Below are 48,934 nucleotides of genomic sequence, written 5' to 3' on the forward strand. Positions count from 1 at the left end.
TCGTAAAAGAGCGCTGCCTGCGCAACTTGCCTCGGTCCCAGCATTCGCAAATCCCCCCTTTTCCTAAAAGGATTGAATCAGGACCAAGCGATTACTTCAACAGCTACTTTTTCAACACCATTCGCCCTCTTTACCAGTTGATACTCAGATAGTGAGGAGCGGGGCTAGGCATTCGCTTGAAGAATTCTGTAGATCTGCATTCGGGAACAGCCGAGGGCTCTAGCAATGGCACTTGGCCCCAATCCGTCAGATCTCATGCGTATCACTTCGCCTCGATCAATGCGTTGTTGGCCGCCCTTGTACTTGCCCTGCGTCTTCGCTCGTTCGATGCCTTCGCGTTGTCGTTCTTTGATGAACCGTCGCTCCATCTGAGCTACCATACCCAAGACCGTCATGACGATCTGGCCCATGTCGCCCTTAGTGGAAACGTAAGGGTCGAGGACGGTCACGAATGCACCCTTCTGCTCGCACTCATGAACTATGTTTAGAACATCGCGGGTATCACGACCAAGCCGATCAAGGCGGGTCACGATCAGCTCATCGTCGGGGCGAAGGAACTCTAGGATTGTAGCTAGTTCGGCACGATTTTCGCGGCTTCCTCCAGATACCTTTTCTGACCTGATCAAACCGCAGCCTTCAGCCCCAAGCCGATTTTGTTGAATTTCCAGATCTTGTTCATGCGTACTGACGCGGGCGTAGCCTATTTTTGCCATGTGTCACCTCAGGGTTTAGGCTTGAGGCTAGCAGGTGACAAATAGTCACTGTCAACCCTGATGTGACGCCCTGAGGTGTAACAATGGCCTGTCACGGCAGGGTATACCTTGAAGTGACGCAAACACTGGCTTTAGCTGGATCTGAAGTTACATGATCCTAGTGGTGGATTTAAATACCGGGTGGGAGGTCATTTGCTATTCTCAACTTGGATTGATCTCTATTGGCAATCAGGGCGCTCGATACACGCAACCGGTCCGTAAAGTGACGTTTCAGCATAGTTACATAATCGCCAAACATGCGAAGGCTAGAGATTGGCCGATTTTAGTTTGCACCGGCCAACCACTGTCATTAAGCCCTATTTCTTGCCGACTTCATAATAGGGTTCGGTCTTGTTGACCAAGGATCCTCCGAACGCATAAACGGTGTATTGTGCATTGGCATCATACTCCATTCCGAGTGCTCCGTCAGGCATGCCTGGGACAGCGATGCCTTTAATGTCTGGGCGTTCTTTCAGCATTTTTGCCAGCGCCGTCGGGTGGACATGGCCTTCCACGACATAGCCGTCAATCACGGCTGTATGGCAGCTTTCCATATCCTCCGGTACACTGAACTTTTGTTTTGCCCAATCGAGATCTTCGATATTTTTGCTCTCAATCTTGTAGCCAAGCTGCACAAGAGTCGCTATCCAGCCGCCGCAGCATCCGCAAAATTCGTTTTTGTAGACCGTCATCGTATTGGATTTAGCTAGACCAACTTGAGACGTGAGGGCAATTCCGCCTGCGACAAACAGGGATACCAAGAGATTCTTTTTGAGGGACATGTTCGTGCCTTTCCCGCTCCCCTGATTAGAGAGGTATTCATGTGACTTGAGAAATAGAGAAACCATTCGTGCAGAATTTACGCACGATATGCACAGGTCAGACGATGGGAGGGCGGAAACCCGTCTTTGGATTGAATGCTGCCAGTACCTTGTTCTTGTTCCATAAGGCATGGAAATGATGATCCAAATGAATTGCAGTGGGATTGAGTGCTGCAATAAGGCAGCAATCCATCATGCAAATCGATATTTCGGATTGGCAATTGGGCCCTAGACTGGTGCAGGTATCATCGTAATACAGTGCTGACGTCATAATCGTAGCATAGGATTGCGTCAGATCCGTATCACTATGAGTCACGACGTCAGACGTTCCATTAACGGTGACGGGCAAGGCCAGAAACAGCGCGACAAGAATGATGTTGACAGTAAAACGCATGAACGCTGTTTATCAGATATATCGTTGAACCGTTTTGATTTTAGTCATTTGGTTTGGGTGCGGTTAGCTCATCAGATACTTGATCAATGCCGCGATGATCAACAGCGCAATGATCAGGCCAATCCACATACCAAAACCACCCATACCAAACCCCATTTCGTATCCACTCATCATGAGTTGCTCCTTTCGATTTCAATGGTTGAAGACAAAACCGCCTCTACCCACCTGAGGCGAAGAGCATTGCTGAGCACGAATACGCTTGACAGGGCCATGGCTCCTGCCGCCAGCATTGGGGAGAGAAGCATGCCATTGATGGGATAGAGAAGTCCCGCAGCCACAGGGATCAGTAAGACATTGTAGCCAAATGCCCAGAAGAGATTCTGGCGGATATTGCGCATGGTGCGGCGGCTTATATCCAGCGCGTTAACAACGCCTCTCAGATCCCCAGACATCAGCACCACATCGGCACTTTCAATGGCCACATCAGTCCCGGTGCCAATCGCGATTCCGACATCGGCAGTGGCAAGCGCAGGAGCGTCATTAATGCCGTCGCCAACAAAAGAAACAGACTTACCCTCTTTCTTTAGCGCCTTAATAGCGTCCACCTTGCCATTGGGGAGAACTTCAGCCACCACATGGTCAATGCCCAATGTCGATGCGATGGCCTGTGCTGTCGCCTGATTGTCGCCTGTGATCATGGCCACTTGCAAACCCTGATTATGTAGGGCATTGATCGCTGCCGGGGTCGTCTCTTTGATGGGATCAGCCACCGCAATGAGCGCGACCAATTCGCCGTTCAGTGCCGCATATAGTGGCGTCTTGCCCTGCTGGGCCAAAAGACCTGCTTCTACATCGAAGATTGAAATGTCGAGGCCCTGTTTGATCATATATCGATCCGCACCAACCCAGAGCTGATTTCCATTGATGGTGCCTTCAACGCCGTAACCGGGAATGGCTTGGAACTCTTCCACGTGTTCGATAGACAGATCCTCTTTTTGGGCCGCTTCAACAATGGCATTTGCAACTGGATGTTCCGACTTGGCTTCAAGACTGGCTACAAGCGAGAGGATGTCCTCGCGCTCATGGTCTTCGGCAACATGCATGTCAGTTAACTCCGGTTTGCCCTTGGTGAGGGTGCCGGTCTTGTCGAGCGCGATGATCCGGGATTCATGTAGGGATTGAAGGGCATCGCCTTTTTTGAATAGAACTCCTAGTTCAGCCGCTCTACCAGTCCCCACCATGATCGAGGTGGGTGTGGCCAGTCCCATGGCGCATGGGCAAGCAATGATCAGCACTGCAACTCCGGCCACGAGCGCAAGGCTGAGCGCCGGGTCTGGGCCAAAGATGAGCCATGTCACAATGGTCAGGGCCGATATGCCAAGGACGATGGGTACGAACCAGCTGGTGATTTTGTCGACCAGTCCTTGAATAGGTAGCTTGGTCCCTTGGGCGTCCTGCACCATCTTGATGATCTGGGCGAGGACCGTATCTGCCCCTGTATTGGTCGCTCGAATAGATAGTGCTCCAGAGCCATTGACCGTACCACCCGTGACTGGGCTGTCTGTCGTTTTCTCAACCGGGATGGGCTCACCGGTTATCATGCTCTCATCGACGTACGAGATGCCATCGATGACAATACCGTCTACCGGTAGCCGTTCTCCGGGGCGAACCTCCACCAGCATATCCCGTTCCAACGCCTCAACCGGGATGGTTTGTAATCCGTTCTCTGTCTGAATGCGGGCGGTTTTGGGTTGCAGGCCAATCAGTTTCTTGATTGCTTCCCCGGTGCGACCCTTGGCGCGTGCCTCCAGCGTGCGTCCCAGAAGAATGAGAACCACAATCACCGCCGCCGCTTCGAAATAGACCATGCGTGTGCCTTGAGGCAAAAGGTCAGGGGCAAAGGTCACGAGTGTGGAGTAGCCGTAGGCGGCAGTCGTGCCCAGAGCCACAAGGGAGTTCATGTCTGGTGTGGCCTTAACGAGAGCCGGGTAACCCTTTTGGTAAAAAAGACGTCCAGGTCCAAACAGGACCAAGCTGGTCAGAATAAACTGCATGATATGGCTGGTCTTTTCAGACAACAGCGAGGCAAATAGTTCCTTTGCACCTGGGATGAAATGAGAGGACATCTCAAACAGGAAAACGGGAGCTGTCAAAATGGCTGCCGCAAGGAAGCGGCGGAAGAGGATGTCCGCTTCTTTTTCCCGTTCTGCCTGAAGGTCAAGGGATTGGTCAGATCCTTCCGGTTTTGCCGAATAACCGAGCTTGGAAACGATTGCGGCCAACTTTTCTGGGCCGGTGCGCCCTTCCCAATAACTGATGGTTGCGCTTTGAGCAGCAAGATTAACCGACGCTTCAAGAACGCCGGGAGTTGCAAGCAATGCTTTCTCTACCTTGCCCACACAAGAAGCGCAGGACATATCGGCAATGGACAAGCGCGATTCTCTTGTTACTGCTGGATATCCGACTTTCTTGAACGTTTCGATCAACACCTGTTGTTCAACTGGGCGATCCAGCGTCAGAATGGCGGTCTGATTGGCGAGATTAATGGTCGCATCCAAAACGCCATCCAGCTTCTTTACGGCTTTTTCCACCCGTCCAGCGCAAGACGCACAGGACATCCCTTGTAATTGATAGGTATCGCTGATTGACTGAGACATGGTTTTTCCTGCTTTTGACCTGAAGTCGTTTCGTCTGACCGCTAAGATAGGAGTTCCGGCAACTGGAAGGTCAAGGGCGCGAAAAAGATTTATTGGTCCAACTTTCAATGCTTGACCTTCCAGTAGGTGGAAGCCTTACTATGGGGAAGTACGGAGGGTTTGTTGTGACCGAGAAACAAGAAAGAAGTCAGCAGGAAACAGACATGCTTGGGCAGGGGGACACTATCCATCACGGAATATTGCTCAAGGCGGCTGAACTTGGTTTCACGGAAGAAGAGATTGAAAATCTGAGAAGCACCTATGGGGCAATAGGGCGGAGAAACAAAAAATGAATATCGGTCATGCGTCCAAAGCCAGCAATCTGCCCACCAAAACCATTCGCTATTATGAAGACATCAATCTGATCAATCCGGCCCGCACGGCCAATGGCTATCGGGATTATTCAGACAATGACATCCATCGACTGTCTTTCTTGCAGCGTTCTCGTTCTCTTGGCTTTAGCATTGAAGAATGTCGCTTGCTCTTGTCTCTCTATGATGATGAGAACCGCGCCAGCGCTGATGTGAAGTCCATTGCTATGTCCAAGATCACAGAGATCGACAGAAAGATCGCTGAGCTAAAGAGCTTGCGCCACACATTGTCGGAGCTCGCCCACAATTGCCACGGCAACGACAAGCCGGATTGTCCCATTCTGGACGGACTGGCTATGGACAACAAGGGCTCGGAATAGACAATGACGCTGAATGCCTCCTTCTACCGGACATCTGGGTTGGTGCTGACATTGCTTGGCATGCTCGCCCTTGTCCTGACGGGAGGAAGCTTCAGTCATGCTCATGAAATTATCCCTACCGGCCATGATCATCACCACGCGTATGATCACGACGATGATGTATCCCATCATCATGATGATAAGACACAAGGGAGCAGTGAAGGGCCTATCCATTGCGGAGCGCCGATCCTGACCTTGGTTTTTCAGCAAATCATCGTATCTGTTAGTGGCAAGGAGAGGGTAACGGGCAAATCGATTGTTGATCTGATTCCACGTGTCCTATCTCCTGAACCACCGCCACCCCGTCTCGCCTGATTGAAAATGAAGCAAGTTTCCAATTTCAATCAATAGGCGATCATCAAATGAAAAAACTGATCTTTTCTACCGCAGTTATCGCAATCATTTCTGCCACCACTCTCCCTGTTTCTGTTTCTGCTCACGGTGGAGCAAGCGGCATCGTCAAGGAACGGATGGATGCAATGGGCATGATGGGCGATGCCGTCAAGGTTCTAAAGGATATGATGCAGGGTAAGGCAGATTATGATGCTACGACCGTGCGTGAGCAGGCTTCTATCATCCAAAAACATGCCGGCGACGCGCTGACCAAGGCGTTTCCTGAAGGCTCACTCGATAAGCCTACTGAGGCCAAACCGGAAATCTGGACCGATTGGGAGCGTTTCACTGTGCTTGCCAAACAGCTGGAGAACTTTGCCGAAGGCCTTGGCCTAGCGGCAGACAATGGTCTTCAGATGGGGCAAGGCATGAGATCTGGTATGGGGTCTGGCAAAGGCATGGGTGCCATGATGGACGGTCAATCTCCCATGATGGGAGGCAAAGGCATGATGGGCCAGATGATGGGTGATGATCATTTCAGCCCAGAAAGTCTCGCCAAGATGCCTGTGCAGGGTGTCTTCACTATGATGGTTCAGACCTGCTCAGCCTGTCACACCGATTTCCGTATCGAGAAGAAATAGCCCATGAAGAAGCTAGGACTTCTGGTGATTGCGGCTCTGGTATTGTCCGGGGCTGCTTTCACGATACTTGATCAATGGCCAATTGGTCGGGATCCTGATCTGGATACATTGAAAGGTGTCCCTGAGCGGGGAGCCTATCTTGCGCGAATGGCCGGATGCATTGCCTGTCACACCAACATCAAGGATGGAGGCAAGCCGCTGGCAGGAGGCTTGGCCTTAAAAACTGATTTTGGAACCTTCTATTCACCCAACCTGACGACCCACAAGACCGAGGGTATCGGTGGTTGGACGGTCAATGATTTCGCCAAGGCGGTTCGTCAGGGCGTGTCCCCGGACGGGAAGCCTTATTACCCGGCTTTCCCTTATCCTTTTTATGCCCAATTGAGCGATCAGGATGTTGCCGATCTTTGGGCCGCGTTCCAAACCGTGCCTGCCGTCGATGAGGCCTCCAAATCGCAAGATCTCGGCTTTCCATTCAATGTGAGGGCCTCGCTCAAGCTCTGGCGGGCATTGTTTTTCGATCAGACGCCATTGATACCCAAGGAAGGCAAGAGCGAGATGTGGCAGCGTGGCCAATATATCGTTGAAGGCCCAGCTCACTGCGCGGCATGCCACACCCCCCGTAACATTTTAGGAGCAAGGCAGGCCGAGGCCGCTTTGCACGGAGCTGACAGATTGCCCGACGGTGGAAAATCTCCAGCCATCACCGCTGATGTTTTGAAGAGCCGGGGGTGGGATAAGGACAGCTTGGCCTATGCGCTGCAAACAGGCCTCACTCCTAACGGAGATGTGTTTGGCGGTTCGATGGGAGAAGTGGTACGAGATGGAACGGCCTTTCTAAGCCAACAGGACAGGGAAGCCATCGCCATCTATTTGCTGGATCTGGATGAATGATATGAGAATAAATCGAAGAGACTTCCTAAAGACCAGTCTGGGAGCAGCAACCCTTGGAACCATGCCGGGTTTTTTGTCCATTTCCTATGCCAAGGATGGCTTCATAGAAATACGCGCCATGGAGGCAGAGCAAAAGCTCTATCTTGGCGATGTACCAAGCTCAACACTCTGGACGTATAATGGCACGGCCCCGGGGCCGGAAATCCGGGTCAAGCAAGGGGATCGGGTCAAGGTTCGTTTTGTCAATGAGCTCAAGGAACCCACATCAATCCACTGGCATGGCATTCGCATCGCCAATGACATGGATGGCGTGTCCGGCCTAACGCAAGATCCCGTCCAGCCGGGCGAGATATTTGAATATGACTTTGTCGTGCCTGATGCCGGGACTTATTGGTATCACGCCCACAATAAGAGCTGGAATCAGGTCGGGCGCGGGCTTTACGGGCCTCTGATCGTCGAAGAACCTTACCCCACCTTCGATCCCGACCATGATCTTACCCTTGTTATTGACGATTGGCGTCTCAACCAGCAAGGTCAGCTTGATGAGCGGTCGATGGGAGCCATGATGGATTGGAGCCATGGTGGACGACTTGGCAACTGGCTCACAGTCAACGGTCAGAGCATGCCGGACTTTGAACTGACGGAGGGAGAGGCCTATCGTCTGCGCCTCATCAATGTCTGCAATGCCCGCATTCTTGAGATGGATCCCAATCGGTTTGATGCCAAGATTTTGGCTTATGATGGCCAGCCGCTCGCAAAGCCTAAAGTGTTGACCTATCAACCTTTCTTGTTAGGTTCAGCCCAGAGGGTTGATCTGTTGGTTATCCCAAAAGCAGGTGGCGACTTCGCCCTTGAAGAGCTGTCGGGCCGCGAGCCCTTTCCCTATGCCACCTTCAAGGTGACGGGGTCATCCAACTCAGCTGCCCCAATTCCGGTTTTGAAGCCTAACAAGATCCCGGAGCCTAATCTTGACAGCGCCAAACACTTCAAACTTCATATGACGGGTGGGGTAATGGGGAGGATCGACAAGATCATCTATAAGGGCAAGGAGCTTGAGGGGCAGGATTTCCCCCGAACCAAACAGTTTTGGGCCTTCAATACTATCGCCAATCTGGCCGAGGATCCATTCTTTGCAGCAAACCGTGATGAGACCATCGTCATAGAGATGATCAATGATACAGCTTTCGCTCATGCAATGCATGTTCATGGACATCATTTCCAAATATTGGAGCGGGAGGGTAGTGTCGTTGATGAGGGTCGCCCTTGGAAAGATACCTTCCTCATCGGACCAGAGCAGACCACCAAGATTGCGTTTGTTGCTGACAATCCCGGCAAATGGCTGATACATTGTCATATGCTTGAGCATGCTGCCTCTGGCATGACAACCTGGTTTACAGTCGCGTAAGTGAGACCATGATCAAGATGCACCGAACTTTCCAGCGCTTCGTCGCTGCCCTCATGCTGCTTTCCTTCGCAGCCATGTTCGGTGCTGCCTATCTGCCGGTCGATCATCATGAAACCAGCCTGTCTGTGGTTGACGCACATGAAATTGTTGTCGAGAATAAAATGATCACCGCAATGACGGGTGCACATGATTGCTGTGATCAGGATATGGCCGCGAATGCTATCGAAGAGCTGCGTTGTTCTGTTGATTGCTCCTATTACTTTTCGTCAAATGAGTTTGCTTTTTACTCTTCGTCTCCGGCCTTCGGTGATGGGGTGACGCATTCTATGTTCCTTGCGCAGAAAACGAGTGTTCTACGTCCTCCAATAGCGTAAGCCTCATTCAAATTGCCTTTCTGTACACTGTCAGCATGCTTTTAAGCTGGTACGCATTTCTGCAGATGAATGCGGTAGATGGGCATATCTTCAAGACAATCGAATGATGAATGGTCGTCCGACCACGCATTGTATGCGCGGTGCCGACAAGGATACGTAATATGAAAAATGCAAAGAATGAGGTCGGTTCCAGCACCTTGCTGGAGCGCATTCTTCCCAAAACTTCACATGGCTGGTTTATGGCAGCCTGCTGCGCATTGATGGTGATCGGTGTGGGTATCGCTTTTGCAGGCAACTCTCAAGAGCAGACTTTGCCGAAAGCCCTATTAAGCCTTGCACCTATCGCTGGATGCTTCGTCATGCATTTGGTCATGCATCGCATGATGGGGCGCTCCTGCCACCAAGCCGACCATCAGTTGGCCTCCAAAGGGAAAGCCGAGCCTCGATGAACAAACCCCAATTCTCACGTCGCACTTTTATGATTGGATCTTCCATTCTGGCGGCAAGCACATTGGCGGGGTGTAACCGCACCACCAAAGGCTCGGTTGCAACTGCGCCCAGCATTCCGAGCCCCTATGCCACCATGTATGGTCCGATGCCGCATGAGCGCTTTCCGCTACCAGGCATTAATCTTGACAAAATTCCTGAGAAATATCTCCGACGGGTCGTTTCCTATCGAACCGACGAGAAGGTTGGAACACTGATCGTCGATACCAAACACTACTTCCTCTATCTCGTTCAGGAAGATGGCAAGGCGATCCGGTATGGCGTCGGATTAGGGCGTGCTGGCTTTGAGTGGTCAGGGCGCGCAACCGTGGCCCGAAAAGCATCTTGGCCAACATGGACACCGCCTGAAGAGATGATCGCAAGACAGCCGGAGCTCGAAAAGTGGAGCTGGAAGAATGGCGGCATGCCGCCAAGTCTTAAGAATCCATTGGGAGCGCGCGCCCTCTACATTTACCAAGACGGCAAGGACACCCTCTATCGACTGCATGGAACAGCCGAGACTTGGTCCATAGGGAAGGCTGTCTCATCTGGCTGCGTTCGTTTGCTCAATCAGGATATTGTCGACCTTCACCGCCGTGTGCCAAATCAGACACCGATTGTCGTGCTGTAGGAGACGCTATGAAAAAGCCAATTCTAATCGCGACGCTCACCATGGCCCTGATGACATTGGGGCTAGGGGGATATTACTTCGTCACTCAACAGGCCGATCCATTTTTACTGAAGCCAAGTAACAAGAAAATCGTCTCGCTTGGTCGGACAGTTTACGCGGATAACTGCGCTTCCTGTCATGGCGAAAAACTGGAGGGTGAGCCGAACTGGCAAACTCCGAATGAGGAAGGATACCTGCCGGCTCCACCTCATGATGAAACCGGACATACATGGCACCACCCTGATGATGTTCTGTTCGGTCTGACCAAATTTGGTCTGGTCAAATTCGCCAAACTCAAGAACCACAAGTCCAATATGCCTGCCTATGAGGACATCCTGAGCGACGAGGAAATCGTCGCAGTTCTGTCTTTTATCAAGAGCGCTTGGTCTGAGGAGATTCGGGGAGTTCACGATCAAAGGAATGCATTGGCAGCCGAAAGGAGCAAACCATGAATAGGCGCCAATTTCTGACAGCCACTTCAGTCGTGGGGCTCGGAGCCGTTGGTCTTTATACCTTCGGAGGCAGCAGCTCAATGAGAGCCGCTGATCTTGAAGGCATGCCGAGGCTGAAAATGCCACCATTGCTCGATGCAAGGGCCGACAGATCTCCCGAGTTGGTCGCTCAAAAGGGGAATACCGTCTTTGTGGGTAATGCTTCAAACCAGACCTTTGGCTTCAATCAGTCCTATCTAGGCCCGACATTGGTACTCGAGAAAGGGGACTTCAACCCGGTCATCAGAAATGAGTTGCCGACGCCGGTTAGTGTGCATTGGCATGGGCTATTGGTTCCGGGCGATCATGATGGAGGGCCTCACATCCCGGTCAATCGCGGCGAGGAATGGTCACCGGAAATCACGATTGACCAGCCACCGGCAACTGTCTGGTACCACACTCATATTCATGAAAGAACGGCCCATGATGTCCATAAGGGTTTGGCTGGGGTCATTCACCTGACTGATGGCCGGGATGATGATCGAGACTTGCCTAACAGATATGGAATCGATGATCTCACTCTGGTTCTTCAGGACCGCCGCATCAATGAAAGTGGCTTTGTGTCCTACCGCTTGTCCATGCCTGATCTGATGCATGGTTTTACCGGCAACACCATGCTGGTCAACGGGCAATATGGAACAGTCGGAGCCGTGCCCAACGGGATTGTTCGCCTCCGTCTCATCAATGGATCCAACGCGCGGATCTATTCGTTGTTTTTCGAAGATAACAGGGAGTTCCAGTTGATCGCGACGGATGCCGGTTTCTTGGCGAAGCCTGCAACGATGTCCAACTTACCATTGTCTCCTGGAGAACGTGCTGAAATTCTGGTGGATTTCTCTGACGGGAAACCCGCCATGCTCATGAGTGGGGGTGATCCAAATCAGGGGCCCGGCGGCATGATGGGGCGCATGCGCGGTTTTGTTGATCAGTTCGTGGACAGAGACTTTGCAATCCTGCCATTCGCCGTCGACGAGCGTATGGAAGCCCGGATTACCAAATTCCCTGATGAGTTGGACGGTGCAGATATCACCCTCAGGGAAGAAGATAGCATCAGAACACGCTCATTTTCGCTGGACATGGGGATGATGGGCATGATGGGAGGAGGAGGCTTTGCCATCAACGGGGAGCCGTTCGATATGAATAAGGTCAATCTTGAAGTCGCTCTTGGATCAACAGAGACATGGCGAGTTTCCAGCGCCATGCTATCCCACCCCTTCCACATTCACGGCGCCGTCTTCAAGGTTCTGTCAGAAAACGGACGCAGTCCGCAGCGCCACAATGAAGGCCTCAAGGATACTGTTTTAGTGCAGGACCAGATCGATCTTTTGGTGCGCTTCGACAAACCGGCGAGCCGGGAAAAACCTTTCATGTATCACTGCCACATTCTGGAGCATGAGGATGCGGGAATGATGGGTCAATTTGCCGTGGTCTAGCCAATTTTTTCAAAAATCAGGATTCTATCATGAAATCTCTAACCACAATTTTCGCCGCCTCCATAATCGCCTTCACACCCATCTCGGCGATGGGTGACCAACTGACAGGTGATCAGATCAAGAAGCTCGCACTTGAAGCCATTCTGGAAAATCCCGAGATCATCCGCGACGCCATTACCTTGCTTCAGGAAAAGGAAGAACTGGCAAAAAGGGAAGAAAGAAAAGCAGTCATACAGAGTCAGATTGTGGCTCTTGAGCAGGACGAAAATGCGCCTGTGCTCGGCAACCCAAATGGGGATGTCACGGTTGTTGAGTTCTTTGACTATAACTGCCCTTACTGTAAGAGTGCAGTGCCGATGATCAAGGCCGCCATCAAGAATGATCCGAATTTACGGATCGTTTATAGGGAGTGGCCAATCCTGAGCGAAGGGTCGATGTTCGCGGCGCGAGCAGCCTTGGCTGCCCGAGAACAGGGAAAATACGAAGAGCTGCATTGGGAGTTAATGGAGGTTCGCGGCAGGATCGATGAAGCCGTTGTCATTAAAGCCGCAGAGAATGTAGGGTTGGATGTCGACAAGCTAAGAACTGATATGAAGACTCCCCAGATTGACGCCCATATCGAAAAATCGATGCAGCTTGCACAGCTGCTGAGCTTTTCCGGAACACCATCCTTTGTCGTTGGGGAAAATGTCGCTCCTGGATTGATTTCGCCCAACCAACTTCAAGATATGATCGACGAAGCCAGAGAAGTTCAGGCTGCAAAAGAATGACGGATGCCCGCCTGACGTCAGATCACAAGCGGAAGAGTATGCCCAAGCGTCATAAGGAACCGTTTGTGAAAGGACAGATGCTGCGCTTGGCGGTGGTGTTCTTCTTGCTTTTGATCATTGTCCTTGTCTTCACCAGTGAGACTGGAAAGAGCCTCCTAGAGTTTTTCGACAAGGATGCAATCGGCGGTCTTGTCCAAAAGGTTGGCCACTGGGGTCCCTTGCTGATTGTTGGAATGATGGCAACGGCCGTGGTCTTTAGTCCCCTGCCTTCAGCACCAATCGCTGTTGCCGCCGGTGCCGCCTATGGGCATATTGGGGGAACGGTAAGTGTCGTTCTCGGAGCGTCGTTGGGGGCTGTAATTGCATTCTTATTGGCCCGATGGTTGGGGCAGGACTTCGTTCGCAAATGGTCTGTTCTACCTGATCGACACTTTTTGCAGCCCTCTCAGCGCGCTCTCATGCTGACTGTGATCGCTGCTCGACTGATCCCATTTGTCTCATTCGACGCAGTCAGTTATGCCGCAGGGCTCACCAAACTGTCTTTGTTCAACTTCTCGGTTGCAACTGTGCTTGGCCTTATGCCTATGAGCTTCTTTCTTGCTCACATTGGTGATCAATGGGTAACGACGGAAGGAAACGACCTCATGAGTTGGGTCTTTGTTGCAGGTGCCTTCTCTCTTCTTCCTGCTGCTGGATATGCGGTGAAGTGGCTTCAGGACAGACGATCATCACAAAACGGATAAGGATCTCACCCATGTCAAAATATTTTGTTCTGGCCTTCATCGGATTGGGGCTACTCATCATGTTTTATCAAAATATGAATGGTGCTCCAGATAGCTCTGTTGAGGTTCTGGTTCCGTCTTTTTCTGCAACAGCATTAAAAGGGCAAGAGCTCTTCAACGAGAATTGTTCCGGATGTCATGGAGAGAATGGATCTGGATCGGATGTTGGACCGCCTTTGATCCATGACATATACAAACCCAGTCATCACGGTGATCAGGCGTTTTATCTCGCGGCGCAAATTGGTGTTCGGGCACACCACTGGCCTTATGGCAATATGCCTAGGCAACCTCATATAACACCAGAAGTTATGGCATCGGTTATTCAGTTTGTTCGGGAGACACAGAGAGCCAATGGCATTTCGATGCAATAGTGCCAAACAAAGAACGAGGTCACGGGGTCGGCCCCGTGATCTCATAGTTTCCGCGCTGCGTCTTTTTCAGTTTGCCAGCTCGAACGAGGTGTGCAAGGGAGCGGTAGACGGATTCATGGCTTAGACCGATCGTCGCCGAAAAGTCCATAATCGATCCCTTTAAAAATCCGGCGTTTAGCGCTTGCCAAACCCTTTCCTGTGAAGATTTGATCGCCATGATTTCGACTTGTTGTCGGTAGGCCTGGACTTGCCTTGCCAGCATTTTACTGAAGGATATCGAGAATCTGGCATCGCGCTCCAATGCATCAAGAATTCCCTTCTTGTCCAAACGCAACAAGCCACTGTCCGACTGACAGACTGCATCACAATGATAAGTATCAGAGAAAATGGATGCCTCAGCGAAGAATGTACCAGAAATAGCATGATGGACAATTTGTTGATCGCCCGTCGTCGTGTATCGACGAAGCTGAACTTGCCCAGATTTTAGGTAATACATTGCTGAACATTGCTCACCCTGCCGGAAAATGTACGACCCACTATTCCGGTTGATAAGAGTTGCCAATGGCTCTGTTAGGGAATTCAAGAAATCTGTTTCCATATGATCACAATCATAAGTGAAAGAACTGATCTTGTCTATTGTGCGTGCAATCAGACAGGAGAGATGAATGAAATATCTTATGCTCACAATATTGCTGCTATTCTTACCATCAGCAATATCAGCCCAACATGCACATATGGATTCTTCAGAGATCAGAGAAACCGGTCAGGACGCTTTTGCAGCTTTGGCTGAGATTGTTATCAAGCTTCGGGAAAATCCAAATACAGATTGGTCCACGGTCTCGGTTTCAGCATTGCGTGCTCACTTACAAGACATGAACCGAGTAGCGCTTCAAGCTGAGGTGCGCACAGAGAAACAAGATCTTGAGACATCATTTCATGTCGAAGGAGAGGGAAGTGTTATCGGATCAGTACAGAGAATGGTACTCGCGCATGCGCCGATGCTTGAAACCGATAGTGGTTGGACGGTGAAGGCTGAGACCAAACCTGAAGGGGCAATTTTGACTGTTGGAGCCAAGAGCTTGGAAGAGCAGCGAAAGATCAACGCATTGGGGTTCTTCGGTTTAATGACAATCGGTGCCCACCACCAAATGCATCACCTGATGATAGCAACTGGTAATGACCCGCACTGATGATCAGCAAACGTAGCCCTAATGGCGCGGTTATGCCTACGCTTGCTAACGGTTGCGAAGATGTTAAGTGTTGCGTATTTGTGTCTGAGTTAATTCAGTGTCAATCTCAGGCTTTTTTTGTTGAATTCAACGAAATTGGCACGAATGGCTGCTCATAAAAAGAAAAAGCCCCACAGGGCTTACCTGAGGGGCTTGGGTGTCGTTTTGATGCGTTGGGTGCTGGCTGGGGCCTTACAGCTTCACAATGCCCGTGTAATCGACCATGCGGCCCTGTTCGAGCTTGATGGCGGCACGGTAGCCGCGTTTGCCTGATACCGAGAATACGAACTTGTCGTCGCTTTGCTCGATGAGCTTGAGCAAGTTCCCTTCTGCGTCTTGCAGAAGGTCAGCATCGAAGTCACTGTCCGATAGGCCCATGTCTCGCATGAAGGTGGCATTGTGAGCGATTGCCTCTGCGGCTTGCTGGCGCTTCTTTCTATCTTTGATGCCCCAGATGTTCCCGGCGATGTAGGAAAGGATGATCACTATCAGTGAAGTAATCAGGGCGACATTGCCAAAGTCTTTGGTGAGTGCAACGCCTACGAACAGCCAGCCTCCGGTGCCGATGGTGATCAGAATGGTGGAGCCAAGGAAAGTGACGAAGAATTTATAGGCATCTCCACGGCCTTGGCCAAGATAGAAATTCCGCCAACCAAAGGCGATCAGTAGAATGCCAATGATGGCCCAGACGATTGGGTTCTTCTTTGCGGCTTTATAGAGGTCCCGGCCAAAGCTTGCTCCGAAGCCGTATGTCGACGCTGTTGCCAGTTGCTCAAGCATCGCTATTTACTCCGGTGGTGCCGTTTGCCTGGTCAGGCTGGCTCTGTGCCTGAAGTGCGATAGCCAGGGGCTCCAGAACAGTTGTGTTGAGGTCCAGCAAAGCGTCGGGAAGTTGGTTGAATAGATCATTGATATTGAAGGCCTGGGGTTTGCTGCTGTCTTTGTCGGTTTCTAGCTCAATGCTTCGCAGCGTGGCTTCATACCGCCAGTCTGTGTCGCTTTCCTTGAAGCGATGGCGAAGAGGTATCAGTGCCGCTTTGAAAGGGGTAAAATAAACCGACTTCTCATCAGGCATCCTCAATTGAATGTCGATGGAATGACGGAAGTAGCTGTTGATTTCTAGATTCAGCAAGATCGGCAGGGGAGTGATCTCGAAGGCATCTGTATCCGGGTTTCGGATCTTTACGCCGATTTGGAGGTCGATTTCGGCTCGGTCCGAGAATTCAAATCCGCCATTGTCGATGAAGTGCAGTCTGACTTTTTCAGTACTGGCCGCTTTGGCAATCTCATCGCAGCGTGGCCACAGCCTTGCGCAAATGAGGTCATAAGCGCAGAGATCCTGTCTGATAATTTCATTGAGGACCGGCCCGTGCTGATCCCAAAGTTGGGCTACTTGTTTCACTTGATCCTTGTTCATTGGAATGCTCTCTTGAATAGGTTTGATCTTGTTTTGTTCTATCAATATTCGTCCGCACGCATGACGGTCATCACCCGTGTCGTCTGAGCCGGGTCAGTTGGATCTGGTGAGCCATATTCCAAGTTCCGGTCGTAGCATTCAATCTTGAAGAAGAAGGTGCTGCCGTCATGAGAAAGCGAGCCGAAGTCATGTTCGCCGTATGGGTCATTGTCAGCACCAAACCCATCAAAGCACCGAATGGCTTGTAGCAAGGCTGATTGACCCTCAGCAGGCAAGCTGAGTACGCCTGGGGTGAGGAATACCTGCCCACCTTGAAGGGTCGAGCGGAATGCGTCATTGAGGACGCAAATCTTTTCAGATGATCCGCTCATTCTTCATACTCCCAGTCAAATTGGTTGAGGTCGACTTTGGGGTGTAGCATGGCCAGATCCGACACCTGTCGCTGGAAGTTCGGCTCATCAGTGTAGTCGCGCCAGCGCAAGGTAAAATTGATTGGCCCTGTCTTGCCGATGATCACGGCTAAGTAGAAACTTTCCTCTTCAACATCACGGGCAAGCACCAAGGAACCGACCCCAAGCTTGGACCATTCATCAGGCACTTTGCCTTCGATGACTGAAGCGCTTGAAGCAACGGAAGCTTCACTGCTCGATCCAGCACTATCAGCATCACTACTGGCGACCAACTGAAGCTGGGGTGCTTTATCTGCCTGAGGTGCAAAGCCCATCAATTTATCGAATACCTCACCTTGGATGCGGGGCATGAACAGCTTGCCGCTGTCGAAGATCCGGCCCTTCGGCACCCGTTGGGCCAATCCCATAATCTTAGTTCCTTTCACCACGACGGCCACTGAGCCAGCCGCTTTCGCGCTTGCCTTGGCGACCTTTGCATCGCTTGCCGCGAACCATGAGCCACGGGCAACGCCGCTCACATCTTTGGTGATCACCACGAGCGCGGGTTCATCATTGGAACCGGCGTAGGTGATCTGTCTGGCTGCATCTGCCATTGCATATCTCCGTGTCTGGAAGGTGGAAGAAGGCACTCGGCCATGCCCGATAATGCCTACCTGGAATCAAAAAGAGGCGCTGCAAGAATGCTAGCGCCTCAGTTTGCCCAATGCGGGCTTGATGCAGCCGATGATAGCCGATAACAACAAAGCTGTCAACAATATCTCTCGCAATATCAATTGCTTAGATATTCAACTCGCACTAGCCTGCGGCAGGCTAACGCTTTTTTGCCCTACCGTGCTCTGTGGGTTATTTCGAGCTACGACGCCTGCGTTTGCCGTTCGGACCTAGGCGCTTTCGCTTTGGTGGAGAGAGTGGTTTTGTTCCGCTTTCGCCCAGTGCTTGAGGGCTTAGGAGGCTGCTTCCGTTTTTTTGACGAGCTTTTCACACCAGCAAGCGTTTTCAGCTTGGCCCAGTCGAAAACCAACATACGAACAGTATCGATGCCCTTTCCCGGTCTAACTGAGGTGGTTAAACCTCCATCATTTGCACGAATGAATACGCCTTTAGCCTCCAGTTCGGCGAGAAGTCGCTGCTTTTCGTTTTCAGGATTCAAAGTTTCATCGATCACAAGGCCAAGAACAAGATTCTCGAAAGCCTCGTGCCTTATGTATGCTTTCCAGATGCCGAGCTTAACATATCCTGGCTTGTCAAAACCATGTACATTGGCCTTTGGTCGTCTGGGAAATTGCTCTTTGTCCGCCATGGCCTGATAGAGCGATTTGGCCAGTAGCTCCACTTTGACCGGACGTGGAGGTCCGTTTGCGATGATAGATGCGCGCGCGTATTGGCAGGCAAAGTGCACCAGCCCCGGTGCGAATGGGATGAAATCTGCGTCTTGTAACATGTAACCAGTGGCCCTGAGTTCGGCTACGAACCTCATCAGGCTTTCGTCAAACGGAGTTTCAACCTCTTCAAAATCCAAGGACTGCTCAACCTTGGTTGCAAAGTCAGAACTCAACCCATCTGGATCCTCGCACACATATTGATCCCATTTTTCCCCGATGGCACCAAAGCTGTTTCTAAGGCTTGCAGAAACTTTTTTGGCTGCGTCGCGGGGATCACCCATGCGGTTAGAAAACATGCTACGCCCCTGAGACCAGATGCCACCTTCCTCTTCGGTCGGCAAGTCAATGTTGAACACCAGGGCATCACCATCCCAGCGGTTATTGCCACCTGCATTTAGGAAGTAGGATAGGTCTTGGCTACCGCTTGAGCAGATCAAGTAGGGAGTATCAATGGCTGTCAGCCCAACTTTTGCTGCCTTCGAGCTTGCAGGCAGCCTCAATCCAGTAAGTGCCTTGATGTTTTCGGAGATGGTTTTCTTCTCGCTTTTGTCATAATCGTGATAGCGATCAATATCCCCCATGCAGATTGCGACCTGGCCGTGGGTTTTGACTGCTTCTGCCAGATCTGCGGGGTCCATAGACCAGGAAGGCCGTTTGTCCGGGTTGCCACGAATTGAGGCGCATAGCGAGGTCAGAAGCTTTCTTTCAGACGCTGCACCCCCAGAAAAGTGGACGATGACACTTGGATGCTCTCCATTCGAAGGCCTAAGCGTAGCGAAAATGCCCAACAAAATGGAGACCATTGGAAGGAAGCGATATGCAGCAATGTTTCCAACTTGTGTTTCCCACTCTTCAGCGGAGCCCTTTATCTCTGCAAGCCCGTACTTCTCAAGACTGGCATTCTGATAAAGGATGGTGAGATCATCGAGTTCGAGCTCTTTTTGATAAAAGGGGAAATAGGAGACGTCACCATGTTTCACCCAGGCGGCGGTATCAGTCAAAGTTCCAGCATTTTCTGGAAGACCGTTCTGGATGCTGGATGTGTCAATTCCCTTGTCAGACACCCCTGCCTTCAAGAGTTCCTGGCGAAGCTTGCTGGGGCTGTGAAAATCACCTGCGTCGAGCAAAATGCTTGCGGTGCGACTTCTATCGGAAACGGGTGCTTTGACCAAGACAAAGTGCTCCTTGGAAGCCTTATGCTGCAAGCGGTATGAGATGATTTCGTGATTGATCATGGTAAACTCCTCCAGTTCAAGATCAGTTGTAGTGGGGTGTGCAATGTTCTGTAAAAAGTGCCGTGACAGGTGTGACATGTGTGACAAAGGATCTGTCACAACTGTTCCAGATGTTTCGGCGATATTGAATGGTTGGAAGGCTTGGGGGGAAAGTGACAGTTTGCAGGTCAGGGCCATAGTGTAGCCAATACCTATACCCACTTTCCCTCTATCAAGCTTATAGAAGGGTCTATGGGTACAGTTATGGCCTTCCCCATCTTCATCAAGGGTAAAACCTGATGACAAACCTCTGAAGATGTCGTCATAGGGGGAACCAAGAGCAAGGTCTATCTTAGCCTTATCTGTCGTGCGCTGCTTCTTGCAATTGATCTGGATTAAACGACCATCGACCTGATATCGGTTCAGGTAAGACCGCAGCTCAAAATCCTGATCGTCTGTGAGAAATGGCCGAACTTTTTTATCCCCCGATTGGGAAAGGCGTTTGTCCAGCTTCTGAAAGAATGCTGATTTGTAGCAGTAGGTCAGGACTCTGAAAAAGTCTTCGGCTGTGTTCTGTACCTGCCGATGGTCAACCGGTTTTAAGGCATGTTTCGACTTGCGGTAGACTTGGCGCAGTCGCTTCAATGACTCTTCCTTGGAGATGCCAAACAAAAGCAGATGCAAGTGAGGTAACCACCCAATGACTTTTCCATTCTCTATCTTAAGCGCAAAGTCGGCGCCACCAATGAGAAGCGCCTCAGGCATGGCTCTCTGGAGGCGACGATAGTGCTTCTCCTTGAATGTGATCAGGTCGAACTGGGATAGTTTGCCTTGTGGGATGGGTGCTTCGGATGGGTACAGTGTCAAAAAAATCCACTCCCCCGCTTTTTCGTGCAGTCTGAGTTTCGTGCATGCTTCCACCAGGCCCATGCGGAAATCGCGAAGGCAAATTGGGCAACCATCACGGCGACAACGGTTGCGAGGGCTACATCTCTTGCGTTTGATTTTCGCAGATCTGTATTTTCTCCGCAGCATTGCCGCTTTGGACTTTGTTTCGGATGGTCCCTCAAACTTCGTAGGAAGGAACTCGGGCAATGTCATTTCCATAATAGCCCTCTTCAATACTGACTAGTATTCTGCTTCACGCCCTGCTCAATGAAAGCCTTCAGATCGGCATGGCGATAGCGGATGGTACGGTTGGCCAGCTTGATGAAGAGCGGTCCGCCACCAGCACTTCGGAAGTTAGCAAGCGTCTTTGCTGACAAGCCAAGAACGCGGGCTGCCTTTTCGGGGGTAAGGAGGTCGTCGGGCTTGTATTGTCGAGCTCTTGTGCGCTTAGTTCTGCGCTTTGGCGCGCGTGTACTTCTATGTTTTACCCGGGCTGTGGCCTCGGGGAACTCCGCCGCCATGAGTTCGCGGATGTGATCGACATCAAGCAAGTTTGCGCGATACAGCAGCAGTGCTTGATGGAAGACAGCTGTTGTGAAGTCTTTCTTGGATAGGTCAGAGAGTGTGGATTGAAGCATTTGCTTTCTCCAGTTCGCTTGTTGGGTTGAAGCGTGAGTTTGGAGCAAGCTGGATATGGAAAAGCCCAAGTGCTATGTCTCACAAAACGCACGCAAGAAAATCGTCAGCACCATTGCTGAGCAAAAGAAACTCTTGATTGTGGTTTTGTTCGAATAGCCCTTAGGCGAAAATGCCCTCGGTGTACCCGCCGGTGGTAGCTGTCTATTCAGTAAGGCACTGAACAGATCGAGATCGAACGGCGCTGTTTTAGTGGGCAATCTCCATGTCTTAATGCGGTCAAGTGCAAGGACTTTCCTTGCTACAGAACAATATGGATACTTAAAATTGAATTTTCAAGAGATATAAAGATATTTTTATGTGTCAAAGACATTCAGATGCTGTGGGGCCATACGTTGTGCTGGTCCACGTAAAATGTGAAGTGCATGCGTGCTTACTATGTGCTTACTTTTCAATTTTTGAAGTTTGATATTTTGAGTAAGTCATTGAAAATATTGGCGCACCCGAGAGGATTCGAACCTCTGGCCTCTGCCTTCGGAGGGCAGCGCTCTATCCAGCTGAGCTACGGGTGCCTGGCGCTGATGAGGGGATTGTCGGCATGACGCCTTGTCTCGATCCCGTCGCGCGAAGATATGTCGGACTTCTTAGCTGATGCGTTGCGTTGGTGCAATGGGAAATGACGGTGAATTTCGTCGCTTTGTGCATATTGCGCAGGGAGTGTGGCGTTCCATCCCAATGGCTTTGGGGCAGATGGGATCGGTCATATCGCAAAGGGGAGTATCCTCGCGCCGTCCGTGTAGTCGGGCATGACGCAGACGGCGATGTTGCGAAAGCCGGAAGCTCAGAAGATGATCAAACAACTTAGCGACAGGATCTGCAAAACCGTTTCAGCGAAGGAGGCAATCAATGTCTTGCAAACGTGCCGCCTGGGGTGACGCATTTGCGCTTAAAGCGGCCAGACGATCAGGATGGTGGGCACCGAGATGGCGATGATCAGGATCTCAAGTGGCAGGCCCATACGCCAATAGTCGCCGAATTTATAGCCGCCGGGGCCCATGATCAGCGTGTTGTTCTTGTGGCCGATGGGGGTAAGAAAGGCACAAGAAGCGGCCACGGCAACGGCCATCAGGAAGGGATCGGGGTTGACGCCGAGGCGATTGGCGAGCTCAATGGCGATGGGAGCTGCGACCACGGCTGTCGCCGTGTTGTTGAGCACATCGGACAGGGTCATGGTGACGACCATCAGGATGGTCAGGATGATGGCTGGGCCCAAGCCTTCAGTTAAAGACAGGATAGAGCCTGCAATTAGGCTGGTGCCGCCGGAATTTTCCAGCGCGGTGCCCAGCGGGATCATGCTGCCGAGTAGGACGACGACGGGCCATTCAATCGTGTCATAGACTTCGCGGACTGGGACAATTTCCAGCAGGGTATAGAGCACGACGACGGCGGCCAGCGCGATGGGGAGATAGACAAGCTCAAGGCTTGCAGCGAGGATGGCCAGCGCGAAGAGGCCGGCTGCCAGTCCGGCGCGGCCATGCTGGGTGAGGGACAGGCCGCGACTGGCCAGAGGCAGGCAGCCGAGCCAGCGAACCGTGTCGGGCAAGGCATCGGCAGGGCCAAGCAGCAACAGCACGTCACCGGCCTGGATTTCTTCCTTGCGGACCCGTTGATAGAAGCGCGTGCCCTGTCGGGAAATGCCCAGCAAAGTCACATTGCGGCGTGACAACAGGCGCACGGACATCGAGGAACGCCCGACAATGCGGGCATCAGCGGGCACCACGCATTCGGTCAATTCCATGCCGCGGGCGGCGACCGGGGCCTCTGATGGCTTGCGCTGATAGCCCAGTTTGAGACTGCCGACAAATTTATCGATCTGCTCAGGCGTGGCTTCGAGCACCAGAATGTCCTTGGCGCGCAATTCGGTGTTGCGGCTGTTGCCCGCCAAGCGCTTGCCGTTGCGGATGACACCCATGATGGCGATGTCATGCTCTTCGCAGGCCTCGTCGAGCTCCCGGACCAATTGGCCCTCGGCCTTGCTGTCTTCGATGACCACGACCTCTGCGATATATTTGCCGATTTCGAACAGATCTTGCGTTTCATCGCGGCTGCTCTGGGCGCCGGGGATCAGGCGCCAGCCAACCAGCGCGATGAACACCATGCCTGCAGTGGCGGCCACCAAACCGACGGGGGCAAAATCGAACATGGCAAAGGGTTCCCCCAAGGCCTGCTCCCGGAAGGCGGCGATGATGATGTTGGGGGGTGTGCCGATCAGGGTGATCATGCCACCCAGAATGGTGGCAAAGGCCAGCGGCATCAGAGAGAGGGACGGGCTGCGTCCCGACTTTTGCGCCGCCTGAATGTCAACGGGCATCAGCAGGGCGAGGGCGGCGACATTGTTCATCAGGGCGCTCATCAGGCCGCCTGCTGCCCCGATGATCGAGACGTGGCTTTGCAGCGAGCGGTCCTTGTCAATGACCAGAGCCGTGATCTTGTCGACCGCTCCGGACAAAACCAGCCCGCGCGAGACCACCAGAACCAGAGCCACAATGATTGTGGCCGGATGACCAAAGCCCGAAAAGGCCTGTTCCTTTGGCACAAGACCCAGCAACAATGCGATGACCAGAGCGCCAAAGGCGATGACATCATAGCGGATACGGCCCCACAGCAGCATCGCAAAGACAAGGCCGAAGAGGGAGAAAAGGGCAATCTGGTCGAAGGTGAGAGAGCTGTCTGACACGGAAACTGGCATGGTGGCGGGTTTGTGACCTTCATTTGGGTTTGTCGCACTGGGATCAGCTTATTCGATTTGAGCCTCAGATCCAGTGCTTTGATGCTGAAAGTGCGTGTGGTGGCTTTTGGTTCCAATAAAATTCTGGGTGAAACGCAATCGGATGGCTGGTCGGGTGAGGCGGATGGGTTAGTCTTGCCACATCTTCAAGGGATCAAGTGAAGGAAGCACCCATCATGACATCGGATTTGACCCACTGGACGCCGCGGCCTTTGCCGCCTCACACGGCCATGGAAGGACGCTATGTGCGGCTGGAGCCGCTGGATGCAGACCGTCATGCGGGGGCGCTGTATGTTGCATCGAATGTGCCCGACAAAGAGGACAAATTCCGTTGGCTGTTCGAGGCACCTCCAACAGATGAGGCACGTTTCACGGCTTGGGTGGCTGAACAGGCGGCCAAGCGTGATCCGCTTTTCTATGCAATCATCGATCTTGAAAGCGGCAAGGTGGCCGGGCGGCAGGCCTTGATGCGGATGGATACCAACAATGGCTCGATTGAGATTGGCAGCATCTATTGGGGGCCGTTGCTATCACGCCGAAGGGGTGCGACCGAGGCCTGCTATTTGTTCATGAAGCAAGCCTTTGACGAATTGGGCTATCGCCGGTTTGAATGGAAATGCAATGACCAAAACCTGCCCTCCAAGCGGGCGGCGGAGCGGTTCGGCTTTCGCTATGAGGGCCTGTTCCGCCAGCATATGGTGATCAAGGGGGAAAACCGCGATACGGCCTGGTTCTCAATCATCGATACCGAGTGGCCTGCTTTAAAGGCAGGCTATGAAAGCTGGCTGGATGAGGCGAATTTCGATGCGAATGGTCAGCAAGTGTCGAGCTTGCAGGACTGTCTCGCCAAGGCCCGGCAGGATTTGGCGCAACAAGGCATATGATAGCCAGCCCCGAACACCAAAAAGCCCCGCAGGCTGATCAGTCTGCGGGGCTTTTTCTATCGGGTTGGTAAGACTGTCAGGACAGTTTGCCGTGGCAATGCTTGAATTTCAGGCCCGAGCCACACGGGCAAGGGGCGTTGCGTGGCACTTTGCCATGTTGCCGGACATAAGCTTCCAGATCAAAGTCATCATTCGCCACCATCTCATCTTCGCCGGTGATCGGATCGATGTGGGAGGCGTGCATTTCAGGCAATTCCTGCTGCTCGAACGGGTTTGGTTCTTCCTGACGCAACACCACATGGGCCAATTGCTGGGTGACCATTTTGCGCAGGTTGATAAGCAGGGCCTGGAACAACTCGAAGCTCTCGGTCTTGTATTCCTGCAGCGGGTCGCGCTGGCCATAGCCGCGGAAACCGATGACGTTGCGCAGGTGATCCAGAGCCACCAGATGCTCACGCCAGAGATGGTCGAGGATCTGAAGCAGAACCGATTTCTCCACCTGACGCATCAGGTCCGGGGTGAAATTAGCGGTCTTGGCGGCGGCGGCCTCGTCGGCGGCACGCTTCAGGCGGTCAAGGATCTCCTCGTCCGCAATGCCTTCTTCCTGCGCCCACTCCTTCACCGGGACATCGAGATTGAGATATTCCTGCACATCGTCATGCAGACCTTCAACATCCCACTGCTCGGCGTAGGCCTTTTCAGGGATATGCTGTGCAACGATGTCTTCAATGACTTCATGACGCATGTCTGAGACCACGTCGGCAACGCCTTCTTCATCCATCAGGTCGATACGCTGATCGAAGATGACCTTACGCTGGTCATTCATCACGTCATCGAATTTCAGCAGGTTCTTACGAATATCGAAGTTGCGGGCCTCAACTTTTTTCTGCGCCTTTTCCAGAGCCTTGTTGATCCAAGGGTGGATGATGGCCTCGCCTTCCTGCAGGCCAAGCTTCTGCAACATGCCATCCATGCGATCAGAGCCAAAGATGCGCATCAGGTCATCTTCCAGAGACAGGAAGAATTTGGAATGACCCGGGTCACCCTGACGACCGGACCGGCCACGCAGCTGGTTGTCGATACGGCGGCTTTCATGGCGCTCGGTGCCGATCACATAGAGCCCGCCAGCGGCAAGGGCAATCTGCTTTTTGGCTTCGATGTCGGCCTTGATTTCGGCAATCTTGGCTTCGCGCTCTTCGCCTTGCACCTCTTCGGGGATTTCCTGTGCGATGCGCATGTCGAGGTTGCCGCCGAGCTGAATGTCGGTCCCACGGCCAGCCATGTTGGTGGCGATGGTGACGGCTCCGGGGCTGCCGGCCTGAGCGACGATCATGGCTTCCTGTTCGTGGAAGCGGGCGTTCAGCACCTGATGGGGGATATTTTCTTTTTTCAAGTGGGCCGAGAGCTCTTCGGAGCGTTCGATCGAGGTGGTGCCCACGAGGGTCGGCTGACCGCGTTCCTGACAATCCTTGATCAGGGCCACCAAGGCGATGTCCTTCTCGCGCGTGGTGCGATAGACCTCATCGTCATCGTCGGCACGCTGGACCGGCAGGTTGGTGGGCACTTCGATAACCTCAAGGCTATAGATGTCCATCAATTCCTCAGCCTCAGTCTGGGCCGTACCGGTCATGCCGGAGAGTTTTTCATACAGGCGGAAATAGTTCTGGAAGGTAACAGAGGCCAGCGTCTGGTTTTCCGGCTGGATGGAGACATGTTCCTTGGCTTCCAGCGCCTGATGCAAGCCTTCGGAAAAACGACGGCCTTCCATCATGCGACCCGTGAACTCGTCGATGATCACGACCTGATCATTCTTGACGATATAGTCCTTGTCGCGGGAAAACAGCTTGTGGGCGCGCAGGGCCTGATTGAGATGGTGGACGATCGACACATTTTCGATGTCATAAAGACCCTCGCCCTGAAGCATGTCTGCTTCCTTGAGCATGGTCTCGATCGCCTCGGTGCCTTCCTCGGTGAAGGTGGCGGTCTTTGACTTCTCGTCGATTTCGTAATGGCTATCGGACAGCTTGGGAATGAAGGTGTCGATGGTGTTGTACATGTCCGACTTGTCATCAAGCGGACCGGAAATGATCAGCGGCGTGCGCGCCTCGTCAACGAGGATGGAATCCACTTCGTCGACGATGGAGAAATAGTGGCCGCGCTGAACCATCTGCGGCTTTTCGTATTTCATGTTGTCGCGCAGATAGTCAAAGCCGAATTCGTTGTTGGTGCCATAGGTGATGTCGGCATCATAAGCAGCCTTGCGTTCGTCATCGTCCAGACCGTGAATGATGACGCCGGTGGTCATGCCCAGAAATGCAAAGACCTGTCCCATCCATTCGGAGTCACGCTTGGCCAGATAATCGTTGACCGTGACGACATGAACGCCACGCCCGGTCAGGGCGTTGAGATAGGCGGGAAGGGTGGCAACCAACGTTTTGCCTTCACCGGTGCGCATTTCGGCAATGGCACCGTCATTGAGCACCATGCCGCCCATCAGCTGCACATCATAATGGCGCTGACCGAGCGTTCGTTTGGCGGCCTCACGGACGGTGGCAAAGGCGGGAACCAGAAGGTCGTCGAGTTTGGTACCGTCTTCCAGTTGCTTTTTGAACTCCGCAGTCTTGTTGCGCAGCTCTTCATCGGACAATTGGGAAATTTCTTCTTCCAGCGCATTGATGGCTGCAACGATGGGATGATATCCCTTGATGCGGCGATCATTTGCCGACCCAAAGAGTTTGCGAGCGATGGCTCCAAGACCGACCATAGACCGGATCCTTCCTTATGCATTGCCGTCGAAAAAGGGGACGGCCATATTTGTAACGCAATTGCGGCGAGACTGGCTTCTCACGGGCGAAACCGTCCCGACTTGAATAATGAATGTCAACAGTCCAGATAGAGTTCTGGCAACAAACTGCACGGCTGACAGATAAGATTGGGCCTCAGTCTTGTCAACGCCAACAAAGGCAGGTAGGTCACCTGTCAGGTGAGTTTTTCGTGTTTTTTCGTTCCTCAGTGAACAACAATGGGAAATATTAAGATGGTTCGAGCCTTTTTTGCACGGTCGGCAGCGACCGCCCTGACATCTTTTCTTGTGCTGGCAGCGGTCCCCGCTTCCTATGCACAGGATGCCAGCAAGGATAGTGTTGTTGCCACTGTGGATGGCAAGGCATTGACCACCAGCGAACTGGGTTTCATCACCCAGGAGCTGGGCCCACGTCTTGGCAAAATGCCTGCCGAGCAGCAAAAATCCCAACTGATCAACGCGCTCGTCGATCTGCAGATTGTCGCCGCCGCCGCGAAGAGCGAAGGTCTGGACAAGAGCGAATTCTACAAAAAGCAGATGGACTATCTGGAACTCAAAGCGCTGCGCAACGAGTTCTTCCGCGCCAAGGTTGAATCGGCTGTCAGCGAAGACGACATGAAAGCGCTCTATGAGGCGCAAATCGGATCTGCGCCTGCAAAGATGCAGGTCAAGGCTCGTCATATTTTGGTGAAAGAAGAAGCTGAAGCCAACGATGTGATCAAGACGCTGGATGGTGGTGCCGATTTTGCCACGCTTGCCAAAGAAAAATCCACAGGCCCTTCCGGTGCCAATGGCGGGGATCTGGGGTATTTCGGACAAGGCCAGATGGTCCCGGCCTTTGAAGCTGCGGCCTTTGCTCTGGATAAGGGTGGTTATACCAAGAAGCCGGTTCAGACCCAGTTTGGCTGGCATGTCATTCTGGTGGAAGACAAGCGCGAGCAGCCGAAGCCTTCCTTTGATGATGTGAAAATGAACATCCGCGGCTTCCTCGTGCAGCAGAAATTTTCCCAGTTGCTGAATGAACTGAAGGAAAAGGCCAACGTCGAGATTGTGAAATAAGACCGGTTTTTCTGGTATTTCTTCACATCAAAGGGTAAGGAGAGAGACCAATGCGCACCGGAGGGTGCGTTCGGGTTTCTCTCCTTTTTTGTTGCAAGGAACTGCATCATGGATCTCAAGCCATCCCCATTTGCCCCCGAGGAACTTCCAGAGATGACCACGCTTGATGGCTTTCGCGTCGGCGTCGCGGCGACGGGGGTCAAGTATCGGGGTCGCAATGACGTGCTTGTGGTGACGATGGATGAAGGCACGACGGTCGCCGGCGTCTTCACCAAGTCCAAATGCCCGTCTGCGCCGGTTGACTGGTGCCGTCGTTGTCTGTCCAATGGGGAAGCGCGGGCGCTGGTGGTTAATGCGTCGAACGCCAATGCCTTTACCGGTGCCAAGGGGGAAGAAACCGTTGCCGCCGTGGCACAGGCCGCTGCTGCCAAGCTTGGCGCCGACCCTTCGATGATTTTTCAGGCTTCGACCGGGGTGATTGGCGAGCCGCTTGATCCGGCTCCGATCACCGCAACCTTTGATGGCTTGATGGATGATGCCAAGGCAGATGCCTCCTGGCTTGACGCGGCCAAAACCATCATGACCACCGATACGTTCCCCAAAGTGGCAACGGCAAGCGTCGATATCGACGGGGTCGAGGTGCGGATCTATGGGCTGGCAAAAGGCTCGGGCATGATTGCCCCTGACATGGCAACGATGCTGAGCTTCGTCTTCACCGATGCACCTATCGCTGCCGATGTGCTGCAAAAGATGCTGACCAAGCATGTGGACACCTCGTTCAATGCCATCACTGTTGACAGCGATACCTCGACCAGTGACACCTTGATGCTGTTTGCCTCCGGTGCCGCCAAGGCGCGGGGCTGTGCTGAAATCACCGAACTCAGCGACGAGCGAGTGGCTCTGTTTTCCGAAGCCCTGTCGAAGCTGCTGGTCGATCTGGCCAAACAGGTGGTGCAGGATGGCGAGGGCGTCAGTAAGGTCATCCGAGTCACCGTTACCGGGGCGGCGAATGATGCGGCCGCCAAGCGCGTGGCCCTGTCGATTGGCAACAGCCCGCTGGTCAAGACAGCGGCCGCGGGGGAAGACGCCAACTGGGGTCGTGTCGTCATGGCGGTTGGCAAGGCAGGGGAAGCGGCGGACCGCGACAAGCTGGCGATCTGGTTCGGCCCTCTGCGTCTGGCAGTCGATGGTTTGCGCGACCCGGATTATTCGGAAGAAGCGGCCAGCGATTATATGAAGAATGACGAAATCGAGATTTGCGCCGATCTGGGTGTGGGGGATGGTCAGGCGACCATCTGGACCTGTGACCTGACCCATGGTTACATCACCATCAATGGCGATTATCGCTCCTGACTGCGGCAAACGGGATCCGGATATATGACTCATGCAAAGGATGAGGCGAACAAAGCGGTTCGCCTGCTGCTGGTTGTTGCAGTGGCGCTGGTGGACAAGGACAATCGGATCCTGATTGCCCAACGGCCTGAAGGTAAGAATCTGGCAGGCCTGTGGGAATTTCCCGGCGGCAAACTAGAGGCTGGCGAGCGGCCTGAAATTGCCTTGGTGCGCGAGCTGGAAGAGGAATTGGGCATTAAGACATGGGAGAGCTGTCTGGCCCCATTGACCTTTGCCAGCCATGCCTATGACGATTTTCATCTGCTGATGCCGCTCTATATCTGCCGCCGCTGGGAAGGTACGCCTGTGGCCAGAGAGGGACAGGCGCTGAAATGGGTACGGGCTGGCACCTTGAAGGACTATCCGATGCCACCTGCGGATTTGCCGCTGATTCCGGCGCTGATTGATCTGTTGGGCGTGTGACGGCGTTGTGTTTAAGTCTTTGTTAGCCAAAGATTTTAAAATTCGAGATAAAGAGAAAAGAAAGTCTGTCTCTTGAGGGTCCGTTCATCGATTGGTCGGTAGAGTGGCAACCGGGAACGAGAAAAGCTGTTTGCTACCCTTTTGGGGGGACTTTTTGAATGCACAAATGGATCAGTCATTTCCGGCGCGATGAAACCGGCGCCACCGCGCTCGAATATGCGTTGCTTGCGGGGCTGATTGGTGTGGCTCTGGTCACCGTGATGCATGATGTTACCTTTGCCGGGCTGGATAAGGTTCAGGCCCTGCTCGACTCGATCATTGCCAGCGCGCCCTGATTGGTGCTCTCCCCTATCCTTTTTTTATCCTATCTTGACTTGTCAGGCAGAATGGCAGCCAGAGGCGTTGTCGCGCTGCCCGGCTTCAGGGGCTTTTGCTGACTTTCATGGGGTGACCAGCCCGACAATGAGAGAATCTGGAAGGTGGCGCGAATGCGCCCGTCCGCATCGGCATATTTCTGCTGGTAGAGTTCTGCGGCTCTTAGTAGGGTGGAGCGGCGCATCGAGCGCCGGGTACGATCCGTCAACATGTTGGCGGCTCCCATCTGGCGCAGATCGCGGATCAGATCAAACATTGTGTCATAGCGCACGGTCAGGCTGTCCTGATCCGCCACCGGCAGGGTGAAACCGGCCCGTTGCAACAGACTGCCCATATCTTTCAGATCGGGCAAAGGGGCGATTCTTGGGGTGGCACCACCGGAGATCTCACTGTCGGCCATGAGGAACACCTCGCGCAACTCGTGCAGGCTGTCGCGGCCCAGAAGAGTGGCCAGAAACAGGCCGTCAGGCTTCAAGGCATGGCGGATCTGGATGAGGCATCCGGGTAGGTCGTTGATCCAGTGGAGAAAGAGCGGCGAGACGATCAGGTTGCAGCTTTCTGCGGCGATCGGCAGCATCTCCGGATCTGCCACGATACCAAGGTCGTCTGGCTGAAAAAAGTCAGCGTGTTGCTCAAGGCGAAAGACCTGTTCGGTGCCTTTGCGAGCAGCCAAGCGCTGTGCCAGCAATCCGGTATGGCCACCAAGCTCCATGCAAAGGGGGAAGTCCCGCAACACCATAGACAGGCGGGATTCCATATCGTCGACCACCTCCGTGAGCAGGAAATCTGCCCCTTCTTCGGCGCGTTTCAAAGCCTTGACGCGGCGGGCGGTCAGAAGGGCATGGTCAAAGATCTGCGGAATGGAACTCATGATGGCTGCTTCTGGTTGTTGGGTCGTGTGTTTTGCTTGTCAGGAGTTGCGGTTTGGGACACACTTGCTTCATTGCCTTTGTGTCTGAGGGGGCAACAGATTGCAAGTCAATGGGGGCACTATGAAGCGTTGGGCGGCAAAAGACCATGGGCCTTCCGGCCTGCCAGAAGACGATGAGCCCATTGTGGTGCGAGCATCCGTGAAGGATACCCTGTCCCGGCTTGGCATGGCCTGTCTCGATTTGATCATTCCGCCGCGTTGTGCTGGCTGCGGCGCCAGTCTTGAGGTCTCCAATCATTTGTGCGCGGCCTGCTGGTCGCAGATGGAATGGATCGACAAACCCTATTGTGCCGTGTCGGGCCTGCCCTTCGCTTATGATCTGGGGGAAGAACAAGTCAGCAGTTCCGTGCTGGCCCGCCCGCCGGTCTATGACAGGGCGCGCAGCGTGACCGCCTTTGGCGATACGGCGCGATCGCTTGTGCATCAGCTGAAATATTACGACAGGACGGACCTTGCCAAAGTGATGGGGCGGTGGATGGTGCGGGCCGGGGCGGACTGTCTGGATGACCCGGACAGCTGGATTGTGCCTGTGCCGTTGCATGTCTTGCGGCTCTGGTCCCGGCGCTACAATCAGGCGGCCATGCTGGCCAAGGTGGTGGCCGGGGAAACGGGGTTGCGCTTCAAGCCCGATCTGTTGCGCCGGGTGCGCCCGACACGCCAACAGGTGGGCCTGAGCGGGGAGGCGCGGCGCAGCAATGTGGAAGGGGCGTTCAAACTGTCCCTGCCGGACCGTCTGACCCTGTCCGGGCGGCGGGTGGTGCTGGTGGATGATGTCTGGACGACGGGAGCGACACTGGAGGCCTGTTGTCGGGTCCTGCGACGGGCCGAGGTCGGGGAAATTTGCATAATTACCTTTGCTCGGGTTGTCGGAGATGGGGAAAAGCCCATATAACCGGGACAAATCGTTATGGACATTCGCCTTTGCTGCCGCTTCATTGACGGCAAAGACAGGGCGCACAATCTGGAGATCCCAATGGCAGAGATTGTCATCTATACCCGCCAAATGTGCGGATTTTGCACCGCCGCCAAGAAGTTGCTGGCCGACAAAGGCGCAGCTTTCCGCGAGCTTGACGCAACTTTTGATTTTGATATCAAGCAGGAAATGATGAAGAAATCCGGTCGCCGGACCTTCCCGCAAATCTTCATCAATGAGACCCATGTGGGGGGCTGCGATGATCTGTTCGCTCTGGAACAAGCAGGCGAACTGGACGGCATATTGGCTGCTTGAGGCAGGCGCTCGCGCAATTGTGTAGATTGCGTGAGAACGAAGATTCCGGAGGGGTGACATGGATAAATTTCGGGCTGCCTGTGTGCAGATGCGCTGTGGCCGAGACATCGGGACCAATCTGGATCTGGCTGAAAGGCTGATCCGTGAGGCCGCTGCCGATGGTTGCGTCTATATTCAGACCCCTGAGCAGACCTCTACCATGGAAATGAGCCGCAAGGCACTGATGGCAATCATTGCCGAACAGGATGCGGATGAGGGCCTCAAGCGGATGCAGGCTCTGGCCCGTGAGCTGTCTGTCTGGCTGCATATCGGCTCGATGTCTTTCCTTGCATCAGACCCTGCGACCGGTGAGCCGAAAGCAGCGAACCGGTCGCTGGTTCTGACGCCTGACGGGTCGGTGGTGGCGACCTATGACAAGATCCATATGTTTGATGTGGATCTGGAAAATGGCGAAAGCTACCGGGAATCGAGCAGTTTTGAGGTCGGGGCAAGGGCTGTCAGCGTGGCTTTGCCATGGGGTGAGTTGGGGTTGAGCATCTGTTATGATTTGCGCTTCCCCTACCTCTATCGGGCGCTCTGCCAGCAAAAGGGCGCGTCGATTCTTGCCATACCATCCGCTTTTACCAAGAAGACAGGGGAAGCCCATTGGCAGGTCCTGATGCGGGCGCGCGCCATTGAATGCGGGGCCTTTGTCATTGCGGCAGCGCAGGGAGGCACACACGAGAATGGCCGCAAAACCTATGGCCATTCGCTGATTGTCGATCCGTGGGGCAAGGTTTTGGTTGAAGCCGAGGACGAGCCTTGCTTTGTTGCCGCTGACATCGATATGGGGCAGGTGGCCAAGTGCCGGCAGGCGATCCCGTCTTTGACCCATGACAGATCTTTTGATATCTAGCGCCAAGTGCCGTATCATGCTGCATTCGTTCGGCATTTGTCGACCCTATGGTCGGTCGGCTTTTCGTTGTTGATGCCCATGGCTCATGCCAAAGGGTGAAAGGGTCAGGGAACCCAGTGATCAAATATTCGCTTCGATGTGATCAGAACCATCAGTTTGAAGGCTGGTTCCGCAACAGTGATGATTGCGAGGCCCAGATCCATGACGGCTATCTGGAATGCCCTTTTTGTGGTTCGCGTGCGGTGTCGAAATCCCTGATGGCACCCCGCGTGTCGGGGACCCGCAGCCAAAACCGATCACAGACCCAGCCCACTCTTCAGGCCGAGCCACAGGAAAAGACCAGCCAGACAAGCCCGACACCTGTCGCCGATGGGGCGGGTGCCAATGCACCTGTGCCCGTGACCAACGATGGCGCCGCAATCGATCCGAAGGCCTTGCAGGATATGCTGCGAAGCTACCGCAAGCATGTGGTGGAAAGCTCGGATTATGTCGGTGACAAATTTGCCGAGGAAGCCCGCAAGATGCACTTTAAGGAAAGTGAAGCGCGAGGCATCTATGGCGAGGCGACTATCGATGACGTCAAGTCGCTGGCCGAGGACGGGATCGAATGCCTGCCGCTGCCGGTTCTGCCCGAAGATCAGAACTGATCTGCCCTATCGTTTCGGTCAGGCGGGTTTCTGCCAATAGATCATGTAATTGACATCCATGTCAGACGACAGGGACCAGCTATCCTTGAGCGGATTGTAGGTCACGCCGGTGCGTTCTTCCACCGTCAGGCCGGTCGGATACAGGGCGCGTTCCAACTCATCGGGTGTGACGAACTTTTCCCATTGATGGGTCCCTTTGGGCAGCCAGCGCAGGACATATTCCGCCCCGACAATCGCCAGAGCATAGGCCTTGAGAGTCCGGTTGAGGGTGGCGACAAACATCAAACCGCCGGGTTTGACCATGCTGGCGCTTGATTGCAGGAACAACTCGATGTCAGCGACATGCTCGACCACTTCCATGGTCAGCACCACATCGTAGCTTTCGCCGCGGGCGGCCAGACTTTCCGATGTTGTGGCTTCATAGGTGATGTCGAGACCGTTTTCGCTGGCATGGGTGCTGGCGATGCCGATATTGGTTTCAGACGCGTCAACGCCGGTAACCTCGGCGCCCATCCGGCAAAGCGGTTCACACAACAGGCCACCGCCACAGCCAATGTCGAGAATGCACAAGCCCTCCAGCGGACGCTGGGCCTTCGGGTCGAGGCCGAACTGGGCGACCAGTTTCTCACGGATATATTTGACCCGGGTCGGGTTGAATTTGTGCAGGGGGCGGAATTTGCCGGTCGGACTCCACCATTCTGCTGCCATGGCAGAAAAGCGTGCGACCTCGGCTTCATCGACGGTGCTGCCGGAAAATGTGGTTTGTGACGTCATCTCTTCTGCCCTTTCCCTCATACTGACCCTGCAAGGCCGGTGCGCACCACAGGCGTGTGAGACGCTGCAATGGTGTGCTTATCCATACGGTGGCATCTGCGCAACCGGATTTTTCCTTGCTCGGTCGAAGGGGACCAAAAGTCAAGTCTTTGAGTCCTTGCAAGTGACGTCCGTGCCGAGTATGACTATGCGCAAATTGGCGTGAGTGTGGCAAATAGACGAGCTGCGTCAGGCTTATATAACGAAAACAATGACAGAAAGAGATGTTGAATGGCTCGCCTTGTCATGAAATTCGGGGGAACGTCGGTTGCCGATCTCGATCGCATCCGGCGGGTCGCCCGACATGTAAAACGCGAAGTGGATGCTGGCAATCAGGTGGCGGTCGTCGTGTCTGCCATGGCTGGCAAGACCAACGAGTTGGTCGGCTGGGTGGAAGATGCGTCTCCCCTCTATGATGCGCGCGAATATGATACGGTTGTCTCCTCTGGTGAGCAGGTGACGTCGGGTCTTCTGGCCCTGGTGTTGCAGAATATGGGTGTTGATGCCCGCTCTTGGCTTGGATGGCAAATTCCCTTTAAAACCAATGGTGTGCATGGGGCCGCCCGCATCGAGGAAATCGATGGTGCGCGTCTGATCGAGCGGCTGGAAATGAATCAGGTGGCCGTGGTCGCCGGGTTCCAGGGCATCGGGCCGGACAACCGGATCGCCACCCTTGGGCGCGGAGGGTCTGACACCAGTGCGGTGGCGATTGCTGCGGCTATTCATGCGGATCGCTGCGATATCTACACCGACGTGGATGGTGTCTATACCACCGACCCGCGCATTGTACCCGAGGCGCAGCGACTGGATCAGATTTCCTATGAGGAAATGCTTGAAATGGCTTCGCTTGGTGCCAAGGTCATGCAGGTGCGCTCCGTTGAAATGGCGATGGTTCACAATGTCCGCACCTTCGTGCGGTCGTCATTCGTCGAACCAGATGCCCCAGAATTGCTCAATAGCGATGTTCCGATCGGAACATTGATCTGTGATGAGGAAGAGATTGTGGAAAAACAGGTTGTAACCGGGATCGCCTATTCAAGAGACGAAGCGCAGATTTCCCTGCGCCGTGTCGAGGACAAGCCCGGCATCGCCGCCCATGTGTTTGGTCCGCTTGCTGATGCCAACATCAATGTCGACATGATCGTGCAGAATATCTCGGAAGATGGCACCATCACCGACATGACCTTCACCGTGCCAAAGGGTGACTTTGAACGGGCCAAGACCGTGCTTGAAGATGCGCGCAGCGATATCAATTATGCGGTGCTGCAGGGGTCAACCGATGTGGTCAAGGTATCCGTCATCGGTATCGGCATGCGCAGCCATGCGGGTGTTGCCTCGCAGGCCTTCAGGGCCCTGGCTGACAAAGGCATCAACATTCGGGCGATCACCACTTCGGAAATCAAGATTTCGATTCTGATCGACACGGAATATACGGAGCTCGCAGTGCGTGCTCTGCACTCGCTCTATGGGCTGGACGGCAAATAGGCGACAATTGCTTCACAGGGTGATCCGCCGGGATCAGCTGCGGTTTAAGATGTAGACAAAATACTGTTTTCTTTGCCGTTCCAATCTTTCCGGCGGGTTATTGATCTGCCTGCGGGCCTCATGCCATAGTGCTCGCGAGGAGAATCTGTTCCCCGATTGCATCATGTGTGCCTTGTCGGGGTTCAGGGATGACGTCTTGCAGGACGTGATGTGCCAGATGCTGTTGCGCTCTGGCTGTGGCGGATGATCGGAGTATCCCTGATGCGGGGAAATGTGGTGGGGCCGCGCATATTGTTGCGACGCCTTCGGGAAACGATGGCGAAGCCGACCGATGCTCAGGATCGGTTGAACGAGATCGTGTGTCTGATCGCGGCCAATATGGTTGCCGAGGTCTGCTCGGTCTATGTGCTCAGAGCCGATGATCAACTCGAACTCTACGCGACCGAGGGTCTCAATCCGGATTCCGTTCACCTGACCCGGCTGAATGTCGGCGAAGGCCTTGTCGGCCATATCGCGTCCGAAGCCCGCATTCTCAATCTGTCCGAACCGCAGGAGCATCCTGCCTTTGCCTATCGCCCGGAAACGGGCGAGGAAATTTACCACGCCTTCCTTGGTGTGCCTGTGCTGCGTGCCGGACGCGTGCTGGGGGTTCTGGTGGTGCAGAACAAAACCCAGCGAATCTATTCCGACGAGGAAGTCGAAGCGCTGCAAACCACCGCGATGGTGCTGGCTGAACTGATTGCCTCGGGCGAGCTGCGCGGTTTGTCAGGGCCGGATACCGACCTTGACATGGTGCGGCCGATGCGGCTCGAGGGCCTGTCGATGGCGGAGGGCATCGGTCTGGGTCATGTGGTTTTGCATGAGCCGCGCGTGGTGGTCACCAATCTCATTGCTGAAGATTTGCGAGGCGAGGAAGAGCGCCTTGAGGCGGCAATTGAAAAGCTGCGCCTGTCTGTCGATGATCTGCTCAACCGGGACGACATATCCCATGGTGGAGAGCATCGGGACATTCTCGAAGCCTATCGCATGTTTGCCTATGACCGTGGCTGGGTGCGGCGGATGAAGGAGGCCATTCATTCCGGCCTGACCGCCGAAGCCGCCGTTGAGCGTGTGCAAAGTGACACGCGCGCCAGGATGCTGCGCTCCACCGATCCCTACTTGCGGGACCGGCTGCATGATTTCGATGATCTGGCCAACCGCCTGCTGCGCAAGCTGACGGGCAACAAGCACGGGGTGAATGGCGGTGAAATGCCGGCAGATTCCATCATTGTTGCACGCAATATGGGCGCGGCGGAATTGCTGGATTATGGTCGGGATCATGTGCGCGGGCTGGTGCTCGAAGAAGGCACGCCGACGAGCCATGTGGTGATTGTTGCCCGGGCCTTGGGCATTCCAACCGTCGGGCAGACGGATGGCGTTGTCTCTCTGTGCGAAGATGGCGATGCAATCATCATCGATGGCGATATGGGGCATGTTCATCTGCGTCCGCCATCGGATGTGGAAGCCTCCTATATCGATCAGGTCCGGTTTCGGGCGCGGCGGCAGGAGCAGTATCGCCAGCTGAGTGGCAAGCCTGCCATCACGCAGGATGGCACATCGGTCGATTTGTTGATGAATGCAGGCCTGCTGGTTGACCTTCCCAATCTGGTGGGGGCCGGTGCCAAAGGCATCGGACTGTTCCGTACCGAGCTTCAATTCATGGTGGCGGCCAGTTTCCCGCGGATGCGGGAACAGGAAAAGGTCTATCGCAAGGTTCTCGACATCTCTGATGGCATGCCGGTGACGTTCCGCTCGCTTGATGTGGGCGGGGACAAGGTGCTGGCTTTTCTGCGCATGGCGCAGGAGGAAAATCCGGCCATGGGTTGGCGGGCCATTCGCTTGGGGTTGGATCGACCGGGCCTGTTGCGCACCCAGATCCGGGCTCTGTTGCATGCGGCAGCGGGGCGGGAGTTGCGGCTGATGTTCCCGATGATCACCGAAGTGCAGGAATATGATATCGCCAAGGATCTGTTCGAGCGGGAAGTGGCCCATCTGGAACGGCATGGTTATGAGAAACCGGTCAAGATCCGTCTGGGTGCGATGCTGGAGGTGCCTTCGCTGCTGTTTCAGATCGATGCCCTGATGAAGCGGGTGGATTTTATTTCTATCGGCACCAACGATCTGCATCAGTTCATGATGGCCAGTGATCGGGGCAATACCCGTCTGTCCGGGCGGTTCAGTTCTCTGTCGCCATCCTTCATCCGGGCCTTGAAGCTGGTGGTTGACAAGGGCAATGAATATGGCGTGCCCGTTACCGTCTGTGGTGAGTTGGCAGGCAAGCCGCTCGGTGCGATGGCCCTGTTGGCGATTGGCTATCGTCGCCTGTCGATGGCTCCGTCTTTCATCGGGCCGGTCAAGTCGATGATTCTGGATTTGCCGCTCGATACGCTCGAGGCGGCGTTTCTTCCGGTTCTTGATGCGGCAACGGACAGTGATGAAATCAAGGCCTATTTGTCGGACTTTGCCGAAAAGCACGATATCCACTTGCCCGCTACCAATCTTTAGCGATCTGGTTGGCTGCCTTCTGGCCGCGCCTAGCTGGCCGGGCGGTGGGCGTTTGTCTTGGAGAAATGAACGCGGTGAGCCAGAATGACTGGCGACCAGAGCGGTCTTGGTTTCTCTTTTTGTAAGCAGCCAATTGAGCCTGAGCTCGTGGCTTGAGGAATGAAACGATGTCGGGAATCACGATTCCATTGGGCCGGGTTGAGGCTCTCATTCAGCGCTTTGATGCAATCTCCTCTGAGATGGCAGCCGGGCCGGAGCCGGATGTCTATGTCAAACTGAGCCGCGATTATGCGGAGCTGGAGCCTGTGGCCAAGGTGGGCAACGACTATGTTTCCGCGCTACGGGAATTGGGCGATCTCAAGGAAATCCTCTCTGATCCCGAGATGGATGCGGAGATGCGCGAGCTGGCCCAAATGGATATCAAACCGACGGAAGAGCGTATTGATACCTTGGCGGCAGAGTTGCAGATCCTGCTGTTGCCCAAAGATGCCGCTGACAACAAGAGCGCGATCCTTGAGGTGCGTGCCGGGACGGGCGGTGATGAAGCGGCTTTGTTCGCCGGTGATTTGTTCCGGATGTATCAGAAATATGCCGAGGATAATGGTTGGAAAGTGTCGTTGATGTCGGTCAGTGAGGGCGATGTCGGCGGCTATAAGGAAATCATTGCCAGCATTTCCGGTGTCGGTGTGTTTGCCAAGATGAAGTATGAATCCGGTGTGCATCGCGTGCAGCGCGTGCCGGAAACCGAAAGCGGCGGGCGTATTCACACCTCGGCGGCAACGGTTGCCGTTTTGCCCGAAGCCGAGGATATTGACGTTGAGATTCGCTCCGAGGATATCCGCATCGATACAATGCGGGCGTCGGGCGCTGGCGGTCAGCATGTCAATACGACTGACTCGGCGGTGCGCATCACCCACTTGCCAACAGGTATCGTGGTGACGTCTTCGGAAAAATCCCAGCACCAGAACCGTGCCAACGCCATGAAGGTGTTGCAGGCGCGTCTGTTTGAAGCGGAACGGGAACGTGCCGACAGTGAGCGGGCTGATGCGCGTCGCGGCCAGGTCGGGTCGGGCGATCGGTCCGAACGGATCAGAACCTACAATTTCCCGCAAGGGCGCGTGACGGACCATCGGATCAATCTGACGCTCTACAAGCTTGAAAAGGTTCTGTCCGGTGAAGCGCTGCCGGAGTTGATTGATGCCTTGATTGCCGAAAATCAGGCTCAATTGCTGGCCGCTGTTGAAGCCGACGAAATCTGATGCGACTCGATCAGATGATTGCGGCGATCGCGGCGCGTTTTGCTGGTGTGGGTATCGATAGCGCGCGGCTCGACGCGCGGCTTCTGGCCTGTCATGCCTTGGGCCTGACCGAAACCGACATGATCTTGCAGTTTGATCGCACCCTCTGTGAAGATGAGGCTGAAGCCATCGAGGCTTTGGCGGCGCGGCGCCTTAAGCGAGAACCGGTTGCGCATATTCTGGGGCAGCGGGAATTTTGGGGACTGCCTTTTCACGTCTCCTCTGATGTCCTTGTGCCGCGTCCGGATAGTGAAACGCTGGTTTCTGCTGTGTTGGAGGCTGTGCCTGATCGCACGGCACCGCTCCGGATTGTTGACATCGGCACCGGGTCTGGCTGTTTGTTGCTGGCGCTTCTCTCCGAATTGCCCAATGCACAGGGTTTGGGCGTCGATATCAGTGAGGCGGCGCTCACCATTGCCCAGCACAATGCCGAGGATTTGGGGCTGGCTGATCGGGCGTCTTTCGTTCAGGGGGATTATGCCAATGCCATTGGTCCTGAGGTTGATATTCTGATTTCCAACCCGCCTTATCTGGCGGACAAGGAGATGGCGGATCTGGAACCGGATGTGGCGAACTATGATCCGCGCCATGCATTGGTTTCTGGTGCAAGCGGTCTGGAAGCGTATGAGGCGATCTTTTCGACGGTTGGGGCGTGGGACAAAAGACCGGATGTGATGGCCTTTGAGTTTGGATATCGGCAAGCCAAAGATATATTGCTGCTTTCGCAACAATATAAACTCTGTGGGGACACGGACATGAAATGTGAGGTCCGTCAGGATTTGGCTGGGCATGATCGTGTTCTGCTGGTGAGCGCAAAGCCTGCAATTCCGGCCTGATTGCATCAATTTTATCCAATCTTCTGTTGAAAGCATGGGCCGCTTTCGGACAAAAACTCGCCAATGGGCTTGAATTTGTGCCCCAGACGGATAAGTTGAAGGCATCAAGTGAGCGACTGGCTGATTTGGTGCAAACCTCGGCCAGTATTGAAACGTCTATCGGAAAACCCTTTTCAGGTGACCGGATAGCAGAATTTCAAACTTTTTCAGTCTAAGAAGCGACCCGGTCATAGGACCGTTTGCGCTTGGGGACTTTTCAAACAGGTTGTCAGCTCGATACCAGAGTCTGAACTATCAGACTGCAAATGGTGTCTGTTGAGCACCATCAGTCGGTTTGAATGCTGATTATTTCTTCGGCACTTTACGAAAGACAGAAGCAATGCGACAGAGCCAGAAAAGCAATCGGACACGCGGTCGCGGACGCAAAGCCGCCAATCCGTTGTCTCGATCCTATGACAGCAATGGTCCTGATGTGAAAATTCGCGGAACAGCCAGTCACATTGCGGAAAAATATCAGTCTCTTGCCCGCGATGCGATTGCGTCCGGTGATCTTGTGATGGCGGAAAACTATTATCAGCATGCGGAGCACTATCTGCGCATCATTGCTGCCGCCCAGCCAGCCAGCCGCGAGGAAGGTCGTCCAAACAACAATGACGGCAACAGCAACAACGGCGGCAACAATGGGAGTCGCAAGGCTGCCAACGTCAATGGTGATGATGCCGACGATGCAAACACAAACAACGCCAGCGATGTTGAAGACACTGCTGTCGAAATGGATGTGGTTGCCGTTGCCGAGGTGCCGGGGTCGGGAGATCAACCGGATGTCGCGCCGCCTGCGGAAGTGGTGGATGAAGAAGTGGCCGCTGCTGGTGCACCACGCCGCCGCAGAAGGACAACCTATCGGTCCCGCAAGCGCCCAACGGCTGCCGAGCGCAAAGCCGAGGGGGGCGACGGCTCTGACGGGGCCAAGGAAAAGCCAGCGGTGGTTGCCTCTGAAGATTGAGGCGGCTTTGACCGATGTTGCTATTGCCAAAGAAAAACCCGCCGGCTGGCGGGTTTTTTTGTGAGCAGTTGTTATGTGTTTTGCGGCAAGGTGATGCGATCACCGATGGTCAACGCGCCATCCCCCAACGGCATCAGGTGTATACCGCAGTCGGTATGGCCGTAGTGATCCATCAAAGCTTTCGGGATATTCCGGTCGCGTTCGCCGGTGGTCGGGTTGGCATTGGTGGCGGCGCAACGCTTGGTGCGTTTGCGCACCTGAAAGGATACCGCGCCAACTTCGATGATCTTGTCGACCCAGTCATGTTCCTGCCACGGGGCGGCCCCTTCGATATAGAGATTGCCGCGGAAGCGCATCGGATCGATATCATTGCCGATTTTGGCTTCCAGATCACTGACGCTGGCAAGATTGATCAAGGAGAGATCCTGAGTGCGAGAATCGGTGAAGGCAAATTCACTGGCATGGAGCAGCCTCGGTGACCCGCGCATCGGTTTTTTGCAGTGACCCGCCATCACCTGAAGGGCCGCTTGCATGCTGTCCGGCGCAAACAGGTTGCCTTCGGCCAGGAGCGTGCCATGCTGCTGCACCGAGAAGGCGCCGGTCACATCATCGAACTGGGTGATCAAGTTGGCCAGTTCGGGTTGCTTCATCAACATCAGAAAATGGATTTTGGGCAGGTGGGCCGGGGCGGCAGGATCAAAGCCGCTGTCGCCATTTTCAATGGCAAAGGCGCGGTCCCACGCAAGTGGTTTGCCTTTTGTGATGGCTGCCTTTTCCAGTTTCTGGCCGGTGAAGCCCTTGATCGGATAGCGATAGATTGATGCGAGCGTGATGGTCATGGCAGATCCTTGAAAGGTGCGGGCAGGTGCGGGGACTGGGAAGGGGCATTTTGATTGCTGCTTTTTCCTACATCCCCCTTTTGTGACGAAATTGCAACACTATATTAGACAAGAGCCTGTTTCTTGCCTGTTGGGAGAGATGGGGAGTTGGCCGACAATTGGGCTTGCTGACAGAGGCCGGGAGCCTGTTTAATGGCCGTAATTTGAGTGGCAATCAGATCATGCCTTTGCAGTTTGGATGATCCGGTTGGGCACAAGGAGATAGATTATGAATCTTGAACGCTATACAGAGCGGGCGCGCGGCTTCATGCAGTCTGCGCAAACCTATGCAATCGGGCAGGGGCATCAGGCCTTTTTGCCGGAACATATTCTCAAAGTTTTGATGGACGACAAGGAAGGCCTCGCATCCGGCCTGATTGATCGTTCGGGTGGCCAGTCGGCGGAAGTGCGCCGGTTGCTGGAAGCCCATCTCAAGGGCATCCCGTCCGTCTCTGGTGGCGGAGCGGGGCAGCTTTATTTGTCGCCCGCAATGGCGAAGCTGTTTGAAAAGGCCGAAGAGGTCGCTGAAAAAGCGGGTGATTCCTATGTCACTGTCGAACGGCTGTTGCTGGCGCTCAGCCTGACACCGGAGGCCGAATCGGCTGCCATTTTGAAAAAGGCGGGTGTGACAGCCCAGAATCTCAATCATGCCATCGAGCAACTGCGCAAGGGCCGCACCGCTGACAGCGCGTCGGCGGAAGACAGCTATGAGGCGTTGAAGAAATATGCGCGCGATCTGACGCAGGATGCGCGCGAGGGTAAGCTTGATCCGGTGATCGGGCGGGACGATGAGATTCGCCGTGCGATCCAGGTCCTGTCGCGGCGAACCAAGAACAATCCGGTGCTGATTGGCGAGCCGGGGGTTGGTAAAACCGCTATCGCCGAAGGATTGGCTTTGCGTATCATCAATGGCGACGTGCCCGAATCGCTCAAGGATAAAAGACTTCTTGCCCTCGACATGGGGGCTCTGATTGCCGGGGCCAAATATCGCGGTGAATTTGAGGAGCGTCTGAAAGGGGTGCTGAGCGAAGTCGAAGCGGCCGCCGGCGAAATCGTGCTGTTTATTGATGAAATGCATACGCTGGTTGGCGCAGGCAAGGCCGATGGAGCGATGGATGCTTCGAATCTGCTGAAACCTGCTCTGGCACGCGGTCAGTTGCATTGTGTTGGCGCGACGACACTTGATGAATATCGCAAGCATGTTGAAAAGGATGCCGCTCTGGCACGTCGGTTCCAGCCTGTGATGGTCAGCGAGCCGACGGTCTCGGATACGGTGTCGATCTTGCGTGGCCTGAAGGAAAAATACGAGCTTCACCATGGGGTGCGGATCTCGGATAATGCGCTGGTTTCGGCTGCCTCCCTGTCGGATCGTTATATCTCCGACCGATTTTTGCCTGATAAGGCCATCGACCTGATGGATGAAGCGGCGTCGCGGTTGCGGATGCAGGTGGATTCAAAACCCGAAGAGCTGGATGAGCTTGATCGGCGAATCATTCAGCTGAAGATTGAGCGTGAGGCTCTTAAAAAAGAGGAAGATGACGCTTCGAAGGATAGGCTCGCCAAAATCGAGGACGAGGTCGCCCAACTGGAGCAGGAATCGGCGGTTTTGACCCAGCGTTGGCAGTGGGAAAAAGACAAGCTGTCGGACGCGACCAAGGTGAAGGAACAGCTCGATGAGGCCCGTGTGGCGCTCGCACAGGCGCAGCGGCGCGGTGATTTGGCGCGAGCCGGTGAGCTGGCCTATGGTGAAATTCCCCGACTTGAAGCGACTTTGAGCGAGGTGGATGAGAAAAACACCCAGTCCAATGCCATGGTCGAGCGGTCGGTGACAGCGGATCACATTGCGCATGTGGTCTCGCGCTGGACCGGCATTCCGGTCGACAAGATGCTGGAAGGCGAGCGGGACAAATTGCTGCGGATGGAAGAGGAACTTGCCCACCGGGTGATTGGCCAAGCCGATGCGGTGACTGCCGTTTCCAAGGCCGTGCGGCGCGCAAGGGCCGGATTGCAGGATCCCAATCGTCCCATTGGCTCCTTCATGTTTCTTGGGCCAACCGGCGTTGGTAAAACCGAATTGACGAAAACGCTGGCGGACTTTCTGTTTGACGACGAAAGTGCGATGGTTCGCCTTGATATGTCGGAATATATGGAGAAGCACTCTGTTGCCCGTTTGATTGGCGCGCCTCCGGGCTATGTCGGTTATGAGGAAGGCGGCGTGCTGACGGAAGCGGTGCGGCGGCGTCCTTATCAGGTGATTCTGTTCGATGAAATCGAAAAGGCGCATCCGGATGTCTTTAACGTGCTGTTGCAGGTTCTTGACGATGGGCGGCTGACCGACGGGCAGGGGCGGACAGTGGATTTCCGCAACACGCTGATCATCATGACCTCAAATCTCGGAGCGGAGTTCCTGTTGTCCAAGGACGAGGGGGATCTCAAACAAGAGGATCGGGAGAATGTGCTCAATGTGGTGCGCAGCGCTTTCCGTCCGGAATTCCTCAACCGCGTTGATGAGATCATCATTTTCCATCGGTTGTTGCGCGAGCATATGGCGTCGATTGTTGCGATCCAGATGCAGTATCTTTCCGACTTGCTGGCCGATCGCAAGATCGAGTTGGTGCTGGATCCAGAGGCGGTCAAGTGGATTGCCGAGAAGGGTTATGACCCGGCCTATGGGGCGCGGCCTTTGAAGCGGGTGATCCAGCGACATGTGCAGGATCCGTTGGCAGAAGAGTTGCTGGCTGGCAAGATACTGGACGGGGCACGGGTGCACATTCTGGTCAAGGATGATGCACTGACCTTCGGTCTGGAAGACTAAGTCTGTCAGGCCGGTTGGTTTGTCCGGTCCTTGATGTTGCAAATAAAGAGCCCCGGAGCCTTTGGCTTTCCGGGGCTTTTCTATTGGGGGGAGGGGGCGCGGGCCGGCGTTTCTTCAAAAATTTTCGGCCCGCCTATTCGGCTTGCGCAACCTTGACGTTGGTGGGTTTGCCAAGCAGTTCGTCGATCCGCAGGCGCTCTTCATCGAAGGTGGCGAGCATGTCACCATTCAGGGAGCGGCCCCGCGGCAGACGGATCCGCATCGGGTCCACATGGCGACCATTGACCGTTACTTCATAGTGAAGGTGCGGACCGGTCGACAGGCCGGTGGAGCCGACATAGCCGATGATCTGACCCTGACGGACATAATCCCCCACTTCAAAGCCCGGAGCGAACTGGCTCATATGGGCATAGCCGGTGGCATAACCGTTTGTATGTTGGATCTGGATGAATTTGCCATAGCCGCTCGACCAGCGCCGTTTGATGATTCGACCATTGCCTGATGCCATGATGGGCGTGCCGCGCGAGGCAGACCAGTCAACACCCTTGTGCAGCCGCGATATCTTGAGAATCGGGTGACGACGCCAACCAAAGGGTGAACGGAACTTGCCGCCCTGCATCGGCTTGCGCATTAGAAACTTTTTCGAGGAGCGGCCATTCTCGTCATAATAGTCGACAATGCCATCATCCGGAGCGCGGAAACGATAATAACGCTTGGTCTTGCCGCCGAGCTGCACTTCGACAAACAGGATCTCGGCTTTCTTCGAATCGCCGTCTTCCGGGATGGAATGGAAAATCTGTAGCGAGTCGCCGGGCTTGATCTTGGCGTTGAAATCGAGATCGAAGGACAGAATTTTGATCAACTCGTCGATCATGTTCGCTTCAACGCCGTTGTTGAGGGCGGTCTGATAAAGCGAGTCATAGACATTGAGCCGTGGCCCCGCCCGCAGATTGGCAATGGCGTCCGAGGTTGGCATCGGACTAAAGCTTTCAACGGGCTCCTCGGCAACGCGGAAGCCACCCTGATCCGACCGGGCAACGGTGATCTGATGTTCTTCACCCAAATAGAGGCTGAGACGAATCGGTGCGCGCTCGCGGATGCCGTCATAAACCAGCTCATATGTAATGCGCATGCGCTGGTTGTTGCTCAAGGCGTCGATGCCTGCTTCCTTGACGAACAGATCGGCGAGAATTTCCGCTTCTTCTTCTGTCGCCTCATTTTCCAGCAACAGGTTGCGCACTGTGTCGCCTTGAACGGCAAGGACAATCTTTTCCTCTGTTTCCGTGCCTTGACCGCTCAGATCGGTTTTGGTGATCGAGCTCATATTTTCCGGGACGATACGGATATAGGAGGGCGCAAGGGCATCGACTGAAGTTGTCGGGAACTCAAACCGGGCCGGATCGATCACCCCGAGTGCGGAGGCGGATTGTTGATCCTTGTCGGTGAGGAAAATGGCGGATTGGGCCGCCAGTCGCTGGATGGCGAAATTGTTTGGGCGGCCTGCATCCAGTTCATAATCGACATTCATGTCGAGAGGCTCCGTCCGCAGACGCATTTCCCCTTCCACGTTGGCGGCATAGAAAATGTCTTCCTCAGTCGCTGTCGATTGTTCTGTCTTCTCCTGGGCTGATGCGAAAATACGCACGGCATTGAATGCCGGGAAAGATACGCTTTCGCTGCGTTTGGTTTCCAGCGAAGCAGAAATCAGCATGAAGGGACGCGCGCTAACGAGATTCTCATCACCAAGGGATGAAATGGTACTGACTTGAATCTCACGCCGATGAGAAACCGGACGGATCGTACGCGAGAGACGGTTGCCCTTTTTGCCTGCGGTGATCAACTCCCCGGGCTTCAAGTCGAGTGTGTCAGACTCGTCGCCAGTGCTCACCAGGGCACGCTCGATCATCTGATCCTGACTTTGAATGCCGGCCAGCAGGGCCCCGCCCATCAAAAAAATCGATGTGCAGCCCGTCAGCACGGTGCCGACAAGCCAGCGCAGGTTCAAAGTTCTTCGATCAGGGGGATTAAGACGTGCAGAAGGGGTCAGCAAGGCTGGCATGGGTTCAAGATTGACCCTGTTTGCATCATGCATCGCCGCAAAGGTCGGCTTAATCATGCCGGGTCCTGTCATGTCCGCTTTGTTCATTCAGTCGCTCTGTCAATCGCCTTGGTCTTGCTAAGCTTCATATTAATGGCCCATCGCCGTCGGCGATGGTCACCAAAGCCCTTGCGTCGAACCACAGGATAAGGGAGCAAAGTCCACTTATCCGGGCCAACTTTGTCTCTCTATATACAGGTGCTATAGAGAAGAGGGAAATTCAGGTTTATCCCAATGCCTGATTTCTACACTTTAAGTGCAAGAAAGCAAAGATCAGAAGGGCTGGGCAGAATGATGGTCCGTCCAGCACTATTTTGAAAAAATGTGAGTTATGCACCGCGGGTGGAAAAGTTTGATTTTTGTATTTTTTGGGTTTGACTTGCCCGGAGCACAGGTCTATAACCCGGTTCATCGACAGCGGCGGCGCTGCTGGCGGCGGGGCGGTTTGCTCCAAAATTCAGAGTTTGCGGGTTGAGGCTTAGGTCTTGATGTTTTGCATAACTTTTTGAAAAAGCAGATG

General features: G+C 54.2%; 47 protein-coding genes and 1 tRNA gene. 30 read left to right on the forward strand and 18 right to left on the reverse strand.

The features are described from left to right. Positions 1 to 164 precede the first annotated feature (164 nt). From DSD30_RS20640 to DSD30_RS20655, 3 genes are all read right to left on the reverse strand, one after another. Positions 165 to 713, reverse strand: coding sequence for a recombinase family protein (locus DSD30_RS20640; RefSeq protein WP_114011655.1), 549 nt, complete (start codon positions 711 to 713; stop codon positions 165 to 167). Positions 714 to 1,069: 356 nt separating this feature from the next. After that, positions 1,070 to 1,534 carry a DUF411 domain-containing protein gene (locus DSD30_RS20645; RefSeq protein WP_114011656.1) on the reverse strand — a complete coding sequence of 155 codons (465 nt, stop codon included), beginning with the start codon at positions 1,532 to 1,534 and terminating at the stop codon, positions 1,070 to 1,072. 603 nt (positions 1,535 to 2,137) lie between these two features. Continuing rightward, the gene (locus tag DSD30_RS20655; RefSeq protein ID WP_114011658.1) at positions 2,138 to 4,624 is read right to left on the reverse strand and encodes a heavy metal translocating P-type ATPase; all 2,487 of its coding nucleotides are present in this window, start codon (positions 4,622 to 4,624) and stop codon (positions 2,138 to 2,140) included. Between the two features lie 164 nt (positions 4,625 to 4,788). On the opposite strand from DSD30_RS20655, the gene DSD30_RS20660 reads away from it, so the two are divergent. The 14 genes from DSD30_RS20660 to DSD30_RS20720 all read left to right on the forward strand — a co-directional run bounded on the left by DSD30_RS20660 (position 4,789) and on the right by DSD30_RS20720 (position 14,043). Next, positions 4,789 to 4,956: a hypothetical protein gene (locus DSD30_RS20660; RefSeq protein WP_157967808.1), complete on the forward strand. Its 168-nt coding sequence runs from the start codon at positions 4,789 to 4,791 to the stop codon at positions 4,954 to 4,956. Then, complete coding sequence (gene cueR, locus DSD30_RS20665; protein WP_114011660.1) at positions 4,953 to 5,354, forward strand: Cu(I)-responsive transcriptional regulator; 402 nt, start codon at positions 4,953 to 4,955, stop codon at positions 5,352 to 5,354. Before DSD30_RS20660 ends, cueR begins: the two co-directional genes overlap by 4 nt. Before the next feature lie 3 nt (positions 5,355 to 5,357). Further along, positions 5,358 to 5,708 carry a hypothetical protein gene (locus tag DSD30_RS21680; protein WP_157967809.1) on the forward strand — a complete coding sequence of 117 codons (351 nt, stop codon included), beginning with the start codon at positions 5,358 to 5,360 and terminating at the stop codon, positions 5,706 to 5,708. A gap of 47 nt (positions 5,709 to 5,755) precedes the next feature. Next, a complete protein-coding gene (locus tag DSD30_RS20670; RefSeq protein WP_114011661.1) occupies positions 5,756 to 6,367 on the forward strand; it encodes a c-type cytochrome in 612 nt (203 codons plus the stop codon). A 3-nt stretch (positions 6,368 to 6,370) separates the two neighbouring features. Next, on the forward strand, positions 6,371 to 7,261 hold the full coding sequence (locus DSD30_RS20675) for a c-type cytochrome (RefSeq protein WP_114011662.1): 891 nt from the start codon (positions 6,371 to 6,373) through the stop codon (positions 7,259 to 7,261). Between the two features lies 1 nt (position 7,262). Then, a complete protein-coding gene (locus DSD30_RS20680) occupies positions 7,263 to 8,666 on the forward strand; it encodes a multicopper oxidase family protein (protein ID WP_114011694.1) in 1,404 nt (467 codons plus the stop codon). An 8-nt stretch (positions 8,667 to 8,674) separates the two neighbouring features. Then, positions 8,675 to 9,040 carry a hypothetical protein gene (locus DSD30_RS20685; RefSeq protein ID WP_114011663.1) on the forward strand — a complete coding sequence of 122 codons (366 nt, stop codon included), beginning with the start codon at positions 8,675 to 8,677 and terminating at the stop codon, positions 9,038 to 9,040. 161 nt (positions 9,041 to 9,201) lie between these two features. Then, on the forward strand, positions 9,202 to 9,489 hold the full coding sequence (locus DSD30_RS20690) for a hypothetical protein (RefSeq protein ID WP_114011664.1): 288 nt from the start codon (positions 9,202 to 9,204) through the stop codon (positions 9,487 to 9,489). After that, entirely contained in the window at positions 9,486 to 10,157 is a 672-nt protein-coding gene (locus DSD30_RS20695) for a L,D-transpeptidase (protein WP_114011665.1), read from the forward strand. Before DSD30_RS20690 ends, DSD30_RS20695 begins: the two co-directional genes overlap by 4 nt. A gap of 8 nt (positions 10,158 to 10,165) precedes the next feature. Beyond that, positions 10,166 to 10,648, forward strand: coding sequence for a c-type cytochrome (locus DSD30_RS20700; protein WP_114011666.1), 483 nt, complete (start codon positions 10,166 to 10,168; stop codon positions 10,646 to 10,648). Beyond that, positions 10,645 to 12,120 carry a multicopper oxidase domain-containing protein gene (locus tag DSD30_RS20705; RefSeq protein ID WP_157967810.1) on the forward strand — a complete coding sequence of 492 codons (1,476 nt, stop codon included), beginning with the start codon at positions 10,645 to 10,647 and terminating at the stop codon, positions 12,118 to 12,120. The genes DSD30_RS20700 and DSD30_RS20705 overlap by 4 nt, the downstream gene beginning before the upstream one ends. Before the next feature lie 29 nt (positions 12,121 to 12,149). Further along, positions 12,150 to 12,890, forward strand: coding sequence for a DsbA family protein (locus DSD30_RS20710; RefSeq protein ID WP_114011667.1), 741 nt, complete (start codon positions 12,150 to 12,152; stop codon positions 12,888 to 12,890). Continuing rightward, positions 12,887 to 13,633, forward strand: a complete 747-nt coding sequence (locus DSD30_RS20715; protein WP_114011668.1) for a TVP38/TMEM64 family protein — start codon at positions 12,887 to 12,889, stop codon at positions 13,631 to 13,633. Before DSD30_RS20710 ends, DSD30_RS20715 begins: the two co-directional genes overlap by 4 nt. An 11-nt stretch (positions 13,634 to 13,644) precedes the next feature. Then, entirely contained in the window at positions 13,645 to 14,043 is a 399-nt protein-coding gene (locus DSD30_RS20720; protein ID WP_114011669.1) for a cytochrome c, read from the forward strand. 19 nt (positions 14,044 to 14,062) lie between these two features. Here DSD30_RS20720 and DSD30_RS20725 read toward each other — a convergent pair whose 3' ends face one another. Further along, positions 14,063 to 14,641 (reverse strand): Crp/Fnr family transcriptional regulator, encoded by a 579-nt coding sequence (locus tag DSD30_RS20725; protein ID WP_114011670.1) that lies wholly within the window; start codon positions 14,639 to 14,641, stop codon positions 14,063 to 14,065. A gap of 67 nt (positions 14,642 to 14,708) precedes the next feature. On the opposite strand from DSD30_RS20725, the gene DSD30_RS20730 reads away from it, so the two are divergent. Continuing rightward, the gene (locus DSD30_RS20730; RefSeq protein WP_157967811.1) at positions 14,709 to 15,233 is read left to right on the forward strand and encodes a hypothetical protein; all 525 of its coding nucleotides are present in this window, start codon (positions 14,709 to 14,711) and stop codon (positions 15,231 to 15,233) included. 231 nt (positions 15,234 to 15,464) lie between these two features. On the opposite strand, the gene DSD30_RS20735 is transcribed toward DSD30_RS20730, so the two are convergent. The 8 genes from DSD30_RS20735 to DSD30_RS20770 all read right to left on the reverse strand — a co-directional run bounded on the left by DSD30_RS20735 (position 15,465) and on the right by DSD30_RS20770 (position 23,956). Next, the gene (locus tag DSD30_RS20735; RefSeq protein ID WP_114011672.1) at positions 15,465 to 16,052 is read right to left on the reverse strand and encodes a hypothetical protein; all 588 of its coding nucleotides are present in this window, start codon (positions 16,050 to 16,052) and stop codon (positions 15,465 to 15,467) included. Continuing rightward, positions 16,045 to 16,689 (reverse strand): hypothetical protein, encoded by a 645-nt coding sequence (locus DSD30_RS20740; RefSeq protein ID WP_114011673.1) that lies wholly within the window; start codon positions 16,687 to 16,689, stop codon positions 16,045 to 16,047. The genes DSD30_RS20735 and DSD30_RS20740 overlap by 8 nt, the downstream gene beginning before the upstream one ends. Positions 16,690 to 16,730: 41 nt before the next feature. Further along, positions 16,731 to 17,060, reverse strand: a complete 330-nt coding sequence (locus DSD30_RS20745; RefSeq protein WP_114011674.1) for a DUF3768 domain-containing protein — start codon at positions 17,058 to 17,060, stop codon at positions 16,731 to 16,733. Next, on the reverse strand, positions 17,057 to 17,692 hold the full coding sequence (locus DSD30_RS20750) for a hypothetical protein (RefSeq protein ID WP_114011675.1): 636 nt from the start codon (positions 17,690 to 17,692) through the stop codon (positions 17,057 to 17,059). Before DSD30_RS20750 ends, DSD30_RS20745 begins: the two co-directional genes overlap by 4 nt. Positions 17,693 to 17,952: 260 nt before the next feature. Beyond that, positions 17,953 to 20,802 carry a DUF927 domain-containing protein gene (locus DSD30_RS20755; RefSeq protein ID WP_114011676.1) on the reverse strand — a complete coding sequence of 950 codons (2,850 nt, stop codon included), beginning with the start codon at positions 20,800 to 20,802 and terminating at the stop codon, positions 17,953 to 17,955. 11 nt (positions 20,803 to 20,813) lie between these two features. After that, positions 20,814 to 21,221: a helix-turn-helix transcriptional regulator gene (locus DSD30_RS20760; RefSeq protein WP_198663086.1), complete on the reverse strand. Its 408-nt coding sequence runs from the start codon at positions 21,219 to 21,221 to the stop codon at positions 20,814 to 20,816. A 493-nt stretch (positions 21,222 to 21,714) separates the two neighbouring features. Beyond that, positions 21,715 to 21,791, reverse strand: a tRNA-Arg gene (locus DSD30_RS20765). A gap of 374 nt (positions 21,792 to 22,165) precedes the next feature. After that, the gene (locus DSD30_RS20770) at positions 22,166 to 23,956 is read right to left on the reverse strand and encodes an SLC13 family permease (protein WP_342635060.1); all 1,791 of its coding nucleotides are present in this window, start codon (positions 23,954 to 23,956) and stop codon (positions 22,166 to 22,168) included. A gap of 227 nt (positions 23,957 to 24,183) precedes the next feature. Here DSD30_RS20770 and DSD30_RS20775 point away from each other — a divergent pair, with 227 nt between their 5' ends. After that, positions 24,184 to 24,891 (forward strand): GNAT family N-acetyltransferase, encoded by a 708-nt coding sequence (locus tag DSD30_RS20775; RefSeq protein WP_114011697.1) that lies wholly within the window; start codon positions 24,184 to 24,186, stop codon positions 24,889 to 24,891. Between the two features lie 76 nt (positions 24,892 to 24,967). On the opposite strand, the gene secA is transcribed toward DSD30_RS20775, so the two are convergent. Next, on the reverse strand, positions 24,968 to 27,655 hold the full coding sequence (gene secA / locus DSD30_RS20780; protein WP_114011678.1) for a preprotein translocase subunit SecA: 2,688 nt from the start codon (positions 27,653 to 27,655) through the stop codon (positions 24,968 to 24,970). Positions 27,656 to 27,928: 273 nt separating this feature from the next. Between secA and DSD30_RS21945 the strand changes: the two genes are divergently transcribed. The 4 genes from DSD30_RS21945 (at position 27,929) to DSD30_RS20800 (ending at position 30,903) form a co-directional block, all read left to right on the forward strand. Beyond that, positions 27,929 to 28,753 carry a peptidylprolyl isomerase gene (locus tag DSD30_RS21945; protein ID WP_245418568.1) on the forward strand — a complete coding sequence of 275 codons (825 nt, stop codon included), beginning with the start codon at positions 27,929 to 27,931 and terminating at the stop codon, positions 28,751 to 28,753. A 108-nt stretch (positions 28,754 to 28,861) separates the two neighbouring features. Next, complete coding sequence (argJ, locus tag DSD30_RS20790) at positions 28,862 to 30,106, forward strand: bifunctional glutamate N-acetyltransferase/amino-acid acetyltransferase ArgJ (protein ID WP_114011679.1); 1,245 nt, start codon at positions 28,862 to 28,864, stop codon at positions 30,104 to 30,106. Positions 30,107 to 30,130: 24 nt separating this feature from the next. After that, complete coding sequence (mutT, locus tag DSD30_RS20795; protein ID WP_114011680.1) at positions 30,131 to 30,568, forward strand: 8-oxo-dGTP diphosphatase MutT; 438 nt, start codon at positions 30,131 to 30,133, stop codon at positions 30,566 to 30,568. Positions 30,569 to 30,726: 158 nt separating this feature from the next. Next, positions 30,727 to 30,903 (forward strand): Flp family type IVb pilin, encoded by a 177-nt coding sequence (locus tag DSD30_RS20800; protein WP_114011681.1) that lies wholly within the window; start codon positions 30,727 to 30,729, stop codon positions 30,901 to 30,903. Positions 30,904 to 30,932: 29 nt separating this feature from the next. On the opposite strand, the gene DSD30_RS20805 is transcribed toward DSD30_RS20800, so the two are convergent. Next, the gene (locus tag DSD30_RS20805; RefSeq protein ID WP_114011682.1) at positions 30,933 to 31,814 is read right to left on the reverse strand and encodes a methyltransferase domain-containing protein; all 882 of its coding nucleotides are present in this window, start codon (positions 31,812 to 31,814) and stop codon (positions 30,933 to 30,935) included. Between the two features lie 121 nt (positions 31,815 to 31,935). Here DSD30_RS20805 and DSD30_RS20810 point away from each other — a divergent pair, with 121 nt between their 5' ends. The 4 genes from DSD30_RS20810 to DSD30_RS20825 all read left to right on the forward strand — a co-directional run bounded on the left by DSD30_RS20810 (position 31,936) and on the right by DSD30_RS20825 (position 34,644). After that, complete coding sequence (locus DSD30_RS20810; RefSeq protein WP_245418569.1) at positions 31,936 to 32,766, forward strand: ComF family protein; 831 nt, start codon at positions 31,936 to 31,938, stop codon at positions 32,764 to 32,766. Between the two features lie 81 nt (positions 32,767 to 32,847). After that, positions 32,848 to 33,102 (forward strand): glutaredoxin 3, encoded by a 255-nt coding sequence (gene grxC / locus DSD30_RS20815; RefSeq protein ID WP_114011700.1) that lies wholly within the window; start codon positions 32,848 to 32,850, stop codon positions 33,100 to 33,102. Between the two features lie 58 nt (positions 33,103 to 33,160). Beyond that, a complete protein-coding gene (locus DSD30_RS20820) occupies positions 33,161 to 33,997 on the forward strand; it encodes a carbon-nitrogen hydrolase family protein (protein WP_114011683.1) in 837 nt (278 codons plus the stop codon). A 116-nt stretch (positions 33,998 to 34,113) separates the two neighbouring features. Further along, a complete protein-coding gene (locus DSD30_RS20825; RefSeq protein ID WP_114011684.1) occupies positions 34,114 to 34,644 on the forward strand; it encodes a DUF1178 family protein in 531 nt (176 codons plus the stop codon). An 18-nt stretch (positions 34,645 to 34,662) separates the two neighbouring features. Here DSD30_RS20825 and ubiG read toward each other — a convergent pair whose 3' ends face one another. Beyond that, a complete protein-coding gene (ubiG, locus tag DSD30_RS20830) occupies positions 34,663 to 35,418 on the reverse strand; it encodes a bifunctional 2-polyprenyl-6-hydroxyphenol methylase/3-demethylubiquinol 3-O-methyltransferase UbiG (protein ID WP_114011685.1) in 756 nt (251 codons plus the stop codon). A gap of 270 nt (positions 35,419 to 35,688) precedes the next feature. Between ubiG and DSD30_RS20835 the strand changes: the two genes are divergently transcribed. From DSD30_RS20835 to DSD30_RS20855, 5 genes are all read left to right on the forward strand, one after another. Beyond that, the gene (locus DSD30_RS20835; protein WP_114011686.1) at positions 35,689 to 36,942 is read left to right on the forward strand and encodes an aspartate kinase; all 1,254 of its coding nucleotides are present in this window, start codon (positions 35,689 to 35,691) and stop codon (positions 36,940 to 36,942) included. Positions 36,943 to 37,203: 261 nt separating this feature from the next. After that, positions 37,204 to 39,486, forward strand: a complete 2,283-nt coding sequence (gene ptsP, locus DSD30_RS20840; protein ID WP_114011687.1) for a phosphoenolpyruvate--protein phosphotransferase — start codon at positions 37,204 to 37,206, stop codon at positions 39,484 to 39,486. A gap of 167 nt (positions 39,487 to 39,653) precedes the next feature. After that, entirely contained in the window at positions 39,654 to 40,745 is a 1,092-nt protein-coding gene (gene prfA, locus DSD30_RS20845; RefSeq protein WP_114011688.1) for a peptide chain release factor 1, read from the forward strand. Further along, a complete protein-coding gene (gene prmC / locus DSD30_RS20850) occupies positions 40,745 to 41,620 on the forward strand; it encodes a peptide chain release factor N(5)-glutamine methyltransferase (RefSeq protein ID WP_114011689.1) in 876 nt (291 codons plus the stop codon). Before prfA ends, prmC begins: the two co-directional genes overlap by 1 nt. A gap of 379 nt (positions 41,621 to 41,999) precedes the next feature. Further along, complete coding sequence (locus tag DSD30_RS20855; protein WP_114011690.1) at positions 42,000 to 42,623, forward strand: DUF4167 domain-containing protein; 624 nt, start codon at positions 42,000 to 42,002, stop codon at positions 42,621 to 42,623. 71 nt (positions 42,624 to 42,694) lie between these two features. Here DSD30_RS20855 and DSD30_RS20860 read toward each other — a convergent pair whose 3' ends face one another. Continuing rightward, the gene (locus DSD30_RS20860) at positions 42,695 to 43,462 is read right to left on the reverse strand and encodes an MOSC domain-containing protein (RefSeq protein WP_114011691.1); all 768 of its coding nucleotides are present in this window, start codon (positions 43,460 to 43,462) and stop codon (positions 42,695 to 42,697) included. A gap of 268 nt (positions 43,463 to 43,730) precedes the next feature. Between DSD30_RS20860 and clpB the strand changes: the two genes are divergently transcribed. Then, entirely contained in the window at positions 43,731 to 46,316 is a 2,586-nt protein-coding gene (gene clpB, locus DSD30_RS20865) for an ATP-dependent chaperone ClpB (RefSeq protein ID WP_114011692.1), read from the forward strand. A 133-nt stretch (positions 46,317 to 46,449) separates the two neighbouring features. Here clpB and DSD30_RS20870 read toward each other — a convergent pair whose 3' ends face one another. Together DSD30_RS20870 and DSD30_RS21790 are read right to left on the reverse strand one after the other, a co-directional pair. Next, complete coding sequence (locus tag DSD30_RS20870; RefSeq protein WP_114011693.1) at positions 46,450 to 48,462, reverse strand: M23 family metallopeptidase; 2,013 nt, start codon at positions 48,460 to 48,462, stop codon at positions 46,450 to 46,452. Positions 48,463 to 48,743: 281 nt separating this feature from the next. Continuing rightward, a partial coding sequence (locus DSD30_RS21790) for a hypothetical protein (RefSeq protein ID WP_210206113.1) occupies positions 48,744 to 48,934 on the reverse strand: 191 nt, incomplete at its 5' end.

Origin of the sequence: Cohaesibacter intestini (assembly GCF_003324485.1) — a bacterium.
Classification (GTDB): Bacteria; Pseudomonadota; Alphaproteobacteria; order Rhizobiales; family Cohaesibacteraceae; genus Cohaesibacter; species Cohaesibacter intestini.

Coding starts and splice junctions, on each gene's coding strand:
- mutT (WP_114011680.1), top strand. CDS start 30,131: ATGACTCATGCAAAGGATGAGGCGAACAAAGCGGTTCGCCTGCTGCTG.
- DSD30_RS20810 (WP_245418569.1), top strand. CDS start 31,936: ATGAAGCGTTGGGCGGCAAAAGACCATGGGCCTTCCGGCCTGCCAGAA.
- DSD30_RS20700 (WP_114011666.1), top strand. CDS start 10,166: ATGAAAAAGCCAATTCTAATCGCGACGCTCACCATGGCCCTGATGACA.
- DSD30_RS20720 (WP_114011669.1), top strand. CDS start 13,645: ATGTCAAAATATTTTGTTCTGGCCTTCATCGGATTGGGGCTACTCATC.
- DSD30_RS20745 (WP_114011674.1), bottom strand. CDS start 17,060: ATGAGCGGATCATCTGAAAAGATTTGCGTCCTCAATGACGCATTCCGC.
- DSD30_RS20640 (WP_114011655.1), bottom strand. CDS start 713: ATGGCAAAAATAGGCTACGCCCGCGTCAGTACGCATGAACAAGATCTG.
- secA (WP_114011678.1), bottom strand. CDS start 27,655: ATGGTCGGTCTTGGAGCCATCGCTCGCAAACTCTTTGGGTCGGCAAAT.
- DSD30_RS20750 (WP_114011675.1), bottom strand. CDS start 17,692: ATGGCAGATGCAGCCAGACAGATCACCTACGCCGGTTCCAATGATGAA.
- DSD30_RS20775 (WP_114011697.1), top strand. CDS start 24,184: ATGACATCGGATTTGACCCACTGGACGCCGCGGCCTTTGCCGCCTCAC.
- prfA (WP_114011688.1), top strand. CDS start 39,654: ATGTCGGGAATCACGATTCCATTGGGCCGGGTTGAGGCTCTCATTCAG.
- DSD30_RS20675 (WP_114011662.1), top strand. CDS start 6,371: ATGAAGAAGCTAGGACTTCTGGTGATTGCGGCTCTGGTATTGTCCGGG.
- DSD30_RS20735 (WP_114011672.1), bottom strand. CDS start 16,052: ATGCTTGAGCAACTGGCAACAGCGTCGACATACGGCTTCGGAGCAAGC.
- DSD30_RS21680 (WP_157967809.1), top strand. CDS start 5,358: ATGACGCTGAATGCCTCCTTCTACCGGACATCTGGGTTGGTGCTGACA.
- DSD30_RS20655 (WP_114011658.1), bottom strand. CDS start 4,624: ATGTCTCAGTCAATCAGCGATACCTATCAATTACAAGGGATGTCCTGT.
- DSD30_RS21945 (WP_245418568.1), top strand. CDS start 27,929: ATGGTTCGAGCCTTTTTTGCACGGTCGGCAGCGACCGCCCTGACATCT.
- DSD30_RS20715 (WP_114011668.1), top strand. CDS start 12,887: ATGACGGATGCCCGCCTGACGTCAGATCACAAGCGGAAGAGTATGCCC.
- DSD30_RS20740 (WP_114011673.1), bottom strand. CDS start 16,689: ATGAACAAGGATCAAGTGAAACAAGTAGCCCAACTTTGGGATCAGCAC.
- DSD30_RS20800 (WP_114011681.1), top strand. CDS start 30,727: ATGCACAAATGGATCAGTCATTTCCGGCGCGATGAAACCGGCGCCACC.
- ubiG (WP_114011685.1), bottom strand. CDS start 35,418: ATGACGTCACAAACCACATTTTCCGGCAGCACCGTCGATGAAGCCGAG.
- clpB (WP_114011692.1), top strand. CDS start 43,731: ATGAATCTTGAACGCTATACAGAGCGGGCGCGCGGCTTCATGCAGTCT.
- DSD30_RS20870 (WP_114011693.1), bottom strand. CDS start 48,462: ATGAACAAAGCGGACATGACAGGACCCGGCATGATTAAGCCGACCTTT.
- DSD30_RS20760 (WP_198663086.1), bottom strand. CDS start 21,221: ATGCTTCAATCCACACTCTCTGACCTATCCAAGAAAGACTTCACAACA.
- DSD30_RS20710 (WP_114011667.1), top strand. CDS start 12,150: ATGAAATCTCTAACCACAATTTTCGCCGCCTCCATAATCGCCTTCACA.
- DSD30_RS20805 (WP_114011682.1), bottom strand. CDS start 31,814: ATGAGTTCCATTCCGCAGATCTTTGACCATGCCCTTCTGACCGCCCGC.
- DSD30_RS20645 (WP_114011656.1), bottom strand. CDS start 1,534: ATGTCCCTCAAAAAGAATCTCTTGGTATCCCTGTTTGTCGCAGGCGGA.
- DSD30_RS20855 (WP_114011690.1), top strand. CDS start 42,000: ATGCGACAGAGCCAGAAAAGCAATCGGACACGCGGTCGCGGACGCAAA.
- DSD30_RS20695 (WP_114011665.1), top strand. CDS start 9,486: ATGAACAAACCCCAATTCTCACGTCGCACTTTTATGATTGGATCTTCC.
- DSD30_RS20670 (WP_114011661.1), top strand. CDS start 5,756: ATGAAAAAACTGATCTTTTCTACCGCAGTTATCGCAATCATTTCTGCC.
- DSD30_RS20705 (WP_157967810.1), top strand. CDS start 10,645: ATGAATAGGCGCCAATTTCTGACAGCCACTTCAGTCGTGGGGCTCGGA.
- DSD30_RS20755 (WP_114011676.1), bottom strand. CDS start 20,802: ATGGAAATGACATTGCCCGAGTTCCTTCCTACGAAGTTTGAGGGACCA.
- grxC (WP_114011700.1), top strand. CDS start 32,848: ATGGCAGAGATTGTCATCTATACCCGCCAAATGTGCGGATTTTGCACC.
- prmC (WP_114011689.1), top strand. CDS start 40,745: ATGCGACTCGATCAGATGATTGCGGCGATCGCGGCGCGTTTTGCTGGT.
- ptsP (WP_114011687.1), top strand. CDS start 37,204: ATGCGGGGAAATGTGGTGGGGCCGCGCATATTGTTGCGACGCCTTCGG.
- argJ (WP_114011679.1), top strand. CDS start 28,862: ATGGATCTCAAGCCATCCCCATTTGCCCCCGAGGAACTTCCAGAGATG.
- DSD30_RS20860 (WP_114011691.1), bottom strand. CDS start 43,462: ATGACCATCACGCTCGCATCAATCTATCGCTATCCGATCAAGGGCTTC.
- DSD30_RS20820 (WP_114011683.1), top strand. CDS start 33,161: ATGGATAAATTTCGGGCTGCCTGTGTGCAGATGCGCTGTGGCCGAGAC.
- DSD30_RS20690 (WP_114011664.1), top strand. CDS start 9,202: ATGAAAAATGCAAAGAATGAGGTCGGTTCCAGCACCTTGCTGGAGCGC.
- DSD30_RS20730 (WP_157967811.1), top strand. CDS start 14,709: ATGAAATATCTTATGCTCACAATATTGCTGCTATTCTTACCATCAGCA.
- DSD30_RS20725 (WP_114011670.1), bottom strand. CDS start 14,641: ATGGAAACAGATTTCTTGAATTCCCTAACAGAGCCATTGGCAACTCTT.
- DSD30_RS20680 (WP_114011694.1), top strand. CDS start 7,263: ATGAGAATAAATCGAAGAGACTTCCTAAAGACCAGTCTGGGAGCAGCA.
- DSD30_RS20685 (WP_114011663.1), top strand. CDS start 8,675: ATGATCAAGATGCACCGAACTTTCCAGCGCTTCGTCGCTGCCCTCATG.
- cueR (WP_114011660.1), top strand. CDS start 4,953: ATGAATATCGGTCATGCGTCCAAAGCCAGCAATCTGCCCACCAAAACC.
- DSD30_RS20835 (WP_114011686.1), top strand. CDS start 35,689: ATGGCTCGCCTTGTCATGAAATTCGGGGGAACGTCGGTTGCCGATCTC.